Genomic DNA, 57671 nt, shown 5'->3' with positions numbered 1-57671 from the left:
AAGCTTCTTTGGCATTATGAAATCTGAATTTCTCTATGTAAATGAATTTGAAAGTATCGTGCATTTTAAACAAGAGCTATCAAAATACATCGATTATTATAATCACAAGCGAATTAAGGCGAAACTAAAAGGCATGAGTCCGGTACAGTACCGAACTCATGCACAACAAGTCGCCTAAAGAATTAACCTGTCTAACTTTATGGGGTCACTTCACTAGACGGGTGGTTATGATTTATTAGACTTAAACGGCTCAACTTTAATTTGGTCTACAATAAATGCATTCTTCACACTATCGAATTTATATGTGATATGGAAGTTAGATACGTAAATAGGAGACGTCCCAATACTTCCACCGATATCCGAAGCGATTTTTCCATTTTCAAATATATAAGTAACTGTGCCACCGAAAAGAAGTTTATCTTGTACCTCCAAACCTGGATCTACATCGTAACTAAATTCATAGTCTTCCCCTTGCGCTTTAACTTTAATCGCTAATTTTCCATCCTTGTTTTTGGTAACATGCGATTCAATATGCTCAGCAACAACTTCTTCATAATTCGGAACTTTTATTTCTGATAGATCCTCACTGTTCAGCACATGTAATTCATCAATACTTGTGTCAGTGCCTCTCCCTATATTATTAATTATTACCACTTCTGGTTTATCATCACTAGTTACATCTGCATAAAAAACCCGGGGCTCTTCTGCAACCTGCCAATTAAACTCTTTCTTAACACCATTGACTTCCACTGACACAACCTCTGTCGTTCCATACTTATCTTTCTTAACAGGCGTAACTTTCACTTCGTTATTTTCAGATGACCAAGAATCACTATCTTTCGTCTTTTGTTCTGACTCCGTTGCCTTCCCCTCTTGTTGAGGTTGCGTTATTACCGGATTACTCGAAGTACTACTTTCCTCTTGCTTATCACCTCCATTATTATCTGTGCCGCAGGCTGAAAGCAAAACAGTACTGACCAACAACAATATACCAATTTCTTTTTTCAACTCTCTTGCTCCTTTCATCTTGTCTATCAGCAATTGTAACAGAGCAAATAAAAAGTTTATTTACACAGAAATAACAATATTTAATAATAAAGTTAAATTAATGTTAACAGACCTCAAGCATCACTTCAAGCTATACAATTTTACGCTCATTTTATAACTAGGCAGCAGTAGAAGCTGTAGAGCCAGAAGAGGGGCTAGCATCAGAACCACACAGATATTTAGAGGTTACAGGGGGATCTATTGTCGGACGCCTTGTAAAAGTGGGCGGACGAGAATGTTCCAATAGATCTCAAGTCACGTTTTGAGAAACAATTGGATTACGCAGTGCAGAATGTCCAAAGTGGATATGATGGTCTATCTTTTGACAACATTTCTATTTTTGATGTGGTATTAAAAGTAGACCTGCTCAAATCCCTTTGGAACAGGTGGAGTACCATCGTTGGTTGTTTGGAATGACCAATATGCCTTCAGCATCAAGTCCGATTGAAATTTCTGAATTAAAACTGGAGCTGGTGACTGAAAGTAAAACGGTTAAAGCCAAAAAAGTTTACAATATTGGGGAAGGGCAGCTTGCCTTCCACTTTTAGTTCTATATTAAAAAGAAGGGCTACTATTAAGGTAGCCCTTTCTTTGTGGTGTCCGTGAGTTACCTCACAAGGTAGTTCATTGCCTAGTGAATACTAGGAACCTTAGAGTGCCTAAATAACCCTCCCTCCTGATTTTTTAGGAAAATATACCTGAAATAAACTATTAATCTGCGTCTAAAAACCTAATTATTATTTCATAAAAAAAGAAAAAATGGTTCTTATTTCATTGATTAAAATGTTCTCGGTGCTAAAATATAGGAACGTAAGTTCTGTTTTTTTAGAATGGTTGTTAAATTTGAACTATATATCTCTTTATTAGGTAGGAGTAATTTCTTCAATCGAGTAAGGGGGGACTTATATTGAAAAAAGATGATAGTTTAAATCGTCGTTTTATCACGTATATGGCCAATCTAATCTACTACAACTCTGTTAATTATGACAAAAAAAGACGAATAAAGGACAATAGATTCCCACTGACCCTAGACAACGATGAAAATTTAGAATCAGTATTGTATGCATGTTACGATTCAGAACCTATACCACCAAATTTAAAGGATCATATTACAGACTATTCACTTTATAAAGCTTATGAATCCCTACCAGCGCAGCAACAACAGATTTTATCCTTTACTTATATACAAAAATTAACCGACAAAGAAATAGCCCAGAAATTAGGTGTTTCCCAACAGAACATTTCGAAACATCGCCTGAAAGCTCTATCAAAATTGCGTCGGACATTGGGAGGGTGAAGATATGAATGAGGTCGAATTTCCAGCTCTAATCGCTAACTTAGGCTTTCCTATTGCAATTACCTCGTATTTACTTATTCGTTTCGAAAAAAGAATATCTGATTTAAGCGAAGCGATTAATGCTCTGAAGAATGAAATACACAATAACAACAAGAAGAGGTGATTTTATGATGGCCGAATTATTATTAAGAGCGCAAAAAAAACACGATCAGGAAGCAATAATACAAATATTGGAATGCTTTACCCCAAAGTTAAAATCATCATTACAACAAGTTCCGGCCGATCATCGAGATGATTTAAAACAAGATCTCTATGTAAAAATGTTAGAGGTCATACAAAGTTTTGATATTAGTGATCTAAATTAAATTTTCCGAGAATGGTTGTAAAATCAGACACTCATTTCTCTTTATATAGTGAGACGCCACAAGAGCGTTAAAAAATTTAGGAGGTAATTAATATGGCAGGTTATCAAACAAGAGAGTTTAAGAAAACATTAACATTGACCTATGATCAAGCTAAAAAGATTAAACAAGCACAAAAGGATATGTATGACTCTGGAATTGTTAATCCGAACACAAACCGACTAACGACACTGCTCTCCGCTGCAGGTTCAATTTTGGGACTAGTCTTTGTATCTAGTACGCCTGCTAGTGTCGCGGCTGGTGTAGTATCTCTTTCTGCGGGTCTTGTCGGCAACGAAAGAGCAATCCTAGACAAAATGGTTAAGAATGGTAATTGGTACTTGGACGATGTTATTGCTCTTTTTGAACGCAATCCTCATTATAAAATGGTCGAAATAGAATTTCCTTTTATTGAATATAAAAGACATGGTAAATTGTTAGCTCAATTTATTACTGGTCAAGGTAGATTAATTCGTATTAATACAGGAAGTGGCTGGCTTATTATGTAACAATGTAAAAATAACGATCTGTCGCTGGGGAACCAGTGACAGATCGTTATTTGTTTCAGTGGTAGTAATAAGTGCAATTTTAATGTATAATTTCTGGTAAACCTGTTCAGTCATAATAATTAAGTTAGGAAGTGACATTAATGAAGACTAAACCCAAAATTATATTGATCAGTATTACTTTTATAATTGTTTTATCCATAGCAGGCTTAATGTATTTTTCACAAGGAAAAGCATCATTTAATGAAATTGTCACTGAAAAAATTTCTTTAACTGATGTAAGCCAAATTAAAATCAGTAGATTATCCTATGAAACACTTGAGACAGAAGAAATAGTAGTGAAGGAGCCTGACGAAATAAATTCGATAATGACCATTCTAAACGCTATGGAATTAAAAAAAACAAAGACACTTGATATTCAGAGAGATGAGTATACATATGAATTAATCATTAAGGAAAATCTCGAAAATAAATTCGGTATTTCCTTTTTTGATAAAAATACCTTAGAGATATTTGATGATACAAAGACAAAAAATAAAATTAGCCGATATGAAATAGAAAATGATTACAACATTTATGAGGAGTTACAAACTTTTTTTGTAGAATGACTTTTTTATCAGGTCTCATATATGGAATATATAAAAACCTCGAAATCTAAAGATTCCGAGGTTTTTTATAGGTGAATGTGGTTTTTAAATAAGCTCCACCTTATTCTTTATTTTTTCCTTTTCCCTACCAATTTAACAACTAACATAATTTAGTAAAATTATAAATATTAAAATGAACAATATGCCAACGATTGCCCCTAACCCTATCATGCTTCCCAAACTCCCCATTTTCCATAAACCTCCTAATTCTTTACCAAGTATAACAGCGTATTGGATAATGACACCAACGATAATGTATGAATTTACCAAAATATAAAAAATATCAAAAAAATATTGGCGCTGCCTTATCTTTCACGTTTATTTTCTCGTTAGTAGGAACTGATCCCAACAGAATCATATAATGGTCCAGAACTGTTACATACTACTGAAGAAACTACTACAACTGAAAATGGGGTTGAAGTAACAGTTCTTTACAAAGAATTGAAAGGGTCAAAAGAAAATCTTGAAAAATTAGTAAGTGATCCAAAAGATCAAGGACACAATATTTATTCTGAAGCTAAATTGACTTCGCCCGTATTTTCACCTTTAACTGTAGGTATAGGTAATGGAATTGGACAGGGTCAACCTGTAATAAATCTTATACATTATATACAACTTTGCACTAATGCAAGTTTAGATGTAGCCATACGATTGGGTGAAGGTGGTGCTAGATTCATTGGTAACTTAACCGCTATAGCCGCTATACAGGCCCAAATCTTCCCGATCAGAAAGGTAGTCCAGCTCAAATAGTTTGTCGTTGTTTTTATATAGCTCCGTGTACATCCTATAATATTGCGAAACGATACAACATGTTATATTTCATGGAGTGAGTAACTAATAGAATTATTACGTTTATATTGACACTCAAAGTTACGAATTGAACTATACCCGGAGAAGGCTACTTATTTAAGTGTTTATCTCTCGGGGTATAGTTCAAGATGTTCGTCGTGGGTCCTTACTTTATAAAGTCCTCCGGTCCGCGCTGTACAGTAAGATGATCCGAAAGCGATGGCGCAGTTGATCGATTTGTTTAAAGATGACATTGTTCGGGCAGAACAGAGAGTTTTATCCCTTGAAGCGGGAGAAGCTCTTTTTTTGATTTTATGGCACTACAAGTAATAAAGACTCCATTTTAGATGAGAAAATTACGATAAAAGATATAGAAGGAAAAATCGTTACATACTGAACCAATAGAATAATAATGCGAGGAGACCACGAGTATGAGTGAAATTCAGGAAGTTGAGTTACTTAGAGGAAGACCGCGTAAATATAAGAAGCGGAAACGAAAAAAATTGAACTGGAAATTAGTCATCTATATTATTTTTGCGCTAATGATAGTTTTTCTAGTTGTTTGGGCCATCACCTCTACATCTCTATTAGACAGCCTTAAAAAGCTGTTTATTATAGGGTGAGCGGAAGGAATCATTAATAATATACAGAAAGATACAGATCATACAACTAGGGACTGGTATATATTTACATCAAAACACCCACAGTTTTCATGGGAAAAAAATCACATTATCATCCGTGCGGATCTCCATAACATGAAAAAAGAGACGTTTTTTGGCTTTGCAGCATAGGTTTTTATTGTCTAAATCCGTAACGAAATGAAGGGTTTTGACGATATTATGTCATATTTATCCTAAGAAGTAATTGACAGGTGTAATAATCCACTATACTATTACTTTAATTGAACCTTTATCCTAAATTATGGATTATTCTGGTATGAATTATTTATTGGAGGTTGTTTGACTTGATCCATACAACCACGATAGGCTCAGAACTGGAAAGTTATCTGATCAGGAACGGGACAACAATCAATCAGTTTGCAGAGAAGTCTAAGGTGAATTCCGGAACGATCAGTACGATTATTAAGGGCACACGGCCGATATCCATGCAGCAGCTGGATCGGATCATTTCAGCTATGGGGCTTCCCGAGGGCAGTTTCTATGAGCTGTATCTCGATGAATGCTTTGTTCAATCTCCGAACTGGCGGCGTTTGCGGCCATTTCTGTACCGATGCGCGGAATTGGACAAGCTGGAATGTATCCAGCGGGCTGTTCATTTCATGATGGATAGGCTTTCTTACATACCTGCGTTGTTTGATACAGCTGAGGATTTCTTCAATCAGGGCAAATTGGATGCAGCGGCTATTATTTATGAGAACATTACTGAAAGTGAGAAGTATCAGCATTCCGAGCGGCTAGCTCTTTGTCATTATCGATTATTCACCATTTCATTAGGACATGACCAGGAGAAGAATTTAAGAGCAGCTACCAAATTTGAAGGTTATGTCGAGCGATTGGATATCATAGACCAGCTTGATGCACTGAAGGATTTGCTGAATATGTACTTTTCTCTCGGGAAATGGGATAAGGCGGATGAAATGGCCGCTATGATGGGGAAAAAAGCACTGATCCAATACAAGACTAAATATGGGCAGTCGAGAAGAGGCGGTCTGCATCGAGAGCCTAAACGTCCGCTGTTTAGTTATATCGTATACTCTCACTTAATGCGAGCGGCTGTCTGTGATGAGTACGGTGATTATGAGCAGGCATTTCAGTACATTACTTTGTATTCCGATATGAGCTGGGTGAAAGAGGACACGGAAGAGGTTCGATACTTGAAAGAGCTGTTCAAAATGTGGGCTACGGCAAATACCTACTTATATCATCTGATGATGGGAAAAATTGAGGTGCTTCCGAAATATGTAGCGTTTATTGAAACGCAAGAAAACGAAATTCTTTATGCTCTGATTAGAATTCTTCAAGCTGCTAATCGTTTTGATTTTAATATAGATGATATTATTCAGAAATTTGAACCGCAGATTTCTCGGTATATCGATAACAAGGGAACTACAGGGATGTATAACGAACAAGTATCAGTGAATCGGTTTACTCGTTTCATGAATGAGCTATCTACTTACTGTTGGCACCGTAAGAAATATGAAACTGGTATAAAGTATGTATTGATTGGATTGGAAACTGCTATAGAAATTCATAATGATGATGCGATTCTCAAGTTTGTAAGACTGTTTGAACTATATAGACATGTGGCATCCGAAGAAGAACAACATAGATATCATAAATTAATTTGTGAGGTGTAGGGATATGAAACGGAAAATTGTTGTACTGTTGGCTACTGCTCTTGTAATTATGTCGATTGCGATTCCTGTAAGTGCTGCTTCTGCACAGCCTCCAATCCAAGCATTTATTCACGGTAGTGGATACGAATTTTAATAAAAAGAAAATATAAGCTATACCACCTTACCAGCCGAATCCGGCTGGTCTTTTTTTGTGAAAGGAATTCTGTAACCTTATTATTATAATCTCAACTTTCGTTGCCTGAAATCGGCAGAGAAGCATTAATGTAATTAGGTTGTATCGTTCTCTTTGATCAATGCAGTGAACACGATCATCGATTTCTGCTGCAATTTCTTAAAATTGCTTCTTTAACTTTGATTTTAAAAATCTATAAAAGATCACGCCAGAGATCATGCCTACCAAAGTCCAAATAAATAAGCTCCACCAACGTACATTGATTTCACCAGTAGATAAATAAGGAAATATAAATTCCATTAAAATGATCATGGATAGTCCCCACTGGATGCCAGCAAAAACAGCTGATTTTTTTAATAGATTTTTCTTCTCTATGTATTCGTCCATAGAAACACAATCTGTTGCGTCTAATTGTTTTTTTCTTAATCTTGCAGTGACCATAGTAGCATAAATCATGTTGATAATGAAAAGTGCAGGTGTTGAAAAAGATAATTCGTTATTAATCGTATCTATGATTAGACTAACAAACATTACTAACACAGATAAACCCCATAACAGAATTCCGGAATAAGCTAGTTCTTTATAGATTTCTTGCAGCTGATATTCATCTCGCTCATCAATTACTCCAATAAAACGATTAAGTATCTGATTCTTCATCGCTTTTTTCCTCCCAAAATAAAGTATTAAGGTCTGTTCCGAGTTCCTTTGCTAAAGAAATACATAAAGACAATGAAGGGTTATACTTATCATTTTCGATTAAATTAATCGTCTGTCTGGCTATCCCAACCTTTTTGGCAAGCTCGATCTGAGTTAACTTTCTATTTTTCCTATATTCTCTGACTTTGTTCAAGTCGTGCATCCTTTCATGCGCATTTAATGTACATTATATGTGACTTTTTATTTTTGTCAAATATATATGACACCCTTTACTACTTAAGTTTTTCTATTAGAACGTTCAGGAAGGGTAACAGTCCGTACAAGTATGATCTAGCATATCTATTTTTGAGTTATGACGAATACGTTGCGAGATGCTTCAATGCAAAACAAATTCGAGTTTCGACCTTTTCAGACGGCGTATTGTAGTGCACCATGGAGTTATATAGCTTTCGTTTGGGGATGGTTGTTCGACACTTATTTGAGAGGTGTTTTTCTTTTATCAATGTGTATAATTTATTGCGCGCAGCCCTTATATAGCAAGGATTTATTCGTTTTAAGTGGCTGCGTTAGTTGAGTTATAATGCAATACAAAATATAAACTATATTTTTACATTATATCCTAAAATATTACACAAGGAGGTGGCGATCAATGATACATGCCGAGGTCATGCGGCAGCAAATAGAGAAGTCTCGACAATTGCTGAATCAAATGGGGAGGCGGTATGGTTTACGGCACCCCAAAGTGTTGAAACAATCGATGCATCTCGATGAACTCATTAATCAGTATAATAGAGTCAAGTACAGAGAGAAAGTATGAAAGCAAAATGAAAGTGACAATGACAATACAGAGGAAACTGCAGACGGGGAAAAGGAGTGACCCCTTTTCTTTTCGCTCGTTTTTTTGATTTCAAACTTGTTCAATATGTTAGATATCTTAATATTAAAGGTGGTTTATATGAGTGATATAAATAATCATCAAGTGAGTGATGAGCTAGTTCGATGTGTAAAAGAAATGAATGAAGCAGAGTATTGGATCAACACGACATTGCTGCAAGAGTACCGATCATTATTGGATGATGAGATTACAACTAAGCAGGCATTGCTGCTGGAGCTGATTCATAAATATGAGAGAATGACGATCCGGGAAATGGCCGATCACATGGGAGTTACCTCCAGTGCCGTAAGCCAGATCGTTGGCAAACTGGAGAGCATGGAGTATGTGAAGCGGGAAATTAATGTCCACAATCGCCGGGAAATTATTGTGCAGCTGGGCCGAATGGGGGCGAATTATTTTGCCAAACAAGAAGAGGTAGAGCGTGACATCATTAAGCGGTTTTATTCAAAAATGAAACTCGAAGAGGTGCAGCAGCTTTGCACGTTAACGTTGAAACTAAAGAGAATTGTAGAGCAGGATTTAGGTGGGCGATAGGTCATTCATCGGTAAAAGCGTAATGAAAGTGGAATCTTAACCTGAAAAGTGAGGTAATTCGATATGGCATACAAAGTATATAAGTTCCGCTTGTTGTTGGCAAAGCGGAAGGGATTGAGCTTGAACCTGATCTGAAACACAAGAGTCGTACTGGTACAGTAATAAAAATGAAGTAGATTTGAGGTATAAGAAATGACTATATCAAAAACAGACGCAATAAAACTCTTCGAATTAGGATTCCATAGGCCTTCATATGCAGATAGGGTATATCCACAGGATATTTTTGAATATCAAGATGCCATTTGGGTTGTTGGAGGAAGGGTTATACCATCAACGAAATATCTTTGCGAGGAAGAAGTTTATAAGAAGGGAGTATGGATACCGAGTATACTCGATTTAATTTCCTGGCTAGAGGAAAATGATTGCGAATTCAATCTATCTTATACTGGAACAGGTTATAAAAGTTATAAAGTAAACGTTAGAGATAACGATGAAATAGAGTACTCCGCTAAAGGGGCAACTCCGGAATTTGCCTTTTATAAAGTCATCAGTAAGATTCTCAAGAAGTATGGAGGCAATCCCGTTAATAAAGAATATGAAGTAATTGAAGCTGAAATAATTGAAACAAAGTATAAATAGTCTGACTGATGAACCTTGAAGGTTATATATCTTCAATTTTTTTCTTTAATAAAATTTTGCCCGACGAAGGGGGAAGAGAAATGAAACAGAAGAAGCAAAAACTAGAGATGCTATTTCGTACATTGCATGAAAAAGAACAGATCAACGGTGCGGTGTGTGTGGCGGAACAAGGAGAAATTGTATATCAATCCGTGTTTGGATATGGGGATTTATCGACTCAAAGGAAGCTGACCCTTGATTCTGTATTCGAGCTGGCATCGCTATCCAAGCCGTTTACGGCTGCAGCGATCATGCTATTGAAGGAGCAGGGGCGGCTATCCTATGACGACTTCATTGAACAGTGGTTTCCCGGCTTCCCGTATCCTGGCATTACAGTCCGGCATCTGCTCAATCATACCTCAGGCTTGCCTGATTACATGGAACTGTTCCAGAACCATTGGGACCACACACAGATAGCGGTAAATGAAGATGTATTAAACTTGCTGTTGGAACATCGACCGGAGCGTCGTTTTACACCAAATGAACAATGGGAGTATAGCAACACCGGGTATGTTCTGCTTGCATTGTTAGTAGAGCGAATTTCAGGGCTTGGCTTTGCCGAGTTTATGGATACGCATATGTTCCGTCCGCTGGGGATGCTGCATACGCGAGTATACAATCGAAGATATATGAACGAGACCATCGATAACTATGCTTATGGTTACGTGTACGATCCTTTGTCAGGTCAATATGTATTACCGGATCAGTTCCCAGATACGCAGTATGTCATCTACCTGGATGGGATTCAGGGAGATGGAACCGTCAATTCTACGTTAGGGGATTTGATTAAATTTGATCAAGCGCTATATTCGGAGACATTTTTAAGCAAGGAGTCACTGAAGCAAGCATTTACGCCTGTTCAGTTAAAGAGTGGTGAAACGTTTGATTATGGTTTCGGTTGGATTTTGCAGGACCATGCGGAAAAAGGGTTGACCGTCAGCCATAGTGGAGGGTGGCCGGGGTATGCAACCCTTATGATCCGTTATACCGAGGCGAAGCGAACGATCATTTATCTGGGCAATATGGAGCAGGACCATCAATATGAGCAGGGTATTGTTGAGGCTGTTCAGAGTATATTGTTCGATCAGCCTTTTGAAATCCCGGAATATCCAGCAAAAATAAGGGCAGTGCCGGTTGATCCTGCCGTATATGAGCGTTATATCGGTGTCTATCGCTTAGATGAGGGCATGGATGTAAAGGTTACATCAGAACAGGGGCGCTTATATCTTCAAGTCGAGGGGCAGATGCGGGTAGAGCTTTATCCGTTGTCCGAAACCAGGTTTTTTATCCGGGTAGTACCAGATGAGGTGGAATTCGTTACAGATGGCTCTGGCAAAGCCTCCAAATTTATAATTCATGAGGACAACACCGAATCGGAAGCGATTCGGATGGAATAAAAGACACCTTCAAGCCTGTATCCGGGGATTTTTTCTGAAGCTTTAGGGGAGATTGATGTTAAAGTTACCTGAGTTAATTATGCAAAAAATATTTCCATTATATTTATAATACCCTCACTTTACCAAGACATATCGAAACGAAGACTCCTTTAGATAAAAGGGACCAGTCAAAAGGTTTAACCGATCCCCTATTAATAAAAAAATTGAATTCATTCTATGAGTTACGTATTAAAAGAAAGACGATATTCCGTATTTTACGTTATCTTATCTCAACTGCCCTTACATGTTGATTTAATTTATTCACTGTAAGTATTACTCTATTGGCGTATCGAGAAATGTACTCTAAAAAACGAGAATTGATTAGGTTATTATTAAATCTCCAGCTTTGCGGAGACAAAATGATATAACCTTCTCTTTCAATATGGGTTCTCTTAAGAAATTCCCATAAAGTTTCATCAATCGATTTATTTGATTGTATTGTTGCTATCTTACGGAATTCTTCTATAATGATTTCATAATCAACTGCTTCAATTTTACCAAAAGGATTAACTTTGAAATCATTATTAAGATAAAAATCACGGATAACAGGATTTATAAAATTTTTATTCATCGAATAATTTGTCCTCAAAATATTTCCATATTCTACTTTGAGGTCACTTAATCTCATCATTGTCAGAATATTATCTTCGTAAATGCCCTTAACTGTTTCGAAATAACCAGCAATATTATCATTAATATATATTAATAATTCTTTTGAAGGAACAGGAATTTGAAAAGATTGTCCTTCTTCTGGGTTTAAAAAAGGTGTAATTACCCATTGAGTTATAATGTTGCTCTGAAAGTCTGATATGTTAGGCTTGAATTTATTGTAAAAAGATTTAATAGAAACATCCGTATTTGAAGTATTCATTAATGTACTGTTAGGTTCATCCAAATCTTTGATTTCATAAAACCACCTTGTTTCCATAATTTCCACCATCCTCCTAGCTATATAATATAGAAAAACTGTCCTAATAAGTTGGACAGTTTTCTATATTATATCAATTATTAGTGTACATATATATCATCTGGCATTACTGAAACAATATTATAAACTGCTCTTCTACCTTCAACAGCGCCATATTTCTCTACAATTGCACTAGAGGATATTACATTTTCATTATCTAATTTGGACAATTCGGTTAAGCTAGCTCGATCATTTCCATTCAATAAGTCAGTTTGTCCACTTTCGACTAAAATGAACTCGCTTTCAAATTCAGCGGGTTCGACGGGTATATCTTTGTTGGTTTCTGCAAAGACTGACAACGGCATAGTAACAAGAAGAAGCATGAGAATGAATGATGATATAATTTTTTTCAAATTAATACATCTCCTTCTAAATATTGTTTTAAGATGATTTATACCATAAATTTACCAATTTATAAACCGATAATACTATTATTTTTATTAAGAAACATTAAATCTATATTAATCTACCTAGTGGATATACAACGCTGTAATCGTTTATCTGTCTCTTTCTATTTTTCACTACTTGTTGCGATGGCATTATTAAGCGAGACAGTTACATATTTATCCAAATCCTTTAAAGTAAGTTTCGGATGTAGATAGATGTGTTATGGTGATTTTATGGAACCTGTCTCCAATTCATGAGAGGTCCTGGTTCATAATTCATGAGGACAACACCGAATCAGAAGCGATTCGGATGGAATAAAAAGTACCTTTTCAAGCCTGTATCCGGGGATTTCCCTTGGATACAGGCTTGTTTGGTTAGATGCGCGGGTAATTTAGTTCATATCGCGGATTGGCGTAATAAGGAGGCCGCGGGGCTATTAAAGGCATAGACCATGTGAAGGGATTGGAATTATAGCGCATTTGAACCGTTTCGTTGGAATGATGAAGCAGCAACAGCTGAACTTTCGGATTAAAATCGAATCGTAATGTTTTGAAGTTAGTCATCCTCCCCAATAAAGTATTTTTGGACATCTAAATTTGTAAGTCCAGTTGTCAATTAAAGAGCACCAGCTCTATTGACCTCATTTACCTTAACGTATTCGAGTTTATAGGGGATGGAGCAGGTCCTTCCCAAGCTACTTTTTGCACCTGTATCTTAAAATTCTTTCGAAGGCGGGGCATGCACGGCAAATGCCCATATGACATATGGATATACATACAGGTTGAATGTGAGGAGTGTTATGATGAGTCATTATGAAGATCACGATCAATGGACAACGGAGCAGCTGCAAATACTCATGGAAATCCAGCAATATCAGAAAACGTTTAAAAACAACATGATTACCGAGCCATATCCGCTGTATCCAAACTACGGAAAAATTACGCAATTTAAGGAAGTGCCGATGAATTTCCCGGAGCAGCGCCAGCTCAGACAGCCTGGATTAGAAGGGCTTATGGTGCCAAGGCCGATCATTGAAAATCCGAATTATGTAGGCAGCGGGAAATTGGACGGAAAGGTCGCGCTGATTACGGGCGGGGACAGCGGCATTGGTGCGGCTGTTGCTATTGCATTTGCCAAGGAAGGGGCAGATGTGGCGATTTCTTATCTGGATGAGCATCAAGATGCCAATCGTACCAAGGCCAGAGTGGAAGAGCTGGGCAAGCGCTGCTTGCTTATGCCCGGTGACTTGAGAGTGAAGGATCAGTGTGTGGCGATCGTTGAACAGACGCTTGACACGTTCGGCAGACTTGATGTTTTGTGTAACCATGTCGGCATCCAGTTCCAGCAAAATAATCTGGAAGACATCACCGATGAGCAGTTTGATGATACGTTTAAGGTCAATATTTACTCGCATTTTTATACGACGAGAGCCGCATTGCCTCATATGAAGCCCGGCAGTTCCATTATTAACACATCTTCAGTGGTTACATATGTGGGCGAAAAGCTGCTGATTGATTACACAGCGACAAAGGCCGCGAATGTCGGATTCACACGAGCCCTGGCCAACAGTGTGGTGAAAAAAGGAATACGGGTCAACGCGGTTGCTCCCGGAAGAGTCTGGACCCCGCTCATCCCTGCAAGCTTCTCTTCGGATCTGAACGCCGTATTCGGATCATTCAACCCGATGGAAAGAGCGGCGCAGCCGTTTGAGCTTGCTCCCACGTTTGTATACCTTGCGTCGGATGACTCTCGTTTTGTAACAGGGCAAGTGCTGCACGTCGACGGCGGGGAATCTATGTGTTCATAAGGTTGATTCTGTCCCGGCTCCATTCTAAGATAAGAGATAACAAGGAAATCGACAAAAAGTGATGGAGGAATGTTTACTTGGGGACTTTAATCCAGAAAATTTCGGAAAACTTGAACCGTCTTTCGGCGGTGGAGCGTAAAATCGGGGAATATATTGTCGAGCATCCGGAGCTAGTGCCTAACATGACAACCAAGGAGCTGTCCCAAAAAGCCGGGGTTAGTGAAGCCAGCATTATCCGATTCTGCAAGTCCATTGGGATCGGCAGCTTTAAATCTTTTAAATTAGAACTTGTGAAAGACATCACTCTGTCGGAGATGAACATAACGGATTTTTCTATTTTGCAAAAAAAAGATTCTCCATATGACTTATTGCATAAAGTAACCTATGTTAACAAATCGGCGATTGAATCGACGCTGGCAACGCTGGATAAGAAAGAATATAATAAAGCATTCGAAGTGCTGAAGGAAGCGAAACGGATTGTTTTTTTTGGAGTGGGAGGCTCTGCGACTGCGGCGTTTGATGCCCATTATAAATTTACAAGGCTCGGCTATCTTACCAATACGGCATTTGATTTTCATTATATGCTCTCCCATATCGCTTACTTAACCGAGAAAGATGTGTTCATTGCGATCAGTATGTCCGGAAAAACGAAGGATGTGCTCGATCTCGCTCGGTTTGCGAAAAAGAAGGGGGCGACGGTCATTGCGATCACCAATATGGACAGATCTCCCCTTTATAAGGAGGCGGATATCCGGCTCTGCACGCCAAATGTGGAGAGTGATTTCAGAATCGGAAGCTTGTCATCGAGAATGACACAGCTGACGATCATTGATGCATTATATATTAGCATTTTTAATAACATCGGCGAAAATATCGTTAAGCATTATCACGAAGCAAGAGATGAAGTCGTTCGTCTTCGCAGATAACGCCAGCAGCTCCCACGAAAAGCCTGTTCATCAGGAGGGAGCGATTTTTTTTGAAATCTATGAAATTTAATTTCTATTAAAAAATAATATTTGTTGACACTTAATTTCAAACGCATACAATATAAGGTAGAAACACATTTCATTTAAAGGGTGATTCCATGCTTGAGAATTTAACTACCGAACAGAGAAACCACTCCACCATGCATTTGGATGAAATGAGTGTAATGGATATTTTGAAAGTGATGAATAAGGAAGACCAGAGTGTGGCGCAAGCTGTGAGCAAGGAGCTTAAGTATATAGAACAAGCCGTACAAATTGTTATAAATGCTTTTCAGCAGGGGGGGCGATTGATTTACTCCGGTGCAGGTACGAGTGGCAGACTTGGGATTTTGGATGCAGTGGAATGTGTCCCGACCTTTGGCACTCCTGCTGAAATGGTTCAGGGATTGATCGCAGGCGGATTCAGCGCGTTTACCGAAGCGGTCGAAGGAGCGGAAGACAACGAACAGTTGGGGGAGGAGGATTTGAGGCAGATTGCCTTTACGGAAAAAGATGTTTTGGTGGGTATAGCAGCAAGCGGACGAACCCCTTATGTCATCGGAGCACTAAAGTACGCACGATTCACAGGTGCCAAGACGATCAGCATCGCTTGCAATAAACAAGCGCCCATAAGCCGATATGCCAATGTGCCCATAGAGGTGTATACCGGACCTGAAATTTTAACAGGCTCGACACGTCTGAAAGCAGGAACGGCTCAGAAGCTGGTGCTGAATATGATTTCAACGGCCAGCATGATCGGTATCGGCAAGGTGTATAAAAACCTAATGGTCGATGTGCAGCCTACCAACTATAAATTGGTGGAGCGCTCGAAACGAATTATTATGCAGGCGGTTGACGTTGATTATAAAACAGCCGAAGCGTATTACGAGCAAGCCAATCACGATGTAAAAGCGGCGATCGTCATGATTTTACTACAGTGTTCGTATGATACTGCGAAAGAAAAGCTTCAAACGGCTAACGGTTTTGTTCAAAAAGCGATCACTACGAATCACAGTCAAGTACAGCAAGATCCTTTGAACTCGGTTTGAAAATTTTCCTATCCAAAAGGAGGAGAAACAAGATGAGTAAGGAAAGGCAATTAACCGAAGGTATTTTGCAGCATATCGGCGGCAAGGACAACATCAGACGTTTAACCCATTGTATGACAAGGGTGAGACTGGAGCTGAAAAATGATGAACGCGTCGATCTGACCGCTCTCAAAAAAGTCAACGGCGTGATGGGTGTGATTGACGATGACACACTTCAAATCGTTGTCGGGCCGGGTACGGTGAATAAGGTAGCGGCGCTTCTTAGTGCCGAAACTGGATTGTCTTTAGGGGAAGAGGCCGCTCTTTCCCCTGATGAAATTACGTTTCGTGAGAAAGCGGAACTGGACCGGATGAAACGGAAGGAAAAGAACAATACGCCGTTTAAAAACTTTTTACGGCGCATTGCCAATATTTTTATTCCTTTGATTCCCGGTCTGGTTGCTTCCGGTATTATCAATGGTGCGGCTAACTTTGCAGTAAATGCCGGCGCTGATAAAGAAAGCACCCTCATGCAGATCCTGCTGTTGTTAGGCGGGGGCGTGTTTACTTATCTGGGGATTTTGGTAGGATGGAATACAGCGAAGGAATTTGGAGGGACCCCGGTTCTGGGCGCTATTGCAGGGATGTTCCTGTTTAATCCGTTGCTGGCTAACATCACGATTTATGGTGAAGCGCTTACACCGGGGCGGGGCGGATTGTTTGGGGTTATTTTTTCCGCATGGCTGATGACGGTCGTTGAGAAGCAAGTTCGCAAGGTGATGCCGAATGCAGTCGATATTATATTCACTCCGCTGATTACGGTGTTAGTTGTTGGCTTTGTATCGTTATATGCGATTCAACCGGTAGCTGGTGTGCTGTCTGACGGTATTACGATTGGACTGAACAGCATTTTGGATTTTGGCGGCGCGATAGCGGGGGCGCTTCTTGCAGGGTTTTTCTTGCCGCTCGTTATGGTTGGTCTGCACCATGGTCTAACACCTATTCATTTGGAGCTTATTAACACGTATAATGAAACCGCTTTACTTCCGATTCTGGCGATGGCTGGCGCTGGTCAGGTCGGGGCTGCGATTGCGATCTATGTGAAGACAAAAAATAAACAGCTACGCAACATCATTAAAGGGGCGCTTCCGGTAGGATTTCTTGGCATTGGAGAGCCGCTGCTATACGGGGTAACCTTGCCGCTTGGCCGTCCGTTTATTACCGCTTCTTTGGGCGCTGCCATCGGCGGTGCGTTTCAGGCGGTTATGCATACGGCATCCTCAGGTACTGGTGTCTCGGGTCTGTCCCTTATACCGTTGATTACGAACAATAACTACCTGTTCTACTTCCTGGGGCTTGTTATTTCTTATGCGTTTGGATTTATTTTCACCTATATGTTTGGTTTTAAAGAGGAGATGGGGGAAAACATCACTTAAGGCGTGCCAGTCTGATGGAGAGGAGATGAGCTATATTGCTTGGCATTTCAGTATACTTGACAGCAGAATCCATACAAGATCAGGAAGGTTATTTCCAAAAAGTAAGCGAGAAAGGTTTCAAGTCGATTTTCACATCCCTTCATATCCCTGAAGCAGATCCGTCAGTGTATAAAGAACGGCTGCAGGAGCTTGGCAAGCTTTCACAGAAATATGGGATGGAGCTGATGGCAGATATTTCACCAAAGTCTCTTCAGTACCTAGGTTTGACATGGGATCATGTTGAGGACATTGTGCATTGGGGAGTGACCGGGTTACGCATCGATTACGGCATAGAGGATGAGAGAATCGCTTCGCTATCTACAAAGATGAGGTTGGCTTTAAACGCCAGCAGCTTAACAGAGGAGCAGCTGGAGAAGCTTGTTGCAGATGGTCTTAACCTGTCACAGACAGAGGCTTGGCATAATTTCTATCCGCGCCCGGAAACCGGGTTAAGCCTGGAGAATCTTCAACAGCGGAATCTTTGGCTGAAGAATAAAGGGTTAACGACGATGGCTTTTATTCCTGGAGATCATAAGCTGCGAGGTCCATTATTTAAGGGACTGCCGACTTTGGAAGATCACCGGGAGGCTTCTCCTTTTGCAGCTTATATGGACTTACGGGAGAAGGGCTTGGTTGACAAAATTGTAGTAGGGGATATCGCGCTTAGCGACACGGCCTTAGAGCAATTCTCTTCGATGCAAGATGGTGTAATTCTGTTGAGGGCTCAGGCGTTCGTCCGAGAAGATCCGCTCACGGATATTTTGACGATAGAGCATACGAACCGATATGATGAGGCAAGGGATTGTATTCGTTCGATGGAATCGCGGCAGTATGGACTTATTGGAAACCGTGCGGTTAAGCCTTTCCATACGACCAGACGGGAAATCGGGAGCATTACGGTAGATAATGAGCTGTACGGCAGGTATCAGGGAGAAATTCAAATTACCAAAACCTCCTTAAAACCTGATGAAAAAGTGAACGTCATTGGAAAAGTGATCGAAGCAGATATTCCGCTATTGCCTTATATAAAGGCAGGAAGAAAGTTTAAAATACAATGGGTCTAAGGATTTGAGGATTTGACATCATCTGTAAACCCGTGTACAGTATTGGGCAATAGAATAGGAAGTCCACTAGGGGAGTCGTATGGCGGCTGAGACGAGAGAATATCTCGGACCCTTTGAACCTGATCTAGTTCATACTAGCGTAGGAAAGTGGAGTCGGTTATATGATCTGTCTTGTTTTTCGGTAAGGTATATGACTATTTGATGAGACATACGGATTTAAGCCGCTCCAGCTTTTCGGGGGCGGCTTTTTTGCGTTGCCTTTGAAAAAGCTTCTTACTTGTGGTTTCTAGGACTTCCTGCTCTTCAATCATGGTTGGAGGTGGAGGAAGTGAGCTTTACGCAACAGCTCCGTCAGCAGGCGGACGATATTTTTCAAGCTATTTTTGATCATCCTTTTGTAAGAGGTATTGCAAAGGGGCAGTTGTCCAAGGGACAGCTGATTCATTACATCAAACAGGACTACGAGTATTTGAATGCTTTTATGCGGATTTATGGGATTGCGATCTCCAAATGTGCCACACGGGAGGAGATAGCTGTTTTTAATGAACAGATATCTTTTATTCTTCACAGTGAAGTGCATCCGCATCAAAATTTCTGTGCTGTGGCAGGGGGCAGCTATGACAAAATGCAAGGGTACCCGCTCGCTCCGACAGCGCATCATTATATCCGTCATATGCTGACGGTTGCACATGAAGGGAGCTTGGGCGAGATTATGGCTGTGCTTTTGCCCTGTCCATGGACGTACATGGAGATCGGCCGCAAGCTGGTGGATGAGGTTCAGCCGGATCGGAATCATCCGTTTTATGAATGGATCGATTTTTATGGGAACCAGGCGGAGGATGCGACTGCTTATTTCCGCAACCGTCTGGATGCATGGGCGCAAGAAGCAACGGCTACCGAGCGGAATCGTATGGCCGAGCATTTCATGCTCAGCTGCCAGCTGGAATATATGTTTTGGGAGATGGCTTACCGGGAGGAACAGTGGCCGGTGCACGTACAGACTGCGGTTCTATGAAAATATAAAACTGCTTACGTTTCATGTTGGATATAGGAAATGTTGTTGACTGCAACAATGAACGGTGGCCCTTTGGCGGTCATTCGCTTGTGTGAAGCTCCCAGTGCGGGGCAATTATCTATAGATTGAACTAAACAATAGTATTACTTCAACGAAAGAAGTCGGAATTATTTCGAGAAACGTTAGTGTTCGCCTAAAAGCTTTCCGCAGGAAAGCTCGCTTCGAAAGCGTAAGCTGTTCCCGGATTTCAACGGTTGTTTACATCCTTCAGAGAAATCTGGGGGCAAGAGCGATCGGAAGAATAATCTGAATTCGTAGTGATGCTCAGGCTAGGATCTTTAGTTCACATATATAGCAACAGCCGAACTACTCCTTTGTGGTTATCCGCACCGAGCGAAGCTCTCAGTGCGTGGCAGCTATCTAGCAACAGCTTGAACTACTCTTTTGCGGTCATTCGCAGCGAGCGAAGCTCGCAACGCGCGGTTCGAACAGTTCACAGGGGATGGTGCGCCGTTCTTGTATTTGTCTGTAACTTTATAGTGAAAAGAGAGGTTGATGGTGATGAGGTTGCTGGATCAAGAGCTTTCTGCTCTTCTCGATAAGGTACGAAGAAATAATCCGCTTATCCATAATATAACGAATGAAGTGGTGACCAATTTTACGGCAAACGGCTTATATGCGCTCGGCGCATCACCGGTCATGGCTTCTTCACCGGATGAAGTAACCGAAATGGCGAAGGCTGCAGGTGCGCTGGTCATTAATATCGGAACGCTGTCGCGTGAATTGGTGGATACGATGATCATCGCTGGTCAGTCGGCGAATGCCCACGGCGTGCCCGTGCTGCTCGACCCGGTCGGAGCCGGGGCAACCACACTTCGAACGGAGTCGGCTCTGCGAATTCTTCGTGAAGTCCAGGTTTCGATCGTACGGGGCAACGCGGCAGAAATTGCACATCTTGTAGGAGAGAAGCGTGAAATCAAAGGTGTGGATGCCCCTGACAGCGGAGATGGCAATCATGCAGATCTGGCGGTACGAGCTGCTCGTGAGCTGAAGACGACCGCAGTGATCACCGGGAAGGAGGATGTGATTACCGATGGATCGCTATTGCGGGTGGTCAGCGGCGGGGATGTGCTGCTCACAAAGGTTACTGGTACAGGCTGCTTGCTTACCTCTGTGCTTGGCGCCTTTGCTGCAGTCGAAGCGGATTTGATGCTGGCAGGCACCGCTGGGCTAGCCTTTTATGGCGCGGCAGCTTCGCAGGCGGCGAAGCGTACATCGGGTCTCGGTCCCGGCAGCTTTCAGATCGCGTTTCTGGATGAACTGGCCCAGCTTCATCCGGGTTCGCTGGAAGGACGCGTCACGATTCGGGAAATGCGGACCGCTGCTGCAGGTGACAGACGATGACGAGCATGGGTGTTCCAAGGGCGCTAACGATTGCCGGCTCGGATAACGGCGGCGGTGCTGGCATCCAGGCGGATATCAAGACGTTTCAGGAGCTTGATGTATACGGCATGACGGCCATCACGGCTATAGCGGTAGAAAATACACTGGGTGTGTACGGCGTATATCCGCTGCCCCCGGAAGCGGCGGCGGAGCAGATCGAAGCTGTAGGCTCAGACATTGGGGTGGATGCCTTGAAGACTGGCATGCTCTTTAGTGCGGATATTATCTGCGCCGTAGTCGAACAAATCTCGAAGTTTGGCTGGACCAACGTTGTTGTCGATCCGGTCATGATCGCCAAAGGAGGTGGCGAGCTGCTGCGCACAGAAGCAGTAGAGGCATTGAAGGAGAAACTGCTTCCCTTGGCGCTCATCGTGACTCCGAATATCCCGGAGGCTGAAGTGTTGTCCGGGATAAGCATTCGCTCTATGTGTGACCGCCGGGAAGCGGCAAGACGTATCCGGGCGCTTGGCCCGAAGATCGTTGTGATCAAGGGTGGCCATGATACAGGTGAGGATAGACAGATTGTCTGGAGTAGAGAAACCTACGGAAAATCTGAAGAGTATGATAACCGCCGGGGCAGGACGAATGACGATCATAAAGATTGTGGATATAGTGGTGAGAGCAGTGAAGATTTTGCAGGCCATAAAACAACTGAGAATGCTCAAAACAACGGATATATCGGTGGGAATGGGAATGGAAATGATAGCTATAGCATAGAGAGCATGATTGGTGGACACAGGTCAGTTGGGAACTATAGAGTGGAAGGCATAATTAGTGGACATCGGTCAGGCGGCAGTGAGTGTGATTTCAGTCGTAATGGCGATTATCACCAAGGGAGCGAGCAAGTCGTTGATCTGATCTATGACGGAGAAGTATTTACAGAGCTGACAGGTAAACGCGTGCATACCGTCAATACACACGGCACGGGCTGTACGTTCTCCGCTGCCATTACTGCAGAATTAGCCAAAGGTAGTCTCCCATTGGTAGCGATAGCGAATGCTAGAGCCTTCATTCAGGCGGCTATTGAGGACGGGCTGTATCTGGGCGGAGGTAACGGACCGACAAACCATTGGGCATACAGGCGTCGACGGCAGGAGGTACTCAGATGACGGAGAGAATCTCTTCTGTTAAGATGTGTGACTATCTCCGGATGTATTTGGTTATGGGCAGTGTGAACTGCGAAGCAGAGCCGGACAAGGTGTTGGCAGAAGCTTTGGTTGGCGGGATTACCTTGTTTCAGTTCCGCGAGAAGGGAGCGAGCGCGCTGTGCGGAAAGCCGAGGATTGAACTTGCCCAAAAGCTGCAAGAGATGTGCCGCCATGCCGGCGTGCCATTTATCGTTAACGACGATGTCGATCTGGCACTGGAGCTTAGCGCTGACGGTGTACACATCGGCCAAGCCGATGAATCCGCCCGGTCCGTTCGCAAGCGGATCGGCAACCGGATTCTCGGCGTGTCCGCCCACACCGTGAAAGAAGCCCGCCGGGCGGTCCTGCACGGCGCCGATTATCTCGGCGTCGGGCCTATCTACCCGACGACTTCCAAAGCCGATGCCATAGCAGCGCAAGGCACAGCCATTTTACGTCAAATGCGCGAAGCCGGCATAGATCTTCCCATCGTGGGAATCGGCGGCATCAACGCAGACCGCGCCGAGAAAGTGATGCGTGGAGGTGCAGATGGGGTCGCGGTAATTTCCGCGATAACACAGGCGGCAGAAGTCCATAATGCAGTGATAGAAATGAAGGAGAAGGTGGAGCGTTGGCGTAATGGAAACAGATTTAGTTCGTAGTTCGGACTAAAGTGATAGAGTATTGGATATGGCAAGGAATTGATTATTAGCATATGAGGAATTGATTATTAGCATATATAGTATTTTATATTGAGCTGCGGATAGTAGCAGAGAGCTTGCAATTAGTAATTTTGAAAAGAAATAGACAGTAACAGCAATGAAAAGGAATTTGTAAACTGTCGTAGAATAACCTATATTGGCAAGGATGCAAATCGAAATGAGCAAAAAAAACGAGCTGATGCTAGAAAAAGAAACTGTTTTTTAACATATCAAAAAGTATAAATTCATGAGGAAGGAGCCCTATCTAAGCTTGGGTGGATGGCGTTAATGTTATCTTTACCCGATTGATGCACTGAAAGCGCGAAAGATACCTTTTAACTGCAAAAGCGCATTTAAATCAGCCATATTTTCTCATTTGGGCTAAGTGCAAAAATACATTTAAATCTGCGGAATTTTCTCTTTTTGGCGAAAAGCTTGAATTTTAACTATACTTTTGCAGTTAACTGCTCTCAAAATCGAAACACCGACATTTTTTAATGCACTTTTGCATTAAGCGTAACAGAAGACTTCCTGTGGAGCATCCAATACTGGTCATTGTAGACAATATTGGATGTGGAGATAGATGAGAATGGAGCCATAGCATATGTTGCAAGCTACTTCGGAGTTTTGCTTCCGTCTCGTGGGCTGCACTTGTAGAGTGAATGGGGAAAAGATAAGTACTGATTTTGAAATTGTGTGCTTAGATGTAATTAATAAATATAGCTTGTTATGCTGGTGCGAACCTCAAGCGAACATAAAAACCCCGAGGGTTTCGCACCAGAAAAATAACAAGTATTTAATTCTTTTGAAAATTATGGTTGTCTTATTTTGGTTTTAATATTTACAGTTGGATAATTTTTGAAGTATAAATCGATTTTTCGTTGTTTTTTGACTGGAAATCGGAGTCGCACCCTATGTGGGTGCGTGGATTGAAATCGGTTCAGGAATCGTATCATCCGTTTGGGTCTTGCCTGTCGCACCCTATGTGGGTGCGTGGATTGAAATAAGTGGCTCCTGCGTCTCTAACACAAGCTGGTATCGTGTCGCACCCTATGTGGGTGCGTGGATTGAAATTAAAAAGCGAACGTTGTCTGCAACGACCTCAGTAACGTCGCACCCTATGTGGGTGCGTGGATTGAAATATATAATCGCCTGCGCTTCAGGGGGAATCCCCAAGTCGCACCCTATGTGGGTGCGTGGATTGAAATCTTTGAAGGTTATTTTCTCGACGACTCCGTCTGCTGTCGCACCCTATGTGGGTGCGTGGATTGAAATCTCCTATGCTATTGGATTTAAATCATCCTTATAATGTCGCACCCTATGTGGGTGCGTGGATTGAAATGTTACTTGCAATGATATAGCAGTGATTTGTCAGGGTCGCACCCTATGTGGGTGCGTGGATTGAAATTTGCGATGATCTATAAGGTCGCTTATTAGCTTTTGGTCGCACCCTATGTGGGTGCGTGGATTGAAATTATTACGCTTTGGGCATTGCCAGTTTTAATGTTCGTCGCACCCTATGTGGGTGCGTGGATTGAAATGTTGCACTCGATCCGTATTGGAGAGATGAGAACCGGAGTCGCACCCTATGTGGGTGCGTGGATTGAAATCTCCAGCGCTTCGCCAGGCTATTGATGTTTTAAAGTCGCACCCTATGTGGGTGCGTGGATTGAAATCTAAAGAACGATATGACACTGCTATCGAAATCAGGGTCGCACCCTATGTGGGTGCGTGGATTGAAATCAGTAACAATCATTGAATAATTTATGGAAATGATATCGTCGCACCCTATGTGGGGGCGTGGATTGAAATATCCCATCCTCCTAGCGCGTCCCCGAAGTATCCGGTGTCGCACCCTATGTGGGTGCGTGGATTGAAATCTTGAATGGAAGAAGAAAGAATATAAAAAAACAGCAAGTCGCACCCTATGTGGGTGCGTGGATTGAAATCTAAAGAACGATATGACACTGCTATCGAAATCAGGGTCGCACCCTATGTGGGTGCGTGGATTGAAATCAGTAACAATCATTGAATAATTTATGGAAATGATATCGTCGCACCCTATGTGGGGGCGTGGATTGAAATATCCCATCCTCCTAGCGCGTCCCCGAAGTATCCGGTGTCGCACCCTATGTGGGTGCGTGGATTGAAATCTTGAATGGAAGAAGAAAGAATATAAAAAAACAGCAAGTCGCACCCTATGTGGGTGCGTGGATTGAAATGCATAAATGTTCGTATAAAATAATAGAGGTGATTAGGGTCGCACCCTATGTGGGTGGATTGAAATATAAAACCATTGAAGTTTAGGTGCTAATGCCACCCGTAGCACCCTATGCGGGTGCGTTGATTCAAACCCAATCGTTCCTTGATATGCCTTATCTTCGCCTTACTCATGGAACGAGATGAAAAATGGTTTCAGAGAAGAAATATCTAGACATGGACGAGCACTTGAAATGGTGTAAGAATCAGCTGCAGACCACCTTTTGGAATTATGCAGTTATGTCTAGCAAAGGGAATTTACATAAAATTACAATTTGTCGGGTGAAAAATTCTTATACAATTATGAATTTTGAATTTCTCAGGATAATTGTATAGGATTAAAAATAGCATGTTTTTTATTGCTAACTCTATTTCCAACAAAACTTAGAGCAAGAGAGTTATTAATTCTGAATCGACAGTGTTTTGATAGAACTGTGGACGATCTTTTCTCGCTGCCTATCAAAGTAAAGAAAATCTGATCATAAATTGATGGGTTTTTAAGAAAATCAGGTATTGTTCCTACGCACGCTAAAAGATAATATTCGAAATATCAGATCGTTTTGAAAAAAAGGGGGGTTAGAAATGAAAACGATAGGAAGAAATGAGCTCTGCCCATGCGGCAGCGGAAAGAAGTACAAATCTTGTTGTCTGAATCAGGAGAAGCGAACGAATCTTGGCAGCCAAGAAGATAACCGTGTGATTCCTTTTCCCGGAGCTGCGAAAGGATCAGGGCAAGAGGATCTAAACCTTAAGGAGCTGCGAAGTCTTATTAATCAAGAGCTGGAGTGGAGAGCGGATGCTCACCGCGAGCTGGTGGATAAGCTTCTCCCGCAACTTGTCCGGGAATACCGTTTAAAGGATGCTGAATCCATATCTTTGTTGCGCAGTTTTCTCATGATCTGGAACGACTATTCTAACGAGATGAACCCGAAATTCCGCAAACCGGGTGGATATGCAGGTGCAATGGAGTATTTGATGGCCAATCTTCTCGGAGTTCCATCGACCCAGTCGGAAATGGCAGCTAAGCACCAGGTGTCTGTAACGACGCTAGGGAATGCTTTTGCGAAATTATATGATTATATGGCTGAAGCGGCAATAGACCAAAACAACCCGTTATCATTTATGTTTAGTGAATCGGGTGGCAATGAAGCGAGTTTCTACCCTGGTGATCAGGCATTTGACGTGCGTCGTGAAATGGAAGAGCAGATGTTTGTGCTCAACGAGCTTGTTAATCAGCAAAATTTTCAGTCACAGGAAGAACTGGAAAATTTCATACATGCTTTTATGCAAAATGATCATACCCAACAAGACCTGCCGAAAAATGATGCTGCACAGGCACGTGAACTTCTGTTGCATGCGGAGCGGGAGCGAAACCCGGTCAAGCGACTTCAGCTAGCACGTCAAGCCAACAAGCTTGATCCTGGCAATGCAGATGCATATGAGATCTTTGCCCAGGAAGCCAATACGCTGAATGAAGCGTTGACAATCGTCCGAAACGGTCTAGAGACCGTAGAAAACAGTTTTGGGGCTTCTTATTTTGCAGAAAATAAGGGGCATTTTTGGGGACTTGTTGAAACGCGTCCTTATATGAGGTTAAAACACTATTACATGTTCTTACTGAGGGAAAACGGTGACGATACTGCAGCGATTCGCGAGGCTGAGGAAATGCTCGAGTTATGTCCGAATGACAACATAGGGGTTCGTTACGAGCTTTTGATGCTGTACTTGCTACATGGGGATTTTAACGCGGCCAGACGGTTAATGGAAACTTACCCGGAAAACTCAGCCTCCTTAATGTATGATCGTATGGTATTGGAATATTTGCAGCATGGAATAACGCCAAAGCTATACAGTTATAAAGAAGCTGCTCTGCAGGCCAATGCTTTTGTCCCGGCTTATTTATATGGAAAGAAAAAGCTTCCTCGCCACAGTCCAGAGTATATTGGATTTGGAGATGAGAATGAAGCCATCGAATATGTGGCAAGCCATTCGGAACTTTGGTTCCGACCCGAAATGGTTTCTCTTGTAAAGTGGATGATGAAAGGCAAGCACTGATTTTGAATTTGAGCTATGATGTAATCAATAAAAATGTAGCTTGTTATACTGGTGCGAACCCCAAGCGAACATAAAAACCCCGGGGGTTTCGCACCATGAAAAAAACATATATTTAATGTTATAACAAAATATGTTTTTTTATAATTTCTCTTTTGTGGTTATAAATAGATGTTTTTTGAATAAAAAACCGATTTTTCGTTATTTTTTGACTGGAAATCGGAGTCGCACCTTATACGGGTGCGTGGATTGAAATCTTTTTTGATTTAATGGGCATATCAAAGATTTATGTCGCACCTTATACGGGTGCGTGGATTGAAATGGCTTACTAATGGTATGCACAAAATGTAATTGGGTGTCGCACCTTATACGGGTGCGTGGATTGAAATTGAAACGGTCATTAATGGTACTGATGCGAATTTGGGTCGCACCTTATACGGGTGCGTGGATTGAAATCTCTACATCTGATGTTGATACCGAAGCTGCAAAGTCGCACCTTATACGGGTGCGTGGATTGAAATAATTCAGATTGAACCTTTGAACGTGCTTCGGCTAGTCGCACCTTATACGGGTGCGTGGATTGAAATTTCACCCTTCCCGAATCTTGCGCACGCATACCCGTCGCACCCTATGCGGGTGCGTGGATTGAAATCATAGCTAAGGAAGATGGCATTAACTTTTGTATTTCGTCGCACCCTATGCGGGTGCGTGGATTGAAATTACAGCATTCGGATTTCTGAAGATTTTTGATACTTGTCGCACCCTATGCGGGTGCGTGGATTGAAATCGTACTGACGTTTAAAAGCTCTTTTGATGGCATGGTCGCACCCTATGCGGGTGCGTGGATTGAAATGTTCTCGACTGTGTAGAACGTTTTGGCTGTCGCGTCGCACCCTATGCGGGTGCGTGGATTGAAATATCCAATAATTCTTTTTTGGCATCCTCCAAAGTCTTGTCGCACCCTATGCGGGTGCGTGGATTGAAATTGCTGCGTGTATCGGTTGGCACTCTGGGCAAAACCGTCGCACCCTATGCGGGTGCGTGGATTGAAATACGATCTAGGAGCTATCACCTATGTAACCAAAGCAGTCGCACCCTATGCGGGTGCGTGGATTGAAATTGGTTCGGCGATAATTGGTGCATAGTTTGGATTTTGTCGCACCCTATGCGGGTGCGTGGATTGAAATCGTCTTGGATTAAATCGTCAAGAACTGATAAAGGCAGGTCGCACCCTATGCGGGTGCGTGGATTGAAATTTTCGATCCGAGGAACTGCTTGCCCAAATATAGCAGCCTGTCGCACCCTATGCGGGTGCGTGGATTGAAATACATTCGAGGTTCATTACAACGTAGAGTTTGATTTTGTCGCACCTTATGTGGGTGCGTGGATTGAAATCAGTTCTTTTTTATCAATTACAACTTGAAACATTTGTCGCACCTTATGTGAGTGCGTGGATTGAAATAGTTAACATTTTAAATATATGCCCCCTTAGTTATGGTCGCACCCTATGTGGTTGCGTATCATCCTCTGTTTAAAAGCCGAAAAGAATATAATGCGTAACGTCATATGTTCGTATGGATTGGGCGTTTATTTTTTTCAGAGTTAATAGACTTCAATGCATTCGAAAAATGTGCTTCCTAGCGTTCTGTAGAGACTATGGCTATATACAAATCTTTCGAATACGTAACTCCAGTTTCTGCGGCATTTCTTGCGATAGCTCTTTTTTTTCTAGTGGTTGAAAAAAGACTCATTTCTTCTAGCCGTTCGGGCGGGAATAACAAATAGTAATATAAATATGATTCAATGTTAAATTCTTGAAATTTTGATGAAAAGCAAGGTAGGGTTATTCCAAATGTGATATCCTTTTTTAAGGCTCAATTTTTTAGAGTTAATTAAGAACTGGAGGGAAAAGCAAATGACTGACAAATTATCTGGTTCTAAACCTACACAACCAGAGGCTGATATCAAGATGATCGATGATATTATCCATAACTATGTGCAGACAGAACGTTCCAGTGTAAGCCAGTTATATTTCAAGTATAAAAACCATGGAAGTTCAATTGGGGGATTCCGTGAGGATATTTGGAAGGAATTATTCATGCAGATTGTTCCCAAAAAATTCGTAGTCGAGCAATCTGTGTTTATTATTGATTCTCACGGTCAAGTATCCAATGAAGTCGATCTCGCCGTTTTTGATGAAATCTACACCCCGTATATATTTCGCAAGGGAAGATTGAAATTTATTCCCATTGAAGCTGTAGCCGTGGCTGTCGAATGTAAAAGTTCATCAGCCTCCTATGAAGCACTGAAAACATGGAAAGATAGTATTACTAAGCTGCAGACTTCTCGTAACGCGATTGCAAGAATGCATAGTTATTTAGTAAACGAAAATTTAAATATAACTCAACGATCAACACAAACTGCCACTAGACCTATACTTGTTTATTGTTATATGGATAAAGAGCAGCCCAAGAGTGCCAAATTGTTCGATTTTGCTTTAAGGGCCGATAAGGAGCAGAGCCGCATCTCCATATACCGCAATGAAGACAGAAAGACATTAAAGGATTGGTTTAAATCTTTAAATCACGACGAACCTTCTATCGCCGAAAATCTTATTAATGATGGAGATGGATTAGAGGATCACGAGGATCAAGCCACGAATAAGCGGAAAACAAACTATGATTTGGAAGAATACCGTGTGTTCACAGACGATAAGCAGGAGGTTTCGCTATTATCATTTAACTTGCAACTGAATCAGCTTCTGATGCTGATTAACAATCCGATGCTGTTTCCTCACAAAGCTTATGTTGACATGTTTAACAAGAACAGATGGAAGGACACGGGAACAGTACATCCGGAGGATAGTCATGAATAAAGAGATCCTTAACTGCGCCATCATTAGCCCGATGTTCAGTTTTGGCAGCGACCGTAGAAGTCCAGAATTACGTACTAGTGAATTGAAGGCTCTTATGCGTTACATATTCAGAATAGCTAACACAGAATTAATGACGAGTAGGCTATTTGAAGCGGAGGCCCGTCGGTTTGGCGATGCAGAGAAGCATGCATCCCCTGTTCGATTACAGATGAAGCCACAACCTGATAAAATAATGAAGCAATCCTATGAAAGCCTTTTACTACATGAAAAAAAAACGAAAAACACGAAAAACACGAAGAATAAAGTCCCATGCTTCCCAACAGGCGAGTCCTTTCAGATTGTAATCCGAACAAAGCTTGATACCGACCTTGCTTGGTATCGGGAATGGATCACTTTGTCACTGATTTTGGGAGGCATAGGCAAGCGAACCCGTCGAGGCAGAGGCTGTGTAGCTGTAGATAACCCCAATATTACAAAACAGAATATACTTTACTGGATAGCCGACAGGCTAAACGAATTGAATCAGGGGGCCTCCGGACAGGATACTTCTTCTTATAAAGTTTTAAATAATGAAATTGCAGCAAACACCCAGTTAAGTCGGTTTAAACGACCTATTATTGAGAAAATCAAACTTGGAAGAGAAATCAACGACATAAATGATTTTCTTACAATGGTGGATATTGCTTCCCATGAAATAAAAAAGAATTCTTCGCAATTTGGGAGTCGATTTGCAACCGGCTTTGCGGGGAAGAGTCAATGGCGCTTTGCCTCATCTCTTATTGTTAGCTTGACCCGAACTCATGACCATGCTGTATTTCCCGTTTATACATATGTTAAGGCTGTTCACAATAGAAAGGAATTGGACAGGAACTATCAAGAACGGGATCGATTCATATCATATATTGAGGGGGAAAGACATTGAGTTCAGCTTTGTTTCTGTTTACCATTGGGCCGGTAAAATCATTTATCGATCACTCAAGAAAAACAAGAGATCTGTATGCGGGAAGCTATTTGTTATCCTTCTTAATAACTGAAGCGATAGAGAAGATCAGCAGGGATGTCAAGGATATAGAAATAATTTTTCCCGCTCGAAATCGCCATACCAACATTCCTAACCGTCTTGTGGCTATTGTCAAGGGATATGAGAAACGAGATCAGGAGCAGCTTGGACAGGCTCTTGCCCAGCATGTTCGCCAGCAATTCATGAATATTTGTATGCGGGTTTTTCGTAAAACCGGGGTTAGCCCAAATCAATGGGCTGTTCATCAAATAGAACGTTTTTTGGAAATATATTGGGTGTTTCAAGAATTTGATCAGTATGAGCAAAGTTACACACAAATCTTGAAGGGTATGAGCAGTATTAAAAGATTGCGTATTTTTACCCAAACCAATGAACCTTATGGGCGGAAATGCGACATTTACCCGGAATACAATGCCGTTGTTATCAAAAAAAAGCTGGATGGTAAGCTTCCTTCTTATATTGTACCAGAACATGTGGTTGATATTTCGCAGAACCCGGTGTGTAAATATGCGATTAAACCAGGAGAGGGATTATCGGCCATCTCTTTTGTGAAACGAATGTTGTATGTATTGAACGAGGACCTCGAGGGGTTAGCTGATTATCAACTTCATGTTACATCGGTTGCTTATATGTTATTGAAAAACCGGCTAGGTACAGAATATGAAACGAAGTTGGCACGATTGAAGGATGAGGCTTCGGAAGCGATTTTTGATCTCCAGAATGGGCAAGCGCTTTCAATCGATGAATACAGTCAGGAAAGCATTGACGTTGCAAGAGAGTTACATAACGAAATTAAGAACAGGCACCGAATCAGTCCCTACTATGCCCTTGTAAAATTTGACGGAGACGGTATTGGAAGCTTATATAAAAAATATCCAGATATAGACAAGCATAAGCAGTTAAGTATGGATATCAGTCGCTTTGCCTCTAATGTAAGGACTATCATTACAGAGTATGGAGGCATAAGCATATATGCTGGCGGGGAAGATTTTTTAGGATTTCTCCCTTTGGACACGTTGTTTCCCGCGCTTATAAAGCTGCATCGGGAATTTCCCCGCCAGGTACGGGCTCCCTTGGGTCATTCCAAAACGTTAACCTTTTCGGCGGGTGTTGTTATTGCTCATCTTATGGAACCCCTACGTACAATTTTGGCTCGAACAGGGGAATTGGAGTCCTTTGCAAAAGAACTGGAGGATAAGGACGCTTTTGCGATAGAACTGAGGAAACGTAGTGGGGATAAAATAACGATAAGAAGCAAGTTTGGTCTAGAGGGCGAGCGCTTGCAGGTTTTGCACCATGCGATAATTGCTTTGAAAAACAAACAATATGCCAAAGCCTTTATCCAAAATTTAGTCAGGACGCTCACTCGGCTAGACGAGATGCAAGATGAGAGACTGCCACTGATTGTACGTGTTCTAATCCAACAAGCTTTTCAGCGATCGAACCCGACAATGACTCACGACGAACGAGACAAACATATCGAAAATTTTTTCAAACTCTATCAATTATTTGGTGCTGACATTCCGCAATTTATCGCTGTCTTGCAATTAGCAGTATTTCTTTCTCGGGAGGTTGACACATGTTCTATGCCATTGATGCAGTAGATACGCTATTCTTCAGAAATGCATCTCCCTTTGATGCAGGTCTAAACTATAATTCGAGCAGTATGTTCCCTCCCTTGCCATCTGTGTACGCGGGAGCTTTACGAAATATAGCGTATAAAAGAGAAGATGAAAACCAATCTATTTCAAGTCGACAACTCAAAATCGGCTTTAATGGGTTGATGGTGAATCATCGTTTTCTCTTTCCAAGGCCACTTGACAGTGTTGTAGTTGATGATCATAACAGTATGGAGCTGCTGCACTTAACTCCTGCTCCTGTTGGCAGTGGTCCGTTGGAATCATGTCTATCAACGCCATCGTCAGGAGAGACCAGTTTACAAAAAGAAGTCGAACCTCGAGGTGGGGGCTATATAGAGGAAAGTGAATTGCAGGTTTACTTGGATGGAGGAAGCTTTACTTCACCATGTAAGCCTCTGGCCGATTTTGTTCACATCGAAGATCATATTGGTATTCAAATCGATCGAAAATCTGGAGCTTCACTTTCCCGTAAATGGTATTCGGTTCAACGTGTACGGCCTATAAACACAGAGAAACGAAAATGTATGTTGGTAGTTGAGGCTAAAGGTGTCACGCTGGACAAACAGGCACTCCTTAAAATCGGTGGAGAATCAAAAGTGGGCAGCTTGAAACCGCTGAAACAAGAGTGTTTCTTTACCCCCGCCACCTCTACAGATAAGTTTTTTAAACTCTATCTGGCTACGCCAGCTATTTTCAAACAGGGATGGCTTCCTTGGTGGATTGATCCAGTGACGAAAGAAGGGTCGTTTGCTTATAAAAAGCACCGGATTCGAGTACGTTTAATCAGTGCAGCGGTAGGAAAATATGTGCCGACCGGGGGATTTGGAACGGTTTCCGGCAAGGCAAAGCCGAGAGAATTACGTTTGGCAGTACCAGCAGGAAGCGTTTACTTTTTCAAAATTTTAGAGGGCACGTTTGAAGATGCGAACAAGTTGTTTCATCAAAAATGTATAAGCGATTATCGTGAAAACCTCGGCTTTGTATACAATAACTGGGATCGATTGCGTTATTGTGACAGGGGTTTTGGATATAGTTTTGTTGGCAGAATTGGAAAAGAACAGGGAGGTATGGTTACGTGTACAAATTAACGAGAGTACTGTTTCTAAATGTGTTGACTTCATTACATGCAGGTGGAGGCAGTGAGTTGGGCATTGTTGATTTGCCTATTCAAAGAGAGGGACATACCGGTTTCCCTAAAATCGAATCATCCAGCTTAAAGGGAAGTTTAAGGAATGCAATTGAAAGTAGTTCAGATATTTCTGAATATACTGTAGCTCAAATATTTGGCTCAGAAGATCCTGAAGATATTTTTGCATCAGCCGTTGCCTTTTCAGATGTTCGTCTATTGTTTTTTCCAGTTCGTTCCGCCAAGGGTGTGTTTGCTTTTGTAACTTGTCCTATGGTATTGCGTCGTTTTTTTAATGATATGGAGCTGGGAGAAATGCCCGAACTATCGAAGCCATTTGATTTATCGAATTATCCCGTTGTTACTGCTACTGCAAAATCTGATCTAGTGATTTCGACTGATGGTGAGTGCAAGGTTATGCTGGAAGAGTATGTTTATTCTGTAACGGTTGAGAAAAATACTGATGATGCTTTTAGTGAATTCCTCGATCAATTACTGAAGTTTCTACCTTCGAATGAATTGCTTAAAAGTCAGTTAAAAAGTCATGCCATTCTAGTATCCGATGATGACTTTGCTGATTTTGTTCAGTTATCTACAGAGGTTGTCACACGGATCAAAATAGATAACTCTTCGGGAACAGTTTCGGGTCAGGCATTGTTTAATGAAGAATATTTACCGCCTGAAAGTATTATGTACAGTGTCGTTTTCATATCGGACGCCTACCGCTCACAAAAAGAAACGGGCCGTACGGCTCATCATTCCAAAAATGCAGAAGAAATTGCATCTGAACTGGAAAAATGTATTCCTCCGGTTTTTCAGATTGGAGCTAACCAGACATTGGGTAAAGGTTTTGTCGCTTCTAAGCTTGTTTCTGGAGGTGTGGAAAATGGCCAGAGATATCGAAAATAACCGAGCGCTTTTCGCTTACGATAAAGTGAGCGAAGTTTCAAAGAAAAGTTATGCGAAAGGTTATCGGACTCTTATTCGTTCTGTTCCTGTTATGATACAAACGAACGGACTGGGGGCTACGGTTTCCTTTCTCTTTTCCAAAAAAGGAGATAAGGCTCAGCATGCTGCTATTTATGAAGATCTCTCAGAATGGCTGTATCAGCAGAGAATGAAAAAGAAAGAAGATGATCTGGTAAAAGCCATTATGAATCAAACAAGGGATGAGTATAAGCGGATGACGCGAGAAACGATGAGTTTGGTTGTCTGGATGAAGCGGTTTGCGGAAGGGATGATTGAAATTGAAATCGAATCAGGGGAAAAATGATACTAACAAAACTTATATTTTGCCTAAAGATGCAGCCCAATTTATTCAGCAAGCAAAGTTGATCGACAATGATTTCTTGGCTTTTAACCGAATGGTTTATAAATTAGAGAATAAAAAGATTGAACTGGGACCTCACCAAGTCCCGAGGTCTTTGAGACAGTCGGAAAAGGGCAGGATTCATAATGAGATCCTTAGTCATCTTTATTATCGGATGAGAAAATTAGCTCAATCATTTCCGCATACGATTCAATTGCAGTACACGCCTGTAGATAAGTTGCTTATAGGTATCGGTGGGCATTCTCCACACAGCAAATTTTCTTCTATAACACTTCACGCTCTTTATGGAATTCCTTATATTCCTAGTAGCGCCTTAAAGGGAGTTGTTCGAAATTGTTGGATACAGGAAAAATTCGAAGGACAAGAAAGTAAGGCGTTAAAGGATGCTACATTTCGAACCTGCTTCGGTGCAGGGGCTGATGAGATTGAGTCTGCTTCAAGGGGGAGCCTCATTTTTTTCGACTCTTTTCCTATAAAATCTTATACTATAACCAAAGATGTACAGACACCGCATTATAAGAAATATTATGAACAAAAAGGTGCAGTTGAGCCAACAGATGACCAAGAACCCGTACCATTATTGTTTCCTGCGGTAAAAGGGACCACGTTTAATATATTAATTGGTGTTGAAAAGGATTTTTCGAAAGAGCAGATCAATTTAGTCCAACGTATGATCAAAATAGCCTTATGTGAGTATGGGCTGGGTGCAAAAACGGCGATTGGTTATGGACTTGGGGAAGTGGTTGCGAATAACTATTGATACCCGAAGACCTTGCTTTTCAGTTTCCAGTATCTCTGGACAGATTAGTATAGAATGTGCGCTTTTCGTTTTCCGGTTCAATGGAAATGGGTAATTTAGGTGTTTTTCCTTGACAACAATATAGCTTGCCATTCTGGTGCGAACCCCAAGCGAACATGAAAACCCCGGGGGTTTCGCACCAGAAAAATAACATATATTCAATGTTGTGACAAAATATGTTTCGTTTAATTTGGTTCTTGTAGTTATAAATGGATATTAATTGAATGATAAACTGATTTTTCGTTATTTTTTTGACTGGAAATCGGAGTCGCACCCTATGTGGGTGCGTGGATTGAAATTAAACTATCTTGAATATTATTAAGACTAATGCTGTCGTCGCACCCTATGTGGGTGCGTGGATTGAAATTTCGAGTATATGATGGACCGGAAACCCTTTTCTAGTCGCACCCTATGTGGGTGCGTGGATTGAAATTGCTTATTGATGGGGTTCCAGTGATCATTACTTTAAGTCGCACCCTATGTGGGTGCGTGGATTGAAATAGATTACCAAATAAAGACAATAATAACCAATATTTGTCGCACCCTATGTGGGTGCGTGGATTGAAATAATCTCTCCTTTGTTATTTCTTTATGTCGTCCCTTGGTCGCACCCTATGTGGGTGCGTGGATTGAAATAACATCCAACTTTGATCATTATCAGAAGATCGTGTCGCACCCTATGTGGGTGCGTGGATTGAAATCTGTAATGGTATTGAGAAATAAAACGAATGCGGAGTCGCACCCTATGTGGGTGCGTGGATTGAAATACGCCACCTGTACCCACTTCCTCACCTCCTTTCAAGTCGCACCCTATGTGGGTGCGTGGATTGAAATCGCCGGGCTATAACTGGATCGACCCAGGTAAGGAAGCCAGTCGCACCCTATGTGGGTGCGTGGATTGAAATCTGTTCTGGAGTCCCTTGGTTTTCCTCGTTTGTGTAGTCGCACCCTATGTGGGTGCGTGGATTGAAATCACCGCCTGCCTACCGAACTCCCACGCCTCGTCCTCGTCACACCCTATGTGGGTGCGTGGATTGAAATGCTTTGGTGAGCTCCAAGGCAACGGGATTGGAAAGTCGCACCCTATGTGGGTGCGTGGATTGAAATCATTAAAAAAATTTATTGATATGTATGAAGATGGTCGCACCCTATGTGGGTGCGTGGATTGAAATATACTTTTCAAGATGATATCCTAATTTATTTAGATCAGTCGCACCCTATGTGGGTGCGTGGATTGAAATAACTAATATGACTCCTCCCTCTTGGGCCACTTCAGTCGCACCCTATGTGGGTGCGTGGATTGAAATCGCCTAATCCCGTTTTAAGACCTGATGTTGTACAAAGTCGCACCCTATGTGGGTGCGTGGATTGAAATTATTCAGACGACAGGTTAGAAAGAACCACCGTATACGTCGCACCCTATGTGGGTGCGTGGATTGAAATCTTTCGCTGTGCCGCCGCTTTGACTGCGGTACGAGCCGCGTCGCACCCTATGTGGGTGCGTGGATTGAAATTGCTGTATAGGTTTGCAATGGCTTGCCTGTGATGGTCGCACCCTATGTGGGTGCGTGGATTGAAATATTTCCTTGGCGTTTTTAAATAACATTTTAGCAGTTGCAGTCGCACCCTATGTGGGTGCGTGGATTGAAATCAAGTATAATATCGCCCTTCTGGTAACTCCAATGTCGCACCCTATGTGGGTGCGTGGATTGAAATCCCTGATGGTGCATCCGTGTACGAAAAACTGTATAAGGTCGCACCCTATGTGGGTGCGTGGATTGAAATCATGCCAATCTCGCCCCCTTTAGCGTCTGATTGCGCGTCGCACCCTATGTGGGTGCGTGGATTGAAATCAAAAATATAAGTTTATGGTGTCATTCGAATGACTCGTCGCACCCTATGTGGGTGCGTGGATTGAAATGATGATTGCAGTCATCGTCGGGTCCGAGTGAACTGGTCGCACCCTATGTGGGTGCGTGGATTGAAATGCATCATCAACAACAGAATCAATTACCCGAGGATTCGTCGCACCCTATGCGGCTGCGTGGATTGAAATGGCATCCCTCGAATGGTAACGCGAACCGGAACATGGTCGCACCCTATACAGGCCCGTGTCTCGCAAGCCACTTACTTTAAATTGTAAATAAACAACATTTAAAGCGGTCCTTTCCCATTTGGAATTGTCGAAGCTAGTAAAAAATGCTGGAAAATTGTTCATTTAGGTAGGACTTTAGGGTGTGACTATCGAATGACATACACTAAGATTGTTGTTACTTGGGTAGGGGAAAAGAATTTACTTTTGCGAAACTGAAAGGATAGTTACATAGGATCGTAAGGAGGACAATGGATGGCTTATATTGCTCACATTCGGGAAAGTGATGGGCAGCGGCAATCGGTTGAGGAGCATTTACTTGAGGTTCGAGCTTTAGCCGAGTCCTATGGAGAGCCGATAGGGGTGAAGCATATTACCGGACTTGCTGGCATGCTTCATGACATGGGCAAATTTACGGAGGAATTTAAGAATTACATCCTTCAGGCTGTAGAGAATCCGGACGATCCGCCGAAGCGCGGAAGTGTGGACCACTCAACGGCTGGCGGCCGGCTGCTGTATAACCTGTTTCACACCGGAAAGATCGACCGCTTTCATGGGATTTTAGCCGAAATTGTTGGAAACGCAATCATTTCCCATCATTCCTATTTGAAGGATTTTTTGAATCCGGAGCTGGAGTCCGATTATTTGAAACGTGTTTGTAAAAATGATCTGAAAGAGTACGAGGAGAGTGTACAACGCTTCTTTAAGTTTACGATCAGTGAAGAGGAATTCCGGCAATATGTCGATCAGGCGGCATCTGAATTAACTGAATTTTTAGCTAAAAAATCTACACTCTCCCCAGAAAAGAAGTGCATGTTCTTAACTAAATTTGTGTTCAGTGCGCTAATTGATGCGGATCGAACGAATACAAGGGAATTTGAAGAAAACCTTGAGGGATACCGTGTAGATAACCGTGTGGATGTCCAGCAACAGCAAGACCGGAAGCTACTGTTCAACACGTACTATCAAAGGCTGATGGAAGAGATTCATTCCTATGCCGAAGATTCCCCTTCACCTATAAATCGTCTCCGAAACCAGATGTCTGAGCAATGTGAACGTTTTGCGATCAGACCCTCTGGTATTTTTACATTATCTATTCCGACAGGCGGGGGCAAAACGCTGGCTAGCCTGCGATATGCGCTGAAACATGCCGAGGCCTATAACAAAAAACGTATTATCTATGTTCTGCCGTACACGACGATTATTGAGCAGAACGCTGCCGAGGTCCGCCGAATTCTTCAGGATGATGAGCATATTCTGGAGCACCATTCCAATGTGGTGGAGGAAGAAAGCGTAGATGACGAGCAGATGGACGGGTTCATGACCGTGCAGCAAAAGCTGAAGCTGGCTAAGGATAACTGGGACTCTCCTATTATTTTTACGACGATGGTGCAGTTTTTGAATGTGTTTTTTGCCAAGGGAAGCCGAAATATTCGCAGACTTCATCATTTGAGTGAGGCGGTTATTATCTTTGACGAAGTGCAGAAGGTCCCTGTTTCTTGTGTATCTTTATTTAATGAAGCACTGAACTTTCTGAATACCTATGGGCAGTCCAGCATCGTATTGTGTACGGCGACGCAGCCTGCGCTGGATTTTGTCGAGCATAAGCTGAATGTGAGTTCGGATGCGGAAATGATCGAGGATCTGGATGCTGTCATTGCCGCATTCAAACGAGTGGAGATTAGGGATCACGCCACAGATGAGCGCTTTAATAATGATAAGCTGGCAGCGTTCATCACAGATCAGATTAGTGAAACCCAAAGTGTCCTTGCGATTTTAAATACAAAATCCGTTGTCAAAAACCTGTATCAACAGCTGCTTACAAGCATCAGCGGAGTTCCAATCTATCATTTAAGTACATCGATGTGTGCGGCTCATCGGAAAAAGAAGCTGGATGAAGTGCGGAACCTTCTTAAAAATGGGCAAAAGGTGATTTGTGTAAGCACACCCTTAATTGAAGCCGGTGTTGATGTGAGCTTTGAATGTGTTATTCGTTCATTAGCCGGGCTGGATTCGATAGCTCAGGCGGCAGGAAGATGCAATCGCCATGGGGAGTATGGATTGCGGCAGGTGTATGTCATTGATCATGAAGAGGAAAATCTGAGTCGTCTGAAAGAGATTCAAAAGGGAAAAGAAATCTCCCAAAGGATTTTGATAGATTTGCAGCGGGATGCTTCTGCTCATGGCGGTCACCTGTTGTCTGTCCAAGCGATGGAGCGGTATTTTCAAGAGTTTTATTCAACTTTTAAGCTGAATCTGGATTTTCCGATACCGAAGCTGGGGCAAAGTATGACGAATCTATTATTCGGAGGCTTAAAGGATAATCAGTATTTCGAAGATTACAAGACCAACAACAAGACGAGACTTCCGTTATTTCTAGCGAACAGCTATCAGACGGCGGCAGAGTATTTTTACGTAATTCATGATCTGGCTACGCCGGTAATCGTCCCTTATGGTGAAGAAGGGGAAGCAATTATCGCCGAGCTGAACGGAGCCGAACGCATTGAGGATTTCTCCAGGCTGATGCGCAAAGCACAGCAGTATACGATTAATGTGTTTGATCAGGAATTGCGTCAGCTGGACAAGAACGGCGGTATCGAGCGCATTTTGGATGGACAGATATTAGTGCTTAGAGACGGGGCGTATCATCAAGAATTTGGACTTGATATTGAAAATGATATATAGATTGAACAAAAGAAAAGTATTACTTCAACGAAAGAAGTCGGAATTATTCTGGAGAAACGTCAGTGTTCGCCTTTGTCCCCGGATTTCAACGATTGTTTAAATCCTTCAGAGAAATCTGGGGGCAAGAGCGATCGGAAGAATAATCCGAATTCGTAGTGATGCTCAGGCTAGGATCTTTAGTTCAATATATATAGCTGGACTGGGATCAGTCTATTCTAGTGCAACGAAAGCGATTGAAAGGGGGTGAGTCCATGGGAAACGCTGTGAGAAACTCTGTAGAGTTTAAAGTTTATGGTGACTATGCGCTTTTTACAGATCCTTTAACCAAATTGGGAGGAGAGAAGCTTTCCTACCATGTGCCTACCTATCAGGCTATAAAGGGGATTGTTGAATCAATATACTGGAAACCCACGCTCATCATGATCGTAGATGAGATTCGTGTGATGAAGGCGATCCGGATGGAATCCAAAGGCATTCGTCCAATCGACTACAGCGGCGGAAACACACTCGCCAACTATACGTATTTGAAGGATGTTGAGTATCAAGTGCGGTGTCATTTTGAATTCAATATGAATCGGCCCGATTTGGAGTTTGATCGCAACGAGCATAAGCACCACAACATATTAAAGCGCTCCGTTCAGGCTGGGGGTCGCAGAGACATCTTCCTGGGCACACGTGAATGTCAAGGCTATGTGGAGCCGTGCGTGTTCGGTGAGGGAGAAGGCTTTTACGATGGCTACGGAGAGATTCATCTGGGCCATATGGTGCATGGTCTGAACTACCCGGATGAAACGGGCAGAGATCAGCTTGAGGTCAGGCTGTGGAACCCTGTGATGAAGGATGGCGTGATTACCTTCCCTCGACCGGAAGCGTGTACGCAGGTGCGCATGATCTCGGAGATGAAGCCGAAGCATTTTGACCATACCAATATAGAATCTGCCGATCAGCTGTTAGCCAGTTGGGGAGAGGAGGGAAGTCGATGAGCTGGCTTTTGAAATTATATGAAACTTATGAGTCCAATCTGGATCGAGTGGGCGAGATTGAAGTTAGGTTTGAGCGTGAGTATACACTGCTTCCCATCTCCCATACGACCCAGAATGCTCAAATAGAAGTGTCTGTTACCGAAGCTGGGGAGTTTCATTCTGCCAAGGTGATTGTGGATAAAAAAGAAATGAGTACCCTGATCCCGAGTACGGAAAAATCTGCAAGCCGGGCAGGATCGGTTATCGCCCCCTATCCGCTGCATGACAAGCTGAGTTATGTAGCTGGAGACTACGCTCAATACGGTGGAAAGATCAAGGGGGAGGAGCCTTTTGCAACCTACATAAAAGAACTGCAGAGCTGGGCGGAATCCAGACATGCACATCCCAAGGTGAAAAGCATTTATCGTTACTTAAGCAAAAGAACGCTCATTCACGACTTAGTAGCTTATAAAAATACTTTGGCAGTGGATCAAGAGAACCGACTGATTGAAAAATGGAACGACAAATATGCAGAGCTATACCCTGTAAAGCCGGCTATTTTTAGTGCGGTGACGGGTGATCAGACGAGTGCATTTATTCGATTTACGGTGTATTCACCGGACCGAATCCTGACCGAAGTATGGAAGGATCGGGAGATGTATGATTCGTTTATTCGCTATTACCAGGAACGACTCGGAGATGAGGATATCTGTTATGTTACTGGACAAACACTGCCGAGTACGGAGCGGCATGCGAACAAGATTCGCCATGCGGCAGATAAAGCCAAGCTGATCTCGGCCAACGATACGTCCGGATTTACGTTTCGCGGACGGTTTGCTCACAGCAGGGACGCTGCCAGCATCAGCTATGATGTGTCGCAAAAAGCACACAATGCCTTGAAATGGCTTATCCATCGTCAAGGAAAGAGCATCGATCAACGGGTGTTTCTGATATGGGGAAATAAGGTGCTTGATCTGCCCGATCCTGCGGAGGATACCTTTGCTCTTGATCCCGAGGCGAGTCTGGTTGTTGAGCTCAAATCCAATACAAATACAACGCTGGCGAATGAATTGGCCAAAGCTTTGGATGGATACCGAAATAAAATTGCTTCTGAATCGGAGCATTTTTTGCAGTCTGAGGCCAATTTGATGATTCTGGATTCAGCTACGACTGGGCGCATGGCTGTGCTGTATTACCGCAATTTAAACATGGAAATCTTTTTGGACAGGTTGAAGAATTGGCATCTCTCATGCGCTTGGCTTCATCGTTACCGAAAAAATGAGCAAGGGGATTTTGTGCAATTTTACGGAGCGCCCTCAACAAAGGATATCGCCTTTACAGCTTATGGGCCGCGGGCCAGCGACAAACTGGTCAAAGGATTCATGGAGCGTATGCTCCCATGTATTGTAGATGGCATGAAAGTGCCGAAGGATGTTATCAACAGCGTATATAACCGCGCCAGTAATCCGGTATCTATGGAGTCCTGGGAGTGGGAGAAAACGCTAAGCATTGCGTGTGCATTGATTAACAAAGATCTGAAGGATCGGCAGGAGGGACTTGAATTGGCACTGGATGTGAATAACGATGACCGCAGTTATCTGTTTGGACGGATGCTGGCGGTTGCGGATGTACTTGAACGGCGAGCTTTAGGTGATGAGAAGCGGGCGACCAATGCGATTCGTTATATGAATGCTTTTGCCAAGCATCCTGAACGAACCTGGCAAGTGATTCAGGCAGCACTTCAGCCGTATCAGGCTCGTTTGGGCAGAGATGCTGTCTATTGGACCAAGATTATAGATGAAATTGGTAGTACCTTCAAACCTGGAGATTTTAATAACAAACCTTTATCCGGAAAATATTTGCTCGGTCTTTACAGTCAGCGTCATGAACTTTATCAGAAGAAACAAAAATCTGAAGATGCCTCGGCATCGGAAACCTCAAACGAATAAGGAGTGATGAAAATGAGCAGCTTGGATCATAAAATTGATTTTGCTGTTATTTTATCTGTGCGTAGCGCGAACCCGAATGGAGACCCGTTGAACGGAAACCGTCCCAGACAGAATTACGACGGGTACGGAGAAATTTCGGATGTCGCCATTAAGCGCAAGATTAGAAACCGCTTGCAGGATATGGGCGAAGCTATTTTTGTACAATCCAATGATCGAAAAAACGATGAATATAACAGCTTGCGAGAGCGTGCAGAGGGACATGCCGAGCTAGGTAAGATGATGAAGGCGAAATCTGTATCTGGTGATGAATTTGCCAGAATGGCTTGTCAGGAGTGGATGGATGTCCGCAGCTTTGGTCAGGTGTTTGCTTTTAAAGGCTCAGGCTCCGGTGGTGTTTCGGTGGGTGTTCGGGGACCGGTATCCATTCATACGGCCAGAAGTGTCGATCCGATTGATATAAGCAGCATGCAGATCACGAAGAGTGTCAATTCCGAACCGGGCAAGGATCGGGGATCGGATACGATGGGGATGAAGCATCGGGTGGATTTTGGCTTGTATGTATTCTACGGCAGCATCAATACACAATTAGCTGAGAAAACTGGATTTACAAATGAGGATGCGGAGAAAATCAAACAGGCACTTTGTACTCTTTTTGAAAATGATCTGTCTTCAGCGAGACCGGATGGCAGCATGGAAGTGCATAAAGTGTACTGGTGGGAGCATAACTCCAAATTAGGCCAATACTCTTCGGCCAAGGTGCACCGATCTTTAAGTGTTACGTCCAAGACCGATGAACCAAGATCGTATGAAGACTATGCGATTGAAGTGCAGGAATTAGATGGGTTGAAGGTTGAAGCTCTGGATGGACAGTAATCGGGAAGACGATTTTTTGATGCTCTCGGGCATACAGCATTTTGAGTTTTGTAAAAGGCAATGGGCACTCATTCATATCGAACAGCAAATACATTGTTTATTACCCAGCCGGATGTGTACCTATCGCTGGATGGAGACAATATTGTCCTGTTAAAAGATCAGGAAAAGCTTGGCCGTCTTCCGCTGCATAATCTGGAATCGATCGTTGCTTTTGGTTATACAGGGGCAAGCCCCGCATTAATGGGGTATTATGCGGATCGCAACATCTCGATTGTTTTCATGACGATGAACGGCCGATTTTTGGCCAGAGTCATTGGCGTCAGTAAGGGCAATGTCGTTTTACGGAAGAAGCAGTCTCTCGTTTCGGAGGATGAGGTGCTGTCTGCTAGGTATGCAAATTCAGTTTATGATAGCAAGTGGTGCGTAGAATTCTCACCTGATTATGAAAAAGTCGGAATTTAAAAAATGAGTTTAAGGAGAGAATAAATGCATGAGACTTGTTGAAATAACAAAAGAAAATTGGGAAAAAGTCATACTCTTGACTACAAATAAGGATAATCAACTTACGCTCGATGAGGAATTTGTTGCTTCTAATGCATATTCATTTGCACAGTCATTTTTTGAAGGAAGTTGGACAATAAAAGCGATTGAGCATACAGGTGAGTTAATTGGATTTGCTATGTATGGATTCTCGGAAGAAAGCAACTCCTATGAACTGTGCAGATTTATGATTGATATAAAATTCCAGGGAAATGGCTATGGTAAGCAGGCTTTATCGTTGATTATCGAAGAAATGAAAAATCAATTTGGCTGCAAGGAGATTTATTTATCTATCGTAGCTGAGAATACAAAAGGTAAACATGTGTATGAATCTTTCGGGTTTATAAATACCGGGGAAATACGGGATGACGAAGAATTGTATGTGTTGAAATTATAAATTGATTCGGTCGCATTTAATGGGCCTGGAACAAGGTTTTATAGTTATTTGTTCCCCAAGCGAACATGAAAGCCCGGGGGATTCGCACCAGAAAAATAACATATATTTGGTTTTACAACAAAATATACTTGGTTTATTTTGGGTTTTGTTTTAATAGACGGGAAACATTTGAATGTAAAATCGATTTTTCGTGATTTTTTGACTGAAAATCGGAGTCGCACCCTATGTGGGTGCGTGGATTGAAATCGCCGGGTGCTTTGTCTAAGCCGGGAGAGTTAACCTTGTCGCACCCTATGTGGGTGCGTGGATTGAAATCGCCTAAATCGTCAGCATCTGACCATTGATACTTCGTCGCACCCTATGCGGGTGCGTGGATTGAAATACATCAGGATCATCTCGGAGATTAACTCCGTAATCGTCGTACCCTATATGTGTGCTTGGAAAAAAATAAATATAACTGATACCCGTGTACTCATTTGATTTTAAAAGCAGACAACTGAAACTTTTGAGGATTGGCATTTATATAGAAGTGGTTATTTGCTAGATAAAACTTAGCTGATATGATCTTAGTACATAATATAAGTTGATTATTTTTCCACTACTGTTTCATACAAAATAAAGTTATTACACAAGGGGGGATTATATTTGATAGAGGTTGCGGCGGCGATTATCGAAAATGATCAGGGACAGATTTTGATTGCGAGAAAACGGCCCGGGAAGTCGCAGGCTGGGTTGTGGGAGTTTCCGGGCGGTAAGCTGGAAGCGGGGGAATCTCCTGAAGCGTGTTTAAAGCGTGAGCTTCAAGAGGAAATGAAGATTGAAATCGAGCCCTACGCCTGTTTTGAAAGCCATGATCATCATTACGGTGAAGTTCATATCCGGCTGATTGCATACAAAGCTTATTATATTAAAGGAACCATCCAGCTTGTTGATCATGATGAGTTTCGGTGGGTAGAGCGCTCTGAACTCGGAGCGTTTGTGTTCGCACCTGCGGATATGAAATTTGTGGAGATGCTGGTGAAGGAGCAGAAGATCGTGGGAGAAGGAAATCTGGCAGCTCAGAATATATTGGACAAAGGGGCTCTCTCGGATCGGAAAGTGACTGCTGCGGTAGACATCAAAAATGATCTCAAGCAAGCTTACAATCACCAAGCCGAATTCAGAGATACAATGGAATTGGAAGATTGGAAGGTAGAAGAGCGGAAGAAAGTATTGCAGGCATTTCGAGCCAGCCGTATTCATAACGTGCTTGAAATTGGTGCCGGTCCAGGAAGGGACAGCCTATACTTTCAGCAGCATGGCTTGGATGTAACCGCGATTGATATGTCGGAAGAAATGGTTCGTTTATGTCAACAAAAAGGCCTTCACGCGATAGTTATGGATCTTTACCAATTGAAGTTTGCTGATGAAGTTTTTGATGCAGTGTACGCAATGAATTGTCTCCTTCATGTTCCAAAGTCACAGATTGCTGATGTACTCGCCGAGATTAGGCGTGTAATGAAACCTGACGGCCTGCTTTATTTAGGGTTGTATGGAGGCATATCGGTAGATGGAGTATGGGAACAAGATACTTACGAGCCTAAGCGATATTTTGCTATGTATCCAGATGAAGAGATTTTGCGGATTGTCCTAGATTATTTTCAAGTGGAAGACTTTCACACACGTTTTATGGGTGAGGGGAAGCCGCATTTTCAAGCGATAAGATTAAGAAAGTAAATAGCTTCTTTTTAAATCAATTCACATCGTGTAAAAAGGAAAAATTGCTTTTTCGCGGTGTGTTTTTTTCTGAGTAATATATCATATTTGACTGTCTCATTTGAAATAATTGACATAAAATAACTCAAATACTATTATAAAGAAGAAAAAGATTGCGAGTTTGCTTTAACTGCTGCGTCGTCATTTTTTTGTATTATGATTTCTTTGCCGTATATTTATCTTAAATTGTGGGAGGAATCGAGAGTGGAAAATACGAAAGATCAGGATTATATTGAAAGCAGTCAACAGCAATGGGACGAAGAGTACAGATCTAACATGTGGGACTATTTATCGGATATTTCGGAATATGCCAGGTATGCGATTGTTTACGGGTACATAAGAAAGTTTGTTGCAAAGCAAGGGATTTTGGATATGGGATGCGGTACTGGCATTTTGTACGATATGCTTACAGACAGCGAGAAGAAGCACTATACAGGTGTGGACATCTCGAAAGAAGCGATCATGCTGGCGTCTAGTAAAACAACAGAGGCTGTTTTTCATTGTGGTGATATTAATCAGTATGTTCCCTCCCGAAAATATGATGTTATCATTTTTAATGAATCATTGCAGTATGTACCGAACGCACCCAGCAAGCTGAATGAATATTCCCTTCATCTCACTCCTGATGGTGTAATCATAACCTCCCTATATTCTCACAAAAATACCCTCGATCCCGATTATGCAATGGTCGAAAATAAGACTAAAGAGATTGAGCAGTGCGGATTGTTTGATGTGGTGGACAAGGTAAGCTTGTTAAATCATAATTCCGGTTTGAAATGGTATATTCATCTTCTGAAGAAAAAGAGTTAGCAGTTCTTTGGATTATATATCCCTTAAAAAGCTTATTCTAGCTTGCAGAGCAGGTGAGAATGGGCTTTTTGGGTTGATGTGTTTGATGAAGGGGTTATTCTTTATGCTGGAATTTTAAACTGAAAAAATGAATGTGTGGTATGATTTATTTAGTTGCTAATCTCTCATTATAAATTAGTGCGAATGTGAAGCGAACATGAATTTCCCGGGAGATTCGCACCACGAAAACAAATAACATTTGCAAATCACACCATTTATAGGAAGTTTATTCGTGCTGATAACTAGTGTTTCTCAGGAAAATACGATTTTTGACCTGTTTTGATTTGAAAAATCGGAGTCGCACCCTATGCGGGTGCGTGGATTGAAAGATCATGGTGCTTTTTAACGCGAAGTAGGTCTATGTCGCACCCTATGCGGGTGCGTGGATTGAAAGCATCGAAGACCAACGTGTAAACGCCGCCTACCTTAAGTCGCACCCTATGCGGGTGCGTGGATTGAAAGTCCTACCAGTCCTAAGTGGGGACGGGTGATGAAACGTCGCACCCTATGCGGGTGCGTGGATTGAAAGAAGTCGATTAATATGTCGCTGGCCGCCGTATCGCCCGTCGCACCCTATGCGGGTGCGTGGATTGAAAGAAGTCGATTAATATGTCGCTGGCCGCCGTATCGCCCGTCGCACCCTATGCGGGTGCGTGGATTGAAAGCAAATACTTAATAGCCAGCTGCAAAAACTCCAACGGTCGCACCCTATGCGGGTGCGTGGATTGAAAGTCCGTGCAATGGAATGCTTTCAGCAGCTCAATATGTCGCACCCTATGCGGGTGCGTGGATTGAAAGATTGTGGACGATTATCGATATTGTTTAGGACATTGGTCGCACCCTATGCGGGTGCATGGATTGAAAGAAGAATGGACACAGCGACACCCCCCTTCAGGGTAGCGTCGCACCCTATGCGGGTGCGTAGATTGAAAGTTTGAATCAGAATGATAATAAAGGTCTACTGGAAGTGGCACCAGATGTGCTCTGTATTGAAATTTCAAAAAAAAGCTGATCGACAGCGTTAATGGTAGTTACACTCTAACTGGAGCATGTGTTTAAACATTTTGACTTTCATAAATCAGATGGGGGAGTGGGTTGGTCTCTGAGCAGGAAGAGGATTAGTAGTGGTCCTAACGAAAGAATCTTTATAAAGCACTTTTATATAGTTAATCATCTTGTAGGGCCTTGTTGAGGCCTTTTTTTATTATCGGATTGCCTAGAAAAGTGCGAATTATCTATATGGTGATAGTTGAAGAAGGATTCACAACCGTTATAGCTCGGCATGGATACCAGTTTTTTTAAAAACTCTAGAAAGCGTATTGGTGAAAGTACTCGCCAGAGGCAATCGAGTAACATACCAGTTCGTAATGTTTATACAATTTTCTACAATAGTTTTGAATAAAAAGAGGAAATTTTCGTATTTATATCGAATTATTACTGAAGTCATGGGAAATATGACCTAGTTTGTGGCGAGCCTTGGGTATAAAAGTCACTTGTTTGGTATCTAACTATCAAAAGGGGGGCCGACGAATATAGGGATATCAATCTTGATAAAGTCCTGGCAAAATCCTGATAAAATCAAGTCCTTACCGAAACTAATAACAGAAGAGTACTAATCAAGATGCTATGAGAGAGGTGGTCATTTTGTCTAGTAAGCCCAGAAAGCCTGATGTTGATATTAGGGAGTTACAATCTGTTATAAAGCAGGCACAAAGCAAGTATAACAGCTTACTGAGTGAAGAGAACTCTCCTGAATCCAATCGAGAGGTTTACAAAATTTCTGTGGTAACACCAATGTTCGGTGGCGGGAGCGTACCTGGGAATGTAGATAAACATTTTCCGGTTAGAAGTACAGCTATTCGAGGTCACTTGAGATTTTGGTGGCGGGCGACAAGAGGAGCTCAAGCAAAAGATGCTAAAGAACTGCATAAGCGGGAAACTGCTATATTCGGAGATACAAAACAACCTAGTGCAGTGAAGATATGGGTTGAAGCGAAACCTGCAATCGTTAGACCAGTTTCAAGAAATATCGCAAAGAATAATGAAAGACCAAAGTGGAGACTTGATCGTGAAGTAAACGACTATCCGTATATTTTATTTCCATACAATTCAGAAGGCAATTTCTATATCCCTAAATATGATTTCAAGTTATTGATTGACTATATTGAACAGCCTATAAAGTTAGGTGACGATAAGGAAGCATTCATAACTGTAGATCAACTGAAAGTTGAACTTCATGCCGCTTTATGGGCATGGATTAATTTTGGAGGTGTAGGTGCAAGAACCCGTCGAGGTTGCGGAAGTTTATATTGTAATAAATTTTCCCCCAGTATCTCATTCTCTAGCGCTAAAGACGTAAAAGATTGGTTTCATGGTGAATTGAGCGAAAAGCAAATAACGCTGTTGTTAGATGAGGAATGTCCTGAGTGGGCGACTTTGAGCAAGAATATTATAGTGCGGCCAACTTTGAACCCGATAGGAAAATCGTGGAAAGAAGTTATAGATGCATATCAACATTTTCGCAGGCGGGCTAATGGTCAAGATACTAATAACCCAAAAAGAAGTCATTGGCCTGAAGCAGATTCCATTCGTCGCCTAACGGGGATGGCAGAGATAGATCATCAAGATCCAATAACCATATCTAAAAATAGTGACGAAATTGCATTTCCAAAAGCGCAGTTTGGCTTGCCTATCATAACGAGTTTTAAAGATAACAAGGAAAAACAGGGAGATGATAAAAATGAGAGGGAGCCATATACGACACAACTTGTACCCAGAAATAAAGATAGGCTTTCTTCACCGTTGATTATGAAGGCAATTGCGATTAATGATAGTCAAGGATATGGAGCTTTTGTGATTCTTAAACAACCCAAGCTAAATGAGCTTGAATTAATAATTCAAGTCAATGATACCAAAAGAAAAATGAACAAGAAGCATGCTATAACCCTTAATAACCATTTGAAATCTAAACCTATTAAGACACATCATATTTATCCGTTACTTAATTACAAAAACAATCCCATGAAAGTACAAAATAAACCATGTCGCTCTGCTATTGAGGCTTTTTTAGCTAGTGAGGAGGTGGAAAAATGGAAATGTCAAGGCACGCAAAACAACCGCTGCAAAACATATCATCAGAAGAGGAACAATCGCTACAACCAACAACCAAAATTCTAATGCTATTCTCCATTGGACCGGTACAAGAATTCATTGCTCAAGCGCGCAGAACCCGTGACTTGTGGTTTGGTTCTTATTTACTCTCTGAATTAAGCAAAGCTGCCGCTATGAAATTTGCTGATTGTAAAGGAGAGCTAATATATCCTTATATCAGCAATGAGCTTATCCAATTAAAATGTGATGATCAACGATTAAAAAGTCTTAAAGTTCCAAATAAAGTGCTGGGTATAGTGAAAACGAATGACCCGAATCGTGTTGCGTGGGAAGTGCGTCAAGCTATTACTGGAAGCTGGAAGGAATATGCGGATAAAGCAGCAGGGCACATGCAAAGATACATTAACTCCAACGCTTGGGAACGGCAAGTGAAGGATTTGGTGGAATTCTATGCGGTATGGTCGCAGATCGAAGATGGAGATTCTTATCAGGAAAAGCTTGAGCGTCTGGAAAATTTGCTGAATGCACGCAAAACACTCAAAGACTTCAAACAGAATGATCCCGGTAAGCTGTATGGAGAAAAGAAATCAAGTCTGGATAGCGGACGAGAATCCGTATTGTATCTTGACCAATATGAGAACTATCAGCGTTTTGGGATAAAAAAGAACGAAGCATTGGACGCAATCTCAATCGTCAAGAGAATGTCTCATCATATTACAGAGCTAGAAACTAATTTTCCATCCGTATGTGAGACAGCGTTCAAGCCATTCATAAATGTGTTAGAGAAAAATACAGAAGCAAAAAAGTATGTCGACAGTTATTATGATGAACTTAAACAAAACCATGGAGAGAAAGTAAACTTTCCTGGATATCATCTTCACACCTATGATTCGCGCCTATTCTATGAGAGCCGGATAGAGGAGTATATAGAAGAGAATGCCATAGGAATATCCGATGAAAAAAAATTATCGATAAATGATTCGATTTCCTTAAAGCTGACTCAACTATATTCGAATCTGAAAAAACTAAATATTGAGTTTTCTCCTTACTATGCTTTCCTGCTTTGTGATGGAGATCGCATGGGGGAACTTCAGCGTAAAATGGCTACTGTGGAACAACATAAGAAGTTTAGCGAGCAACTCTCACGATTCGCTGACCAGGCGGAGGAAATTGTAAAAAGACGTCAGGGGAGCCTTATCTATAGCGGTGGGGACGATGTAATGGCTTATGTCCCTTTGCATCAGTGTCTGGAAGTCAGTGAAGATTTGCGAACCAGATTTTCAGATATAGTCAAAGAAGCCGTACCTGATGGGCAAGCTTCTCCGACACTGTCCGTCGGTATTGCTATTGTACATATGCGCGAGCCATTGGAAGAAGTGCGAACATTGGCCCGGAAAGCTGAACAAATGGCTAAAATTCGTAAAAATGAGTTAGCGATAATCTATCAGAAGCGAGGCGGAGGCGATCTTATGAACATTAGCCTTCCGTTCACCCTTAACCCTGTACAAGCTATATTGGAATTACAAAAGTTATACTGCAAAAAAATGTACTCTGCCCAGTTCGCTTATGCGCTTCGATCCTTATATGAACAGTACCGAAATATGGTAAAAGGCTCGCATTGGCAGGTGCAGGGAACTGCCCTTGACCAGCTTTTGTGGCAAGAAGTAGAGAGACTTGCATGGAAGAAAAAGCCTGATCACATAAATAAGGAGCAAGTAGAAACGATCCTTCTTCAACGTTTAAAGGAGATGTTTAAAGTTGAAGAAGAACCCTTGGAAAAGTTAAGGTTGCTGGCAGAGCAAGTTATTATTGCAATTACGTTAGCAAAGGCAGGTAATTATACCGATGAACTTATTGCAAATACAACCTCTTGATCCGATTATGATTCGGGATGGCAGACCATTTGACACTACTCCTGGTGTGAGAGCACATACGCTAATGGATGTATCACCGAGTGTCCTTTCAGGTACAATTCGTACTCTAATAAGTAAGATCAGTTCAGATTCAAACTATAATTCTAAAGCTGTTAAACTGTCTCAAAATGAACAAATAAGTAAAATCATTGTCCGTGGTCCGTTGTATGAGCGGAATGGAATAGTATATTATCCCATCCCTCAAGATGTAAGTTTCTATGAAGAGAACAACTCTTTGCTTGTCAGTGTGCGAAGACCGATGAAGTTGAAGGAAGGCGAAGGATATTATGGTACAGGGCGTAACGGACTGCACAATAATTTATGGCCTGCTGTCAACTCGCAGGATCGCAAAGCAGCGAAGGCAGCTCCCGCTTATATGTCGGCAGAGTTAATGACGAAGTGGTTGACCTGCTCCCTATCTGAGCAAGAATGGAAGCTGGAGTTGGAAAGATGGAGTGAATCCCAAAATGAGCCTGAATATTCCGTTTCCCGGGGTGTACACTTTCAAGAGAAGGTCCAGGATGATGTCAAGACTGTGCATTTCATGGCTCCGTTTGAACGACAGGAGCGAGTACATACCGCTATTGATACGGAATCGTATGTAGCGAAAGACCAAGCGCTGTACTCTACCGAGTCGCTCGTATTGCCAGATGATTTAAAGCTATTAGCCGATGTTGATATGAAACATTCAAATATCGAATGGCCGACAGGTCTGTCAGAAGTTCATTCGTTTGGAGGCAAGCGCAGATTGGCGCATTTTAGTGAGTCGACAAATGAACAACATTGGACTTGTCCAGTTGAGATCAAGCAGGCCTTGGATAACGACACACGATATATCCGGATGGTGCTAGCGACTCCCGCCTATTTTTCAAAAGGATGGATTCCCGGCTGGTTGAATGAGAATTTAGTATGCGAAGACTTTAATGGGACCGGAGTAGGTTTACAACTGCGCTGGGCTTGTGTGCCGCGGTGGCAGCCGATATCAGGATGGAATCATACTAATAAAGAGAAAGCTGTGCGCAGAATGGTACCGGCTGGTAGTGTTTATTTTTTTGAAGTAACAGATGGTAATCCTCGTAACTTGGTAGAGAAATTATGGTTGCAGTCGGTATCTGATCGAAATCGCAGAAAAGAAGCTTTTGACAGTGAAGATGGATTTGGGTTGGCGTTATGGGGCAAATGGGAACCAAGCAATGAAGAGAGAGGGGAGCGAGTATGAGCAATAGCAAACTATATTATTTACATTGCCTATCTCCTGTTCATATCGGAACGGGACAAGGTGTGGGTGTCGTCGATATGCCAATTATGAGAGAACGTATTACACAATGGCCATTAATTCCCGGCAGTAGTATGAAAGGCGTTCAACGCGAGCATTTTAGACGTTTAAAGCAGCCTGATGCATGGTTGGATGCTGCGTTCGGTAAGTCTGGAGATGACGGAAATGCAGGGGCTTTCGTGCTGACAGATAGTCGATTGCTAGCTTTTCCTGTAGCAAGTCGGTATGGGACATTCGCTTATGTAACTTGCCCACTAGCATTGAAGCGATTATATCGTGATGCGAAGTCCACTGGTGTTTATTTGCCGGATTTGGATCTGAATGCATTGGAGAGCAAGCTGGGCATACAGTCGAGAAAGCAACAAGGCGAGAGTGCTTTGGTAACAGAAGATAGCAAGATTGATCATGAACAAATGATCCACATAGATGAATTTAGATGTGCGGCAATAGAAGATCAGGCTTTTCATGAATGGGCAACGTGGATGTCGGAAGAGCTGTTCTCTGATCCATTATCTAGAGACATGTTTATGGAGCGGATCATGCTTGTGTCTGATGATGCATTTCAACATTTTGTAACGATGTGCTGTGAAATCGTGCCGCGTATACGTATTGATAAAGAGAACAAAACAGTTGAATCAGGTGCACTATGGACGGAAGAATATTTGCCAGTGGAATCGATCCTGTACGGTATTGTATGGTGCGATAAAATCCATGGTTCATCACAATCCATTACTGTACAACAATTGCTTGGTGTCTTAAGTGAGGAAATGATCCTTCAAGTTGGCGGCAATACAACTGTAGGTAAAGGACGAATTCGTTGCCGCTTTTCCAAGGAGGCAAGCGTATGAAGTCGATAGATCATCATTACTCGAGTATAGCCTATAACTGCATTACAGGATTGAAAACAGATTCCCGGCAAAGTTACGGGAGTGTATGTCACAAATTTCCTTCGATGGTCATGTTGAATGGGTTGCGTCTTACAGTTGCTTATTTTAATAGTCGATCTAATGATGAGCAAGCTGCCTATAAGCAGTACATCCAGCATATGGGGCAAGCTCTTGGTGTTTCAGATCTGGAGAGGAATATGCCGGAATCCAGTACAGAGTACCGCTATTTATCCCAGAATGCGCTTCGGGCTTCTGTCTGGTTCAAACGTTATGCCGAAGCTATTTTGAAAGTAAAGGAGTCTCAGGACTAGAGATGAAGACATCATATAATCTGGTGGGGACAAACGCATATTTGGAGTTGACAAAGCTGGATGGATCATACCCACAATCTGATTTGCTAGAAGTAGTTACGGCTGAAGGTGATTCAAAAAGAAAGTACTATGATGAATTAACTGAAGCTTATCATAAGCATTGGGAAACAGAAGCTATAAAATGGTACTGTAAGCGGATGGAGCAATACTATTCATCTGTTAGTGAGGTACAACAGGAACAGTTTGCGATTCAATGTGAATCACCGCTCGTCATTGGCCAAGGTCAGCCTTCAGTGTTGGAAACGTTTTTAACGATTCATCGTATTTACGGTGTTCCCTATATCCCGGGTACTGCGTTAAAAGGTGTGGCTTCTCATTATTGCCATAAGTATGTAGGAAAAGAAGATGCCAGATTCCGAGAAGGCGGCGACTACTATAACGTGTTATTTGGTGCGAAGGATCAAGCGGCACTTATTCATTATCACGATGCCTTCCCTACTTCAGATACAGTAGGAACCGCTCTTCGAGTGGATGTCATGACACCTCATCATCATGGGTATAACGAGAATACTTCAACTCTTCAAGCGCCGCGAGACGATGACTCTCCCGTCCCGATACACTTATTGACGGTTAAGGCTGACTTTCAGGTGTTCCTTACCTGTGATTCTGAACATGAAAAGGATACACAGTGGCTGTTGCTGGCCAGGGACATGATCATAGCGGCCGTTGAACAAGAGGGGCTGGGCGGAAAAACGAATTCCGGCTATGGCCGCTTTCAACAGAAGGAGTCAGGTCATGCCTAGACGATTGAGTGAAATGCAGTTATCTAATAAGCTACTGGGATATTTGCTATTAATAGTAATAGGCTTTAACTTTTTATTTGTCATTTATGCATTTGTAACTGTAAAAATCGAATATGACCAAATAGATAGTCAAATGGATGCAATAAGCAAACAAATAGAATCAGTCAAGATAGACAAGGCGGTAAATTCCGATCCCAGCTCTGATGTGAAGGCGATTGAATTTCTGGAAGACCAGTTTGCTAATTACAAAGACTTTGCTAATAATGATCGAGAAAGCTTTATTAGTCTCATTAACATCTTTTTTATAGCATTAGGTGTACTAGTTACGGGTGGAACAATTGTGCTCTTCTGGATGTTTGGTCAAACTAGAAGCGACATAGAAGCGAACGCTCGGAAAATTGAAGAAGAAGCGCAGAAGACCATAGAAGAAGCGAAGAAGACCGTAGGGGAGATGGAGAAGGCTGTAGATTCAAAAGTTGGGGAATTTAAAGAAAAAGCGAATAGAACCATAGGAAATGCAGAGAAAACTGTAGAAAAAATAATCGATCCTAAAGTGAAAGAATTAGAAGAAAAATATAAAGTATTAGAGGATTATATGGAAACTCAAGTTGCTATTCGCAACAGCAGAGTTTTGGTGGTCTGCCCTAAAGACACAATAAAGGAAATGAATCAACTTGAAGTTAAGAGAATGAAGGAAATAGTTAGTGAAGTTGAGGTGATTAATACAGATCAAACTGAGAAATTCAAGGAGAAAATAGAGAACGATGAAGTAGACTTCATTGTATATAGATATTATAAAAAGAAAAAAGAC

At 42.0% G+C, this 57671-nt stretch carries 50 protein-coding genes, 3 pseudogenes, 4 CRISPR repeat arrays and 1 riboswitch (2 of these 58 only partly in view); of the genes and pseudogenes, 47 read left to right on the top strand and 6 right to left on the bottom strand.

What is annotated here, in order from left to right; translation table 11 throughout:
* Nucleotides 1-178, top strand: a pseudogene (locus C8268_RS16955) (IS3 family transposase); its annotated part reaches 467 nt to the left of the window's first position; the annotation flags it as partial.
* Between the two features lie 47 nt (nt 179-225).
* Here C8268_RS16955 and C8268_RS16950 read toward each other — a convergent pair.
* On the bottom strand, nt 226-1008 hold the full coding sequence (locus C8268_RS16950) for a hypothetical protein (protein ID WP_106768759.1): 783 nt from the start codon (nt 1006-1008) through the stop codon (nt 226-228).
* Nucleotides 1009-1451: 443 nt separating this feature from the next.
* Between C8268_RS16950 and C8268_RS22750 the strand changes: the two genes are divergently transcribed.
* The 9 genes from C8268_RS22750 (at nt 1452) to C8268_RS23350 (ending at nt 7137) form a co-directional block, all read left to right on the top strand.
* Complete coding sequence (locus C8268_RS22750) at nt 1452-1595, top strand: hypothetical protein (RefSeq protein ID WP_158702755.1); 144 nt, start codon at nt 1452-1454, stop codon at nt 1593-1595.
* A 359-nt stretch (nt 1596-1954) separates the two neighbouring features.
* Nucleotides 1955-2344, top strand: coding sequence for a sigma-70 family RNA polymerase sigma factor (locus C8268_RS16945; RefSeq protein WP_106768758.1), 390 nt, complete (start codon nt 1955-1957; stop codon nt 2342-2344).
* A gap of 4 nt (nt 2345-2348) precedes the next feature.
* Complete coding sequence (locus tag C8268_RS16940; RefSeq protein ID WP_106768757.1) at nt 2349-2507, top strand: YvrJ family protein; 159 nt, start codon at nt 2349-2351, stop codon at nt 2505-2507.
* A gap of 4 nt (nt 2508-2511) precedes the next feature.
* The gene (locus C8268_RS16935) at nt 2512-2709 is read left to right on the top strand and encodes a helix-turn-helix domain-containing protein (RefSeq protein ID WP_158702754.1); all 198 of its coding nucleotides are present in this window, start codon (nt 2512-2514) and stop codon (nt 2707-2709) included.
* 92 nt (nt 2710-2801) lie between these two features.
* Nucleotides 2802-3254: a hypothetical protein gene (locus C8268_RS16930; RefSeq protein WP_106768755.1), complete on the top strand. Its 453-nt coding sequence runs from the start codon at nt 2802-2804 to the stop codon at nt 3252-3254.
* Between the two features lie 140 nt (nt 3255-3394).
* A complete protein-coding gene (locus tag C8268_RS16925; RefSeq protein WP_106768754.1) occupies nt 3395-3859 on the top strand; it encodes a hypothetical protein in 465 nt (154 codons plus the stop codon).
* Between the two features lie 1259 nt (nt 3860-5118).
* Nucleotides 5119-5310, top strand: coding sequence for a hypothetical protein (locus C8268_RS16915; protein ID WP_106768752.1), 192 nt, complete (start codon nt 5119-5121; stop codon nt 5308-5310).
* Between the two features lie 341 nt (nt 5311-5651).
* Complete coding sequence (locus C8268_RS16910; RefSeq protein WP_106768751.1) at nt 5652-7004, top strand: helix-turn-helix domain-containing protein; 1353 nt, start codon at nt 5652-5654, stop codon at nt 7002-7004.
* 4 nt (nt 7005-7008) lie between these two features.
* Complete coding sequence (locus tag C8268_RS23350) at nt 7009-7137, top strand: hypothetical protein (protein WP_272939336.1); 129 nt, start codon at nt 7009-7011, stop codon at nt 7135-7137.
* A gap of 198 nt (nt 7138-7335) precedes the next feature.
* Here the strand turns inward: C8268_RS23350 and C8268_RS16905 are convergent, their stop codons facing one another.
* Nucleotides 7336-7833, bottom strand: a complete 498-nt coding sequence (locus tag C8268_RS16905) for a hypothetical protein (RefSeq protein ID WP_106768750.1) — start codon at nt 7831-7833, stop codon at nt 7336-7338.
* Complete coding sequence (locus C8268_RS16900) at nt 7814-8026, bottom strand: helix-turn-helix transcriptional regulator (protein WP_106768749.1); 213 nt, start codon at nt 8024-8026, stop codon at nt 7814-7816. The genes C8268_RS16905 and C8268_RS16900 overlap by 20 nt, the downstream gene beginning before the upstream one ends.
* 456 nt (nt 8027-8482) lie before the next feature.
* Here C8268_RS16900 and C8268_RS16895 point away from each other — a divergent pair, with 456 nt between their 5' ends.
* The 4 genes from C8268_RS16895 to C8268_RS16880 all read left to right on the top strand — a co-directional run bounded on the left by C8268_RS16895 (nt 8483) and on the right by C8268_RS16880 (nt 11337).
* On the top strand, nt 8483-8650 hold the full coding sequence (locus tag C8268_RS16895) for an aspartyl-phosphate phosphatase Spo0E family protein (RefSeq protein WP_106768748.1): 168 nt from the start codon (nt 8483-8485) through the stop codon (nt 8648-8650).
* 138 nt (nt 8651-8788) lie between these two features.
* Nucleotides 8789-9262 carry a MarR family winged helix-turn-helix transcriptional regulator gene (locus tag C8268_RS16890; protein WP_234032862.1) on the top strand — a complete coding sequence of 158 codons (474 nt, stop codon included), beginning with the start codon at nt 8789-8791 and terminating at the stop codon, nt 9260-9262.
* A gap of 192 nt (nt 9263-9454) precedes the next feature.
* Nucleotides 9455-9901 carry a hypothetical protein gene (locus C8268_RS16885; protein ID WP_106768747.1) on the top strand — a complete coding sequence of 149 codons (447 nt, stop codon included), beginning with the start codon at nt 9455-9457 and terminating at the stop codon, nt 9899-9901.
* 80 nt (nt 9902-9981) lie between these two features.
* The gene (locus C8268_RS16880) at nt 9982-11337 is read left to right on the top strand and encodes a serine hydrolase (protein ID WP_106768746.1); all 1356 of its coding nucleotides are present in this window, start codon (nt 9982-9984) and stop codon (nt 11335-11337) included.
* Between the two features lie 259 nt (nt 11338-11596).
* On the opposite strand, the gene C8268_RS16875 is transcribed toward C8268_RS16880, so the two are convergent.
* The 3 genes from C8268_RS16875 to C8268_RS16865 form a co-directional block, all read right to left on the bottom strand.
* Nucleotides 11597-12304: a hypothetical protein gene (locus C8268_RS16875; protein WP_106768745.1), complete on the bottom strand. Its 708-nt coding sequence runs from the start codon at nt 12302-12304 to the stop codon at nt 11597-11599.
* A gap of 80 nt (nt 12305-12384) precedes the next feature.
* Entirely contained in the window at nt 12385-12696 is a 312-nt protein-coding gene (locus tag C8268_RS16870) for a hypothetical protein (RefSeq protein ID WP_106768744.1), read from the bottom strand.
* A gap of 408 nt (nt 12697-13104) precedes the next feature.
* Nucleotides 13105-13293: a hypothetical protein gene (locus C8268_RS16865; RefSeq protein ID WP_106768743.1), complete on the bottom strand. Its 189-nt coding sequence runs from the start codon at nt 13291-13293 to the stop codon at nt 13105-13107.
* Nucleotides 13294-13586: 293 nt separating this feature from the next.
* On the opposite strand from C8268_RS16865, the gene C8268_RS16860 reads away from it, so the two are divergent.
* The 33 genes and pseudogenes from C8268_RS16860 to C8268_RS16695 form a co-directional block, all read left to right on the top strand.
* On the top strand, nt 13587-14537 hold the full coding sequence (locus tag C8268_RS16860; protein WP_420094285.1) for an SDR family oxidoreductase: 951 nt from the start codon (nt 13587-13589) through the stop codon (nt 14535-14537).
* A gap of 77 nt (nt 14538-14614) precedes the next feature.
* Nucleotides 14615-15463 (top strand): MurR/RpiR family transcriptional regulator, encoded by an 849-nt coding sequence (locus C8268_RS16855; RefSeq protein WP_106768741.1) that lies wholly within the window; start codon nt 14615-14617, stop codon nt 15461-15463.
* A 158-nt stretch (nt 15464-15621) separates the two neighbouring features.
* A complete protein-coding gene (murQ, locus tag C8268_RS16850) occupies nt 15622-16551 on the top strand; it encodes an N-acetylmuramic acid 6-phosphate etherase (RefSeq protein ID WP_106768740.1) in 930 nt (309 codons plus the stop codon).
* A gap of 32 nt (nt 16552-16583) precedes the next feature.
* Nucleotides 16584-17966, top strand: coding sequence for a PTS transporter subunit EIIC (locus C8268_RS16845; protein WP_106768739.1), 1383 nt, complete (start codon nt 16584-16586; stop codon nt 17964-17966).
* 35 nt (nt 17967-18001) lie between these two features.
* The gene (locus tag C8268_RS16840; RefSeq protein ID WP_106768738.1) at nt 18002-19069 is read left to right on the top strand and encodes a DUF871 domain-containing protein; all 1068 of its coding nucleotides are present in this window, start codon (nt 18002-18004) and stop codon (nt 19067-19069) included.
* Nucleotides 19070-19127: 58 nt separating this feature from the next.
* Nucleotides 19128-19232, top strand: a riboswitch (TPP riboswitch).
* 165 nt (nt 19233-19397) lie between these two features.
* The gene (gene tenA / locus C8268_RS16835; protein WP_106768737.1) at nt 19398-20084 is read left to right on the top strand and encodes a thiaminase II; all 687 of its coding nucleotides are present in this window, start codon (nt 19398-19400) and stop codon (nt 20082-20084) included.
* Between the two features lie 561 nt (nt 20085-20645).
* Nucleotides 20646-21488 (top strand): hydroxyethylthiazole kinase, encoded by an 843-nt coding sequence (gene thiM / locus C8268_RS16830; RefSeq protein ID WP_158702753.1) that lies wholly within the window; start codon nt 20646-20648, stop codon nt 21486-21488.
* Nucleotides 21485-22636, top strand: coding sequence for a bifunctional hydroxymethylpyrimidine kinase/phosphomethylpyrimidine kinase (gene thiD / locus C8268_RS23180; protein ID WP_234032861.1), 1152 nt, complete (start codon nt 21485-21487; stop codon nt 22634-22636). The genes thiM and thiD overlap by 4 nt, the downstream gene beginning before the upstream one ends.
* On the top strand, nt 22633-23316 hold the full coding sequence (thiE, locus tag C8268_RS16815; protein WP_106768736.1) for a thiamine phosphate synthase: 684 nt from the start codon (nt 22633-22635) through the stop codon (nt 23314-23316). The genes thiD and thiE overlap by 4 nt, the downstream gene beginning before the upstream one ends.
* Nucleotides 23317-24259: 943 nt before the next feature.
* Nucleotides 24260-25577: direct repeats of the CRISPR family, unit length 32 nt; unit sequence GTCGCACCCTATGTGGGTGCGTGGATTGAAAT.
* 619 nt (nt 25578-26196) lie between these two features.
* On the top strand, nt 26197-27669 hold the full coding sequence (locus C8268_RS16810) for an SEC-C metal-binding domain-containing protein (protein ID WP_106768735.1): 1473 nt from the start codon (nt 26197-26199) through the stop codon (nt 27667-27669).
* Between the two features lie 221 nt (nt 27670-27890).
* A CRISPR array of direct repeats spans nt 27891-29128; the repeat unit is 32 nt; unit sequence GTCGCACCCTATGCGGGTGCGTGGATTGAAAT.
* Between the two features lie 453 nt (nt 29129-29581).
* Nucleotides 29582-30541 carry a DUF6602 domain-containing protein gene (locus C8268_RS16805; RefSeq protein WP_234032859.1) on the top strand — a complete coding sequence of 320 codons (960 nt, stop codon included), beginning with the start codon at nt 29582-29584 and terminating at the stop codon, nt 30539-30541.
* Nucleotides 30534-31463: a type III-B CRISPR module RAMP protein Cmr1 gene (gene cmr1 / locus C8268_RS16800; RefSeq protein ID WP_106768734.1), complete on the top strand. Its 930-nt coding sequence runs from the start codon at nt 30534-30536 to the stop codon at nt 31461-31463. Before C8268_RS16805 ends, cmr1 (C8268_RS16800) begins: the two co-directional genes overlap by 8 nt.
* Nucleotides 31460-33166, top strand: coding sequence for a type III-B CRISPR-associated protein Cas10/Cmr2 (gene cas10, locus C8268_RS16795; RefSeq protein ID WP_106768733.1), 1707 nt, complete (start codon nt 31460-31462; stop codon nt 33164-33166). The genes cmr1 (C8268_RS16800) and cas10 (C8268_RS16795) overlap by 4 nt, the downstream gene beginning before the upstream one ends.
* Entirely contained in the window at nt 33142-34290 is a 1149-nt protein-coding gene (locus C8268_RS16790) for a type III-B CRISPR module-associated Cmr3 family protein (RefSeq protein ID WP_106768732.1), read from the top strand. The genes cas10 (C8268_RS16795) and C8268_RS16790 overlap by 25 nt, the downstream gene beginning before the upstream one ends.
* The gene (gene cmr4, locus C8268_RS16785; RefSeq protein WP_234032857.1) at nt 34278-35237 is read left to right on the top strand and encodes a type III-B CRISPR module RAMP protein Cmr4; all 960 of its coding nucleotides are present in this window, start codon (nt 34278-34280) and stop codon (nt 35235-35237) included. The genes C8268_RS16790 and cmr4 (C8268_RS16785) overlap by 13 nt, the downstream gene beginning before the upstream one ends.
* Nucleotides 35215-35601: a type III-B CRISPR module-associated protein Cmr5 gene (cmr5, locus tag C8268_RS16780; protein ID WP_158702752.1), complete on the top strand. Its 387-nt coding sequence runs from the start codon at nt 35215-35217 to the stop codon at nt 35599-35601. The genes cmr4 (C8268_RS16785) and cmr5 (C8268_RS16780) overlap by 23 nt, the downstream gene beginning before the upstream one ends.
* Entirely contained in the window at nt 35576-36418 is an 843-nt protein-coding gene (gene cmr6, locus C8268_RS16775) for a type III-B CRISPR module RAMP protein Cmr6 (protein WP_106768730.1), read from the top strand. Before cmr5 (C8268_RS16780) ends, cmr6 (C8268_RS16775) begins: the two co-directional genes overlap by 26 nt.
* Before the next feature lie 306 nt (nt 36419-36724).
* Nucleotides 36725-38513: direct repeats of the CRISPR family, unit length 32 nt; unit sequence GTCGCACCCTATGTGGGTGCGTGGATTGAAAT.
* 291 nt (nt 38514-38804) lie between these two features.
* A complete protein-coding gene (locus C8268_RS16770) occupies nt 38805-41234 on the top strand; it encodes a CRISPR-associated helicase/endonuclease Cas3 (RefSeq protein ID WP_106768729.1) in 2430 nt (809 codons plus the stop codon).
* A gap of 263 nt (nt 41235-41497) precedes the next feature.
* Complete coding sequence (cas5c, locus tag C8268_RS16765) at nt 41498-42217, top strand: type I-C CRISPR-associated protein Cas5c (RefSeq protein ID WP_106769997.1); 720 nt, start codon at nt 41498-41500, stop codon at nt 42215-42217.
* The gene (cas8c, locus tag C8268_RS16760; protein WP_106768728.1) at nt 42214-44145 is read left to right on the top strand and encodes a type I-C CRISPR-associated protein Cas8c/Csd1; all 1932 of its coding nucleotides are present in this window, start codon (nt 42214-42216) and stop codon (nt 44143-44145) included. The genes cas5c and cas8c overlap by 4 nt, the downstream gene beginning before the upstream one ends.
* Before the next feature lie 12 nt (nt 44146-44157).
* Nucleotides 44158-45018 carry a type I-C CRISPR-associated protein Cas7/Csd2 gene (gene cas7c / locus C8268_RS16755; RefSeq protein ID WP_106768727.1) on the top strand — a complete coding sequence of 287 codons (861 nt, stop codon included), beginning with the start codon at nt 44158-44160 and terminating at the stop codon, nt 45016-45018.
* Nucleotides 45008-45106, top strand: a pseudogene (locus C8268_RS23175) (CRISPR-associated protein Cas4); the annotation flags it as partial. The gene cas7c and the pseudogene C8268_RS23175, both read left to right, overlap by 11 nt.
* Nucleotides 45079-45447, top strand: a pseudogene (locus C8268_RS16745) (CRISPR-associated endonuclease Cas1); the annotation flags it as partial. The pseudogenes C8268_RS23175 and C8268_RS16745, both read left to right, overlap by 28 nt.
* Before the next feature lie 61 nt (nt 45448-45508).
* Entirely contained in the window at nt 45509-45955 is a 447-nt protein-coding gene (locus C8268_RS16740; RefSeq protein ID WP_106768725.1) for a GNAT family N-acetyltransferase, read from the top strand.
* Between the two features lie 645 nt (nt 45956-46600).
* Nucleotides 46601-47671 (top strand): 8-oxo-dGTP diphosphatase MutT, encoded by a 1071-nt coding sequence (gene mutT / locus C8268_RS16735; RefSeq protein ID WP_106768724.1) that lies wholly within the window; start codon nt 46601-46603, stop codon nt 47669-47671.
* A 243-nt stretch (nt 47672-47914) separates the two neighbouring features.
* A complete protein-coding gene (locus C8268_RS16730) occupies nt 47915-48520 on the top strand; it encodes a class I SAM-dependent methyltransferase (protein WP_106768723.1) in 606 nt (201 codons plus the stop codon).
* Nucleotides 48521-48856: 336 nt separating this feature from the next.
* A CRISPR array of direct repeats spans nt 48857-49492; the repeat unit is 32 nt; unit sequence GTCGCACCCTATGCGGGTGCGTGGATTGAAAG.
* 711 nt (nt 49493-50203) lie between these two features.
* A complete protein-coding gene (gene cmr1 / locus C8268_RS16725; RefSeq protein WP_158702751.1) occupies nt 50204-51736 on the top strand; it encodes a type III-B CRISPR module RAMP protein Cmr1 in 1533 nt (510 codons plus the stop codon).
* Nucleotides 51649-53544 (top strand): type III-B CRISPR-associated protein Cas10/Cmr2, encoded by a 1896-nt coding sequence (gene cas10 / locus C8268_RS16720; protein WP_106768721.1) that lies wholly within the window; start codon nt 51649-51651, stop codon nt 53542-53544. Before cmr1 (C8268_RS16725) ends, cas10 (C8268_RS16720) begins: the two co-directional genes overlap by 88 nt.
* Nucleotides 53516-54802: a type III-B CRISPR module-associated protein Cmr3 gene (cmr3, locus tag C8268_RS16715; protein WP_106768720.1), complete on the top strand. Its 1287-nt coding sequence runs from the start codon at nt 53516-53518 to the stop codon at nt 54800-54802. Before cas10 (C8268_RS16720) ends, cmr3 begins: the two co-directional genes overlap by 29 nt.
* A complete protein-coding gene (gene cmr4, locus C8268_RS16710; RefSeq protein ID WP_106768719.1) occupies nt 54799-55707 on the top strand; it encodes a type III-B CRISPR module RAMP protein Cmr4 in 909 nt (302 codons plus the stop codon). The genes cmr3 and cmr4 (C8268_RS16710) overlap by 4 nt, the downstream gene beginning before the upstream one ends.
* Nucleotides 55704-56057 carry a type III-B CRISPR module-associated protein Cmr5 gene (cmr5, locus tag C8268_RS16705; protein WP_106768718.1) on the top strand — a complete coding sequence of 118 codons (354 nt, stop codon included), beginning with the start codon at nt 55704-55706 and terminating at the stop codon, nt 56055-56057. Before cmr4 (C8268_RS16710) ends, cmr5 (C8268_RS16705) begins: the two co-directional genes overlap by 4 nt.
* Nucleotides 56058-56059: 2 nt before the next feature.
* The gene (cmr6, locus tag C8268_RS16700) at nt 56060-56860 is read left to right on the top strand and encodes a type III-B CRISPR module RAMP protein Cmr6 (protein WP_106768717.1); all 801 of its coding nucleotides are present in this window, start codon (nt 56060-56062) and stop codon (nt 56858-56860) included.
* Nucleotides 56853-57671, top strand: partial view of a hypothetical protein gene (locus C8268_RS16695; RefSeq protein ID WP_106768716.1) — the 5' portion only. It continues 294 nt past the right edge of the window; 819 of the gene's 1113 nt are visible here — the first part of the coding sequence; the start codon lies at nt 56853-56855; its stop codon lies beyond the right edge, outside the window. Before cmr6 (C8268_RS16700) ends, C8268_RS16695 begins: the two co-directional genes overlap by 8 nt.

Source organism: Paenibacillus faecalis (assembly GCF_900289175.1).
GTDB classification, from domain to species: Bacteria; Bacillota; Bacilli; order Paenibacillales; family Paenibacillaceae; genus Paenibacillus_AQ; species Paenibacillus_AQ faecalis.
This window is presented reverse-complemented; position numbering and strand designations above follow the sequence as displayed.

Excerpts from the sequence above, each read along its gene's own strand:
- C8268_RS16940 (WP_106768757.1), top strand. The coding sequence starts at position 2,349 with ATGAATGAGGTCGAATTTCCAGCTCTAATCGCTAACTTAGGCTTTCCT.
- C8268_RS16935 (WP_158702754.1), top strand. The coding sequence starts at position 2,512 with ATGATGGCCGAATTATTATTAAGAGCGCAAAAAAAACACGATCAGGAA.
- C8268_RS16930 (WP_106768755.1), top strand. The coding sequence starts at position 2,802 with ATGGCAGGTTATCAAACAAGAGAGTTTAAGAAAACATTAACATTGACC.
- C8268_RS16925 (WP_106768754.1), top strand. The coding sequence starts at position 3,395 with ATGAAGACTAAACCCAAAATTATATTGATCAGTATTACTTTTATAATT.
- C8268_RS16915 (WP_106768752.1), top strand. The coding sequence starts at position 5,119 with ATGAGTGAAATTCAGGAAGTTGAGTTACTTAGAGGAAGACCGCGTAAA.
- C8268_RS23350 (WP_272939336.1), top strand. The coding sequence starts at position 7,009 with ATGAAACGGAAAATTGTTGTACTGTTGGCTACTGCTCTTGTAATTATG.
- C8268_RS16905 (WP_106768750.1), bottom strand. The coding sequence starts at position 7,833 with ATGAAGAATCAGATACTTAATCGTTTTATTGGAGTAATTGATGAGCGA.
- C8268_RS16895 (WP_106768748.1), top strand. The coding sequence starts at position 8,483 with ATGATACATGCCGAGGTCATGCGGCAGCAAATAGAGAAGTCTCGACAA.
- C8268_RS16890 (WP_234032862.1), top strand. The coding sequence starts at position 8,789 with ATGAGTGATATAAATAATCATCAAGTGAGTGATGAGCTAGTTCGATGT.
- C8268_RS16885 (WP_106768747.1), top strand. The coding sequence starts at position 9,455 with ATGACTATATCAAAAACAGACGCAATAAAACTCTTCGAATTAGGATTC.
- C8268_RS16880 (WP_106768746.1), top strand. The coding sequence starts at position 9,982 with ATGAAACAGAAGAAGCAAAAACTAGAGATGCTATTTCGTACATTGCAT.
- C8268_RS16875 (WP_106768745.1), bottom strand. The coding sequence starts at position 12,304 with ATGGAAACAAGGTGGTTTTATGAAATCAAAGATTTGGATGAACCTAAC.
- C8268_RS16865 (WP_106768743.1), bottom strand. The coding sequence starts at position 13,293 with ATGACTAACTTCAAAACATTACGATTCGATTTTAATCCGAAAGTTCAG.
- C8268_RS16860 (WP_420094285.1), top strand. The coding sequence starts at position 13,587 with ATGGAAATCCAGCAATATCAGAAAACGTTTAAAAACAACATGATTACC.
- murQ (WP_106768740.1), top strand. The coding sequence starts at position 15,622 with ATGCTTGAGAATTTAACTACCGAACAGAGAAACCACTCCACCATGCAT.
- C8268_RS16845 (WP_106768739.1), top strand. The coding sequence starts at position 16,584 with ATGAGTAAGGAAAGGCAATTAACCGAAGGTATTTTGCAGCATATCGGC.
- thiM (WP_158702753.1), top strand. The coding sequence starts at position 20,646 with ATGAGGTTGCTGGATCAAGAGCTTTCTGCTCTTCTCGATAAGGTACGA.
- thiD (WP_234032861.1), top strand. The coding sequence starts at position 21,485 with ATGACGAGCATGGGTGTTCCAAGGGCGCTAACGATTGCCGGCTCGGAT.
- thiE (WP_106768736.1), top strand. The coding sequence starts at position 22,633 with ATGACGGAGAGAATCTCTTCTGTTAAGATGTGTGACTATCTCCGGATG.
- C8268_RS16810 (WP_106768735.1), top strand. The coding sequence starts at position 26,197 with ATGAAAACGATAGGAAGAAATGAGCTCTGCCCATGCGGCAGCGGAAAG.
- C8268_RS16805 (WP_234032859.1), top strand. The coding sequence starts at position 29,582 with ATGACTGACAAATTATCTGGTTCTAAACCTACACAACCAGAGGCTGAT.
- cmr1 (WP_106768734.1), top strand. The coding sequence starts at position 30,534 with ATGAATAAAGAGATCCTTAACTGCGCCATCATTAGCCCGATGTTCAGT.
- C8268_RS16790 (WP_106768732.1), top strand. The coding sequence starts at position 33,142 with ATGTTCTATGCCATTGATGCAGTAGATACGCTATTCTTCAGAAATGCA.
- cmr5 (WP_158702752.1), top strand. The coding sequence starts at position 35,215 with ATGGCCAGAGATATCGAAAATAACCGAGCGCTTTTCGCTTACGATAAA.
- C8268_RS16770 (WP_106768729.1), top strand. The coding sequence starts at position 38,805 with ATGGCTTATATTGCTCACATTCGGGAAAGTGATGGGCAGCGGCAATCG.
- cas8c (WP_106768728.1), top strand. The coding sequence starts at position 42,214 with ATGAGCTGGCTTTTGAAATTATATGAAACTTATGAGTCCAATCTGGAT.
- cas7c (WP_106768727.1), top strand. The coding sequence starts at position 44,158 with ATGAGCAGCTTGGATCATAAAATTGATTTTGCTGTTATTTTATCTGTG.
- C8268_RS16740 (WP_106768725.1), top strand. The coding sequence starts at position 45,509 with ATGAGACTTGTTGAAATAACAAAAGAAAATTGGGAAAAAGTCATACTC.
- cas10 (WP_106768721.1), top strand. The coding sequence starts at position 51,649 with ATGGAAATGTCAAGGCACGCAAAACAACCGCTGCAAAACATATCATCA.
- cmr3 (WP_106768720.1), top strand. The coding sequence starts at position 53,516 with ATGAACTTATTGCAAATACAACCTCTTGATCCGATTATGATTCGGGAT.
- cmr4 (WP_106768719.1), top strand. The coding sequence starts at position 54,799 with ATGAGCAATAGCAAACTATATTATTTACATTGCCTATCTCCTGTTCAT.
- cmr5 (WP_106768718.1), top strand. The coding sequence starts at position 55,704 with ATGAAGTCGATAGATCATCATTACTCGAGTATAGCCTATAACTGCATT.
- cmr6 (WP_106768717.1), top strand. The coding sequence starts at position 56,060 with ATGAAGACATCATATAATCTGGTGGGGACAAACGCATATTTGGAGTTG.